We start from the raw sequence: 55,594 nt of genomic DNA on the forward strand, positions 1-55,594 counted from the left end.
CGGGCTATTAGCTTGGGAAGCTAATGTCCTACCACTGGACCAACGGCGCGCATACGGCTATTCCGTCCCGCTATACTTGAACGTAGCGTCTCGGAACCCACGAACGCTGAACCGAACGGTCGTCCAGAAACCATCGGATGACGGGAGGGTATTAATGCTGAGAGGCCCAACGGAGCGGTAATGACGAACACGGAGGCGTTACGGAACGAAACGGGTGTCGAGTTGCTGTTTTCGGAAACGGAGCTCGAGCGAAGACGCGAACACATCGTCGGGTTTATCGCCGATTTCGTCGACGACGCCGGTGCCGAAGGGGCTGTCATCGGGCTCTCGGGCGGGATCGATTCCACGGCGACGGCCTATCTGGCCGTCGAAGCACTCGGTGCCGACTCGGTCCACGGGCTGTTGATGCCGAGTTCGGCCAACCTCGATGCGGACGAAACGGATGCCGAACGGGTCGCCGAGGCGCTCGGGATCGAGTACGATACGATCGATATCAACCCGATCGTAGACGCGTTCGTGGACGCCGCACCCGACCACGCCGCGGGGGATCGAATGGCGCTCGGCAACGTTCGGGTCCGGACCCGAGCCGTATTGAATTACTTCCTCGCCAACGCCGAAAGCCGAGTCGTCCTCGGGACCGGCAACCGATCCGAGGCCGCGACGGGGTATTTCACGAAGTACGGCGACCAGGCGGTCGATTGTAACCCGATCGGGAACCTCTACAAGTGTCAGGTCCGCCAACTCGCACGCGACCTCGGCGTTCCCGAGGACCTCGTCACCCGGACGCCGACGGCGGCGATGTGGGAGGGCCAAACCGACGAGGAGGAGATGGGGCTGGGATACGACGACCTCGACGCGATCTTGGCGCTACACGTCCACGGCCCGCTCTCGAAACACGCGACGGTCGAGACGATCGACGTCCCTAGAGGAGCGGTCGATCGCGTCCTCGAACTCTACGAAACGAGCGCGCACAAACGGGCCATGCCGCCGGCCCCCGACCCGCTGTAGGACGCCGTTGGCGGGGCGAGCGAGGACGGGTCAAGACGAGTCGGCGAACTCCTTGAGCCGCTCGGCGTGTGTTTCGACGAGTGTCTCGAAGGCGGCCACCTCGATGTCTTCCCGTTGCTTTTCGTCCGTCCGACTTCTCAGACACGTCTTTATTTTTTCGAGAGCCGTCGGGTCGTTCTCTGCGACCTGTTCGACGACCGTACGAGGGTCCTCGACGACCCGGGAGACGAGTCCGATCCGGCGGGCGTTTCGGCTATCGATGACCCGACCAGACAGCGAAAAATCGAGCGCATCACCGAGGCCGACGGTCTCGGGCAGTCTGACCGTCCCCCCCCACGCGCCGAAGAGCCCGAACGTCACGCCCGGTTCCGCGAACGTCGCCTGCGGTGTCGCAATCCGCATATCACAGGCCAACGCAAGTTCGACGCCGCCGCCGCGGGCGGCCCCGTCGATCCCGGCGATCACGACCGAAGGACTGTTTTCGATCGCGTTCGCGGTCCGCTGGCCCCGCCTGACGAACGCCTCGACGTCACCGCCGTCGGCGACGCCCGCGACGGTTTCGAGATCCGCACCCGCACAAAAGGCGTCGCCCGCTCCACGCAGATATACCACGGATGCCGGCGGATCGCGGACCGCCGCTTCGAGTGCCTCGAGTCCGGCCGGCGTAATCGCGTTGCGTCTTCCGGGACGGTCGAACGTGACCACCCGCACCTCGTCCTGATCGTCGATATCGATCATTACTGGATGGCGGACGCTACGGGTCGTAAGTGCTGCGATCTCCCGGATCAGGGCCGTGGGAGTCGCGGTTCGGATAGCCGTCGACGACGACCGATCGATACGGGGGATACTGTCTTTCCAAACTGATTTGCCCCTCGCGTTCCTATGTGTCCGTAGATGGACGAAACCGCGCATGCTCGGGCCGCGTTCCGCGAAGGGATCGGCGATATCACCCCCGAAGCCCTTCGATCGCGCCTCGAGGGAGTGCTCGACTCGGCGTCGATGACCCCCGGTGCACTCACCGTATTGACGGCGACGGCGCTGGAGGAGTCGACCGACCTCGACACCGTCTCACGCCGCGGTGCCGGAGTCCAGATGAGCTACGAGGGACTCCGGCTGTCGCGTGAGCTCATCGATACCGACCCGTGGTCGAGCGGCGACCGGGAGAACGGCGATATGAACGCGATCGCCGCCGAGGTCCTCGTCGCCCGCGGATTCGAGTATCTCGCCCACACCGGTATCGCGATGGACGTCGTGGACGCGGTCCGACACTTCGGCCGCGACCAGACGCTCCGTGAAACCGCACGTAATCCGGCCGACCTCGATCGACGACTGGAAGCGGAGTTCGTCCGAATCGCGGTCAGAGCCGGAGCGGACGTCGTGCTGGGATCGGTTCCAGAACCGATCGACGCCCTCGCCGACGACCTCTCCGAGGAGCTAGGGACCGCTCCGCTTCCGGAGACTGATTCGGCCCTCGGCGGCGTCAGTGAACGGATCTCGAACGCGGTCGCGAGCCCCGATACGACTACGCCCGGGGAGTTCTCGCGGTCGTCCGGTACGTAGTGTGTCCCGTTGCCGGGAGCGAAACCGTATCACAGCGGCTGCGAATCGAAACGATTAATGCCTTGAAATTACGTTTAGACGAACTCGATGAGATTCTGCGCTGAATCGCTCTCACGAAAAGTTAAGGGGGGTAACGCGGGGAAGTCGTACTTAATGGAGACGACTCATCGCATCGTTACCGGAGACTCTCGCTCACTTTCGAAAATAGACGACGACTCCGTTGAACTGGTCGTTACTTCGCCCCCTTATCCAATGATTGAGATGTGGGACGAGCTATTCTCAGAACTCAATCCGGAGATAACAGCTTCTCTCGAAGCGGGCGAAGGGCAAGCCGCATTCTCTCAGATGCACGAGGAGCTTGAGAAGGTCTGGAAAGAGGTCAGTCGGGTGCTGGTCGATGGTGGCATCGCGTGTATCAACATCGGTGACGCCACACGGAAAGTGGACGGGAGTTTTCGCGTTTTCCAGAACCACTCCCGAATTATCAACGCTTTCGAAGACTTCGGCTTCGAGCCGCTACCTGAACTTCTGTGGCGCAAACCCGTCAATTCGGGAGCCAAGTTTATGGGTTCAGGTATGCTCCCGCCCAACGCCTACGTAACGCTGGAACACGAGTATATTCTCGTCTTCCGTAACGAGAAGGATAGTCGAACCTTCGAGCCGGGGTCGGAACGACGCTACAATTCGGCGTACTTTTGGGAAGAAAGGAACCAGTGGTTTTCCGACGTTTGGATGGAGATTAAAGGGGAGCTTCAAGCTCTTGAACAAAGCGAATTAAGGGAGCGTTCTGCGGCGTACCCATTTGAGATTCCATATCGACTCATCAATATGTATTCTGTCTATGGAGATACGGTGCTTGACCCGTTTTGGGGAACAGGCACGACATCGTTCGCCGCGATGGTCGCGGGGCGAAACTCCGTCGGATATGAGCTGGATGAGGAATTCGTGCAGTTGTTCAAGCAACGAGCCGAAGATATTCCGGGATACTCGCGTGAGGTCGTCAAACAACGGTTAGACGACCACAAACAGTTTGTTGAGGAGCGTCTGTCCGAGGGGAAGGACTTCAAATATCAAGCTGATAACTACGACTTCCCCGTCACGACGAAGCAGGAGAAACCGATTCAGTTCTACTCTGTCTCGGATGTTCGAGAAACCGAGGAGGGGTACGAGGTGTCACACAACCCCGTGGAGGATACGGATGTCCAGATTGAAGAAAACAAACAGGGTGGCGAAGTAGCTTCACTTTCGGATTTCTAACGGAGTTTCGTCGCTCTCAGAATTGCTTGACGGACGGCCAAATAGACGCTTTGATTGAGTGGTTCTCCTCATCGAGGGGGCGCGCTTCGGGAAGGTTCCAATTACGGCTTTGGCACGTCACGGTACGGCACGCCCGGTGGCTTTCATCACATTCATATACGGCTGTGTAGTAAAATCGAACGCGGAAGGCGGAAAATGGGTGTACGCACCTGCGTAGTGCCTGGGTAGCTTAGCGGTAAAGCGCGTCCTTGGTAAGGACGAGACCGCGGGTTCAAATCCCGCCTCAGGCTTCAGCACTCTTCCCTAAAGCCCAAAACGACATTCAGTCGTGGGTGGATCCATTCTCTCAGTCGTTGACGCGGATAGCCCAGTAGCTAATACCCACTGGTCCGTACGTTTCATACTGTCGGACGTAATTTCGTGAATACCTGAATCGTTTAGATAGACGAAACCGTACTGTAACACGACGCTCAGAGATTTTCGATTCAAGTAGTTACGTCCGACAGTATCAGTAGAGACAATGGACGTCGGACGGGACCAGATCCGAGACCGCTGCACGGCGGCAGTCTTCGAGCGGGGGCAAACCTATCGTGCCGAGGGGCGCATACAGCGACGGAACAGATTCGGAAGCCTCGTGACGGCGACTGTGCAGGGCTCACGACTATACGAGGTTGCCGTCGATCTCACCGAGGAGACCGTCAGTGCGACCTGCACGTGTCCGTACACCGGACCCGGGGACTGTAAGCACGTCGTGGGGGTACTGCTAGACGTCACCGAGAATCCGCCAGCGGACCAGAGCGAACGTATAGAAGGAGTGATCGACGACGTGTCGTCCGACGACCTTCGCTCGTTCGTCGTCGAGGAACTCGCCCGGAACCCCGAGCTGCGCGATCGGTTTCTCGCGCGGTTCGGCGACACGCTCGGAAAGTCGGTCGACGAGTACCGGACTGAGATCGAGCAACTGTTCGACGAACACGCGAGGGACGACGGGCTCGTCGTCGAGGCGACCGATTTCTCTCGGTTTCTGGATTCAGCCGGCCGATATCGGGAGCGCGGCCACCATCACGCGGCTGCGACGATCTATCGGGCACTCTTTGAGGGCATCGAGCGGAACATGGACCGCGTGGACGCCGCGTACGACCACTACACGGAGACGTTCCAGACCGCACTGGACCGCTACGTCGAGTGCATCCGGGCGGCTGATCTGAGCGACGACGAGTACCAGGCGCACGTCGACGTGATCTCGGAGCGAACCACCGAGGCAGTAGATTATCTGGCAGAGAGATACGCGGCCGCGCTCGAAACGTTGCGGACTGGATCCAACTGAACCGTCGCTATCCTTCGTCGCCGAGTAACTCGGCCACGCTTTCGACGGGCGCGTAGTACCCGCGCCGCTCCCGCCACGTATCGAGCCACTCGTCGGCGGTGTCACGGTCGAGATGCGCCGATTCGACACCGAGCACGAGCAGTCCGATCGGTCCCGTAACCGGGACCTCTCGCTGGCCGGCGACCTTTCGGGCAGCGAGGTCGTCGGTCGCAAGCGTTCCACGGTGTTCGATGGCACCGAGCAGTGATTCTGCTTCGCCGCGGTCCAGTCGGTCACGGATGTCCCGACCGCCGTCGTCGGCTGAGACGGGCCGAACTGGTAGTTCCCACCGAGCGCATCGACGGCGGTGTCGAGATACCCGTGGCCAGCGTCCAGACCACGCTCGAGTTCGTCACGAACAGCTGGAACGATGACTGGCGACTCCAGTACGGCAGCGAGGAACGAAACACTATCTGTACTGGCGAAGTTACTGACGACCGTAGTGTCGAGGATGACTGGCTGGGGGTACCCGCCGGTCATTCACTCGTCGAAGTTCCGTGCGACGTCGATTTCGTCTCGAAGATCGGCGTCCGTTCGTGGCCCGTAAAGCGCCGTAAATCCAGCCTCTTCGAGGACTTCCTCGAACTCCCAGCGAGACATTCCCGCTGATTCGGCAGCCTTCCCGAGCGAGATCTCGCCCAGAACGTACTGACCGACAGCGGTCGCTAGTTCGTCGTTCGCTTCGGGGCTGGTTGACGACGCCATCCTGTTCCAATATCGGGGCTGTGCGCGTAAGAATGTATCCCCCAAAGAGAGGTCACGTTCCAAATCCAGATCGTCCTTGCCGGGATTATAAATTGCCAGAGCTGGTGAGATCTGATACCCGTTAGAGGTGGAGATATCTGGGTGCCGCGTCGGGATCGACGTGCGGGCTCACGTCGAGAACGACCACGCCGTCGCCGGGATCGAAGTCGGTATCGTAGGTGAGCGGGGCCGGCGGGCCGTACGTGGGATATCCGAGCGTCGTGGGGAACATCGGGTGCTCGGCGCTGTCGTCGATCCAGGTGAGCGGTGTCCCGTCGGGGAGATCGGTCAGCGGGTCGGTTCGAGCGCCGGTCGCGGCGTCACATAGCGGCCACTCATCGGGCGACGTCAACTCGGCGTTGCGCCGGGGCGGCCAGGCGTCGAGACCGGGGACGCCCTCGGCTCCTGGTCGCGGTGTCGCCGTCGTCTGCAGTTGAACGAACGCCTCGCGATCGGCGCGTATCTCACGACGGCTACCGTCGTCCGGATCGACGACCGTCGCGGTCGGTGTCCGGACCCAACGGGCGACGAGGAGTTGCAGGTCGTCGACCCGGCGGGTGTATCGGTCGTGGACCCGGGCCGCGTCGAGGGCGAGATCGGTGGCTTCGAGCGCCGCCGGCTCGGGCTCCTCGTCCGGCGTCGCCGTGGCGTCGGGACGATCGGTCGTCTCTGGCGTGGCATCGGAACCGTCCGCCCCTCCACCGATACACCCGCCGATGCCGGCCGAAAGGACCGCCGAGAGCGCAACCAGTGTTCGCCGCCGGGATGTAGGCATTGTCGGAACTCCCTCCAGTGGGACGCGTTTGTCCCCCAGCATCAAAAAGCGGCACGTTTTCTCCTCTCGGACCCGGAACGTACTCGCGCTGGGACCCGCCACCCAGACCGCAGCCGGCACAGCCGTCGTCCGGGAGACGTTCGCCCGCTCCGGGCAGACGTCACCGCCCACGCGAGGCCGTCCGATAGCAGAAAATACGTCCGGTATATCGAGGGGCCGAACGGACGTGTCAGTGCCGAATATGTTCGTTATAAATAAATAAACTGCCGGGCTGTTTCTCCAGCCACGGCGTCGTAGATGGGGAGAACACTCTCCCACAGCCGAAGTTTGACACCGGTCGGCCACGTGCTTTCCCGTGCATGAGCGATGCCAGAGAACACGTCATCGAGACGTTCCAGGAGGAGCACCGTCAGACCAGAGACAAATGCCTCGAACTCTCGGACGCGATCGAGGCGGGCGACCTAGACCGCGCCGAGGAGCTGGTCCATGAAATCGATGTCGCGGCGGGGCCGCATTTCCAGTACGAGGAGGACGCGCTGTATCCGGCGTTAATCACGTTCTTCGGCGAGCAGAAAGTAAAGGAGCTGGTCGCCGAACACGACGAAGCGATCGAGGCCGCCGAGACGCTCGCCGACCTCACGAGTCAAGACGTCCTCTCCAAGGCCGAAACACAGGAGGCACTTCGGGCGCTGCCGAACATCATGGTCCACGTCAGCGACTGCGACGGGCTGACGGTCTACCTCGAAAAGGCCGACGACGAGGTTTTCGAAGACATCAAACGGAGCATGGAGGCGGCGAACGAACAGGGGCTGACGCTCACCGAGTACGACGAGACCGTCCGACCGAGTCCCGAGGAGATCGTCGCCTGATACCCGATCGACGACACACGCGATACCCGCGACCCAACATGGCAGACAAAACACGACGATGACAGAGAAATTCGTCCCACCGGAGCGCGTTGCTCGGGAGGCGGACACCGTGGTAGACGTCCGTCGTGAAGGGGAGTACGCGGACGGTCACGTTCCCGGTGCGGTCCACGTCCCGTTCGAGCAGTTTCGGGATCCGAGCGACAGGACGGAGGGAACGCTCCCGACGCCGGCGGCGTTCGCATCGCTTTTGAGTGGGGCCGGGATCGCCCCCGACGACCGAATCGTCGCCTACGACGGCGGCTGTGGCGTTTACGCGTCGCGGTTTCTGGTGACGGCGGAGGTATTGGGCCACGAAGCCGATCGACTCCGGCTCCTCGACGGCGACCTCGAAGCGTGGGCCCGGACACACGAGACGACGTCCGCTGTTCTCGAGACGCCGGAGACCAACTACGCGTGTCGACGGCTGGACGGCGGCCCCCTAATTAGCGCGGCCGAACTCGAAGACGCGCTCGATGGCGATGCTGTCGTCGTGGACACCCGCGATCCGATCGAATACGACACTGTCCACCTCCCGGGTGCGGTGAACGTCCAGTGGCGAGCCCTGGTCGATGGGGAGACACGGCGGCTCAAGCCACGAGAGGAGACGGCAGCGATCCTCGAAACCGACGGTCTCGTCCCCGGGAGACCGATCCGGCTCTACTGTAATACGGCTCGCCGGTTGAGCTTCGTCTATGCCGTGTTGTGTGAGCTCGGATACAACGACGTCGCATTCTACGAAGGCGGTATCGACGCGTGGGCGGCATACGGCGGGCCGGTCGAGACGACGGCCCCGGACGTCCCGTGAGGTGGGACGCGAATCGTGTGACACTGGTCTCGCCGGCAGTATCAAAAGTCCTCGACGTGCGGGCGGAGATCCAGTTCGAGCGTCCACGCACTGCGGTCCTGTTCGACGAGGTGCCAGTAGCTATCGGCGATCGCGTCGGGATCGAGAAACTCCGAGTCCTTTCGTCCGCCGGGGCCGTCCGGCGGGAGGATCTGTCCGTCGAGGACGACGTGGGCGACGTGAATGCCCTCGGGACCGAGCTCTCTGGCCATCGATTCGGCCATTCCGCGGCAGGCGAACTTCGCCGCCGAGAACCCGATCGCGTTCTCCCGTCCCCTGACGGACGTGGTCGCGCCCGTGAAGATGATCGTGCCGCCCCCGCCACTCGACCGCATGTCGTCGACGGCCGCCTGAGAGCAGTGCAGCGCCGCGCGCGGGCCGACGTCGAGTGCCCGCTGGAACTCCGGGCCGGAGACGTCCGTTAGCCCCTTCCAGGGGGCGGCGCTCGCGTGGTTGACGAGGACGTCGACGGGGCCGAGCGCGTCCCGAACCTCGCCGAACGCCCGATCGACGTCGGCCGGCTCGGCGAGGTCACAGCGAACGGCGACGGCCTCGCCCGCCGTCCCCCGGAGGTCGGCCGCCAGCGAATCGAGGTAGTCGTCGCTGCGCGCGAGTAGCCCGACCGCGAGTCCTTCGGACGCGAACCGTCGCGCGATCGATTCACCGAGTCCGGGGCCGACGCCGGCGAGGACAGCCGTACGGGTCATGCTGTCGAAGGCGAACGCGAGGCGTATATATTTCCCGGCGCTCGTCGGCGGTATCCGTCCGGCTACACGACGTTCGCGAGGGCCTGATCGAGATCGGCGATCAGATCGTCGACGTGTTCGACCCGAATCGATTCGGACGAACAGATTTTATATTGGCTGTTCATAGAGGGGCTGTGCAAACGCTGCCATCCGCAACAACGCATCTCGGGGTCGTGTTCGGTGTTCTCTGTGCTATTGGTGGGCTCGCGTTTCAGGGACCCGAGGGCGGCGTGTTCTGGTCCTTCGTGGGGTATTTCCTCGGGAAGTCGATACAGAGTACCGTCTGGGCGTTCGGCGGTGAGCATACGGCGTGACTCCAGTGTTTCGGCATCCATTACCGGTTCTCGAATACCTTCGCGACAAACGTTTCGCGGAGGGCGCATCACGGTACGGATGCAAATGGCTGAACAGCAACTCGATCTCCGGGAGATCCCGCCGCCACAACGGCACCCGAAGATCTTCGACGCGTTCGAGGAACTGAAAAGCGGTGAGGCTTTGACACTGGTCAACGATCACGAACCGACGCCGCTGTACCACCAGATGGCCGCCGAAATCGAGTCGTTCGACGCCGATGGCTACGCCGTCGATCGTGTCGGCCCGAACGAGTTCATCGCGACGCTTCCGAAAAAATAACGCCGGCACCCGTACGGCATTCGGCATCCTGTCTTCTACGACGGACCGCGGCCATCACCCGTCGCCGCGGTTCGATTCCCTAGGCAACACCTATGTCGGTCGGTCGGCAAGCCACGCTATGGGCGATCCAGCGTGTTACCGGGAGTACTGTCCGAAGTGTGACCTCCAGGTGACGATCACCGACGAGGAATGTCCGGAGTGTGGCGCGCACCTGCCGCAGGACAGCGACTGACGCCGTTCCCGCCGCGAACCGTCATCGCCGAGCCAGTTCCCGCCGCGAACCGTCATCGCCGAGCCAGTTCCCGCCGGCGACGGCCCCCCCCGTCCGAGCCCCGCCCCGGGTATGTCCGCAATACGCATCGACTCGGCATACACGGACGTACGCATTCACGCGCTTATCGGTATACATAGTACTCATCGTCGGCTTTCTGTTCACGATCGAGTCGACTCCCCGGTTTGTTTACGCGGGGGCGACCGGTTCGCACATCGCGGCGGAAGGTGATTCCGAGCGAGGAGAGGAACGCGTTCATCCCCTCCCGCATCGGCCGTGGCGAGTGGGCACGCCCACGTTCGCCCGAGGTTCCCTCGAACACGATCACTCGATCGGCAACCCGATCGATCACGAAGAGGTCGTGGTCGACGACGAGAACGGGGCAGTCCGTTCGGTCGCTGAAGCGCCGGAGCCGATCGGCGAGCGACACGCGACGCTCGACGTCCAAAAAGGCAGACGGTTCGTCGAGGAGATACGCGTCCGCGTCGCGGGCGAGACACAGCGCAACGCCGACACGCTGTAGTTCCCCGCCGGACAGCGAGTCGAGCGATCTGTCGTACAGCGCTTCGACGTCGAAGGGATCCCGGATCCTCGTCTTGAAGCGCTCCGAGTAGACGTCGGTGACGCTGGCAAATCGCTCTCGGACCGTTCCCCGACCGTCCGGCGTGATGTACTGTGGCTTGTACGAGACGGTCAGATCGTCGGGACCGTCGCCGTCGTCGGCCTCGATGCTCCCCGCGAGCATCTTCACAAACGTCGTCTTGCCGAGCGCGTTCTCCCCGACGATGCCGACGGACTCGCCGGCGGAGATCCCTCCCGGGTGGGCCGAAACCCCGAATCCGTCGAACTCCTTTTGAAGTGTCGGATATTCGAAAAGCGGGGGTCCGTCGGCGAACGCGCGGTCGGCCGCCGTGGCGAACTCGATCGAGTTGCGTCGGATCCGGACGTTGTCCCCTGTTAAATATCCGTCCAGAAACTGGTTGATGCCTTCGCGGGTCGATAGCTGCTGGGAGACGACGCCGAAGCTGCCGGGGTCGCCGTACAGGACGTGGACGTTGTCCGAAAGGAGGTCCAGCATCATCAGGTCGTGTTCGACGACCAGTGCCGACGCGTCGGCCTCCCTGATACGGTCGCGAATGATCCGCGCGACGGCGGTACGCTGTCCGACGTCGAGAAACGAGGAGGGCTCGTCGAACAGATAGAGGTCCGCATCGGCCATCAGCGCTGCCGCGATGGCGACGCGCTGTCGTTCCCCGCCCGAGAGGTCGTCCAACGAGCGGTCACGGACGGACCGCAACCCGAGTTCGTCGAGAAGCCCGGGGGCTTCCGGTCGGCCGGCCAGCAGCTGTCGTACCGTCTCGGCGTCGCCGTCCGGCATCGAGTCGACCCGCTGGTCTTTGTGAACGGTCGTGACGGTCCCGTCTCCGAGCCGCTCGAGGTGTGTCTGGATGGTCGTTCCACGGAATGACTCGATCGCCCGTCCCCAGCCGCCTTGGCCGTCGCTTCCGAAATTCGGGACCAGATCTCCCGCCAGAATCCGGAGTGCGGTGCTTTTGCCGATCCCGTTGCGGCCGAGCAACCCGACGACGGTACCGTCACTCGGCGCGGGGAGGTCGTACAGCCGGAACCCGTTCTCGCCGTACTGGTGGACGAGCTGGCCGGTCTCGGTGGGAAGCGGGACGATGCGGACCGCGTCGTTGGGGATCTTCTTTTCGACGAGTTTGTGCTCGCGCATCACCTTCGCGTCGTCGATGCGGAGTTCGCCGTCGTCAGTGACGTGGAATCCCTCGTGGCCGGACCGGTTCAGTGGGTCGTAGTTGACCGCGATATCACGCACCTCGTCCGTCACCGCCTCTTGATCGATGACCGCGATGTATTCTTGTTTCGTTGAGTCAGTTGGGGTGGACATGTGTTGTACTCCGTTCCGCATCGCGGACCGTGGGACGTCTTACGGGTGGATTTCGGTGTCCGGACGAATGAAGACTCCGGCGAAAGTATTCTCGATGAGAGACATCCGCGGGTCGTCTCCGGAGTCCATAGGATCGGCCTCGGCGGTCCGGCTACGATCGGCCTCGGCGTGTGGATGCCGCTTGCACGAGATTGGCGAGAACCAGCCCGGTCAAGACGAGCAAGACGAGCAGCTTCACCCCGATCAGCCGCCCGACTGCCGACCCGAGAAACGCGGCAAGCGATAGGTCGATGACACCCATCGTCTGATAGGTCCCCGTCACGAAGAACAGAAGGATGACGGCCGGGAGGTGTCTACGAAAGCGGTCTGCCTGCTGTTTCAGCGCGTCCGCGGCGACGGAGGATCGGAGCACCGGGATAATGAGGGAGTTGTGCCAGAGAGCACCCCCGATCCAGAGCGCGAACGAGCCGACGTGACCGAACCGAACCGCCCAGTCGACGATGCTGGTCCCCGTTTCCAGCCACGCGAACCCCCCGAGTGCCACCAGCGTCGAGGTGAGGAGGGCGGCCCGCACGTACGCCGTCCGCCGGGCCGAGCCGGCCCCGTCGACGCCGCCCCGACGGATCCCGACCCAGAGTACGGGGGAGACGACGGCTCCCGCGCCGAGCGCGGCCGTCCCGATCCCGGATGGGGCGAGGCTCAGGCCGGCTGCCGCACAGAGCGCGAACGACCAGACGGAGACGGTTTCGAGCCGCCGCCACCGATTCTGGACCCACCGGGCGGTGTTCGTGTCGTCGAAACGCGAGGCGTCGAAGAGCACCACTCGCCAGTAGAGCCCGCCGACGAGCGTCCCGTTGGCGATGACGACGGCCCACCAAAGCACCCGACTCAGCGGTGGGCTCCCCCAGTGGGCGAGCCAGACGCCGGCGAACGAACCGCCGAGCAACAGTCCCAGCACGATCCGCGATTGTATTCGGTCCAGGGAGAGCACGTCCCCGAGCGCAGCCGTCTCCCCGAGCTGGATCCCTCGATCGGCCATCGACGTTTTTAGGACGACCTAAAACAAAAGGGTGCGTGCAAATATATTCGGCACTCGGCCGACGTGGTACGGAACGGTCCCCCGTGAGTGGCGACGGGCCCACCGGCCGTCCTGTCCGGCGACGTGGCGTGTCGGTCATCTCTCGGCGGCCGGATATCGGATATCGGATGGACGGAGGACGAATCGCGTGACGGACGTATCACGGACGGACAGCGGCCCGAATCAATTCGGGATAGAACACATCCGTACCCCGGTGGTATCTCCCCAGAGATGACGCTCGAAATCGACCTTCGGAACTGTTCGGCTGACGAACGCCGTGAACGGCTCTTCGAGGCGTTGGAGGGAGCCGACGTCGGCGACGGCTTCGATATCGTCTCCGATCGGGACATCGACACGCACCTGCTTCGGTATCAGCTCCAACGTGGCCGTGCCCTGGAGTGGGAGTACGAACATCCCGACGCGGAACCGCGGGAACTTCGGGTAACCGCGGGGGACCCCCTCGACGACGGGGCACTCGGGACGATCGACGTCCGTGATCTGAAGCCGCAGCGGCGACACGAGGTACTCCTCGAGGCGTTCGACGATCTGGGGGCCGGCGAGGGGTTCGTGTTGGTGAACGACCACGATCCGAAGCCGCTGTATCACGAACTCCGGTCGATGCACGGCGACGTGATCGACTGGGAGTACGAGAACCGGGGGGCCGGCGAGTGCCGCGTCGAGATCGTCAAGACCGCCGACTCCGAGTTCGCCGCCGAGGACGTCGTCACCCGATACGACGTCCGCGAGATTCCGAAGCCGGAACGACATCCCACGATCCACCACCGCTACGGGATGATCCCGGAAGGCGAGACGATGGAGCTCATCGCTCCCCACGAGCCACGGCCGCTCCGTCGGGAGTTCCGCCAGCAGTACGGCGACTCGTTCACCTGGGACGTCGTCGAGTCGGAGCCGGGGCGCTGTCGTGTCCACGTCACGAAAGGCGACAGTACCGAGGACGACGCGATCGAGGTCACCGGCAAACTGGACGTCAGAGAGCTCCCGCCGGCCGAGCGTCACGAACGGATATTCGACGCCTACGACGGGCTGGACGTCGGCTCGGGATTCGTGTTGGTGAACGACCACGATCCGAAGCCGCTGTATCACCAGTTCGAGGCCGAAGCGGGACCGGAGTTCCGCTGGGAGTACCGCCAGCGCGACGCCGGCGAATTCAAGGTGTTGATCGGAAAGGCCGAGGCGGCCGTAGACGGTGCGGCCGGGGAGACGACGGAAGCCCCGTTTTGAGAACGGCAGTATCGAGCGCGCGCCGACAGCCGACGGGAAAACGGCCCCGATCGGGTATGAACACGCCTGCGAAAGCGGCTACTGTCGCCCCCTCGGGGGCGGGATGCTCGCCTATTTTTCGGTAAGCAGCCGCCTGAGCACGTAATGGAGGATCCCGCCGTGTTCGACGTAGGTAACGGCGGCCGGCGTACCGACCTGTGCCGTCACCGGGAACTCGACGGTCGAACCGTCCTCGCGTTCGGCGACGACGGTCAGTTCGTCCATCACGTCGAGGCCGTCGTCGAGCCCGCGAATCGCGAAGACCTCCGACCCATCCAGCCCGAGAGACTGCCACGAGTCGTCGTCGAACTGTAAGGGGAGTACACCCATGCCGACGAGGTTGTCGCGGTAGATGCGCTCGTAACTCTCGGCGATGGTTGCGCGGACACCCAGTAGATCCGTTCCCTTCGCCGCCCAGTCCCGGCTGGATCCGGTACCGAACTCCTCGCCGGACATCACGACGAGCGGTATCCCCTCCTCCCGATAACGGCGACTGGCCTCGAACACCGTGGTTTGTTCGTCGGTCGGATGGTGGACCGTGTAGCCGCCCTCGACGTCGTCGAGCATTTCGTTTTCGATGCGGACGTTGGCGAACGTCCCCCGCATCATCACTTCGTGGTTCCCCCGGCGTGCGCCGTAGGTGTTGAACTCGTACGGGTCGACGCCGTGATCGAGGAGCCACTGACCGGCGGGGAGGTCAGGTCCGAACGGTCCGGCGGGACTGATGTGGTCGGTGGTAACGGTATCGCCGAGCGTCAACAGACAACGCGCGCCCCCGATGTCGTCGACGCCGGGTTTCTCCAACGGGAAGTCCTGGAAGAACGGCGGTTCCCGGATGTACGTCGAGTCGTCGTCCCACTCGTAGACGTCACCGCTCGGCGCATCGAGAGCGGCCCATCGGTCGTCGCCCTCGTATACCGAGGCGTACTTCTCCTCGAACATCTCGGGGGAGACGTTCCCGTGAATGGCCGTCTGTACTTCCTCCGCATCGGGCCAGATGTCGGCCAGATAGACCGGGCTCCCCTCCGCATCGGTGCCCAGGGGCTCGTCTTCGAGGTCGATATCCATTCGTCCTGCGAGTCCGTACGCGACCGCGAGCGGTGGGCTCGCGAGGTAGTTCGCCCGGATCTTCGGATGAATGCGCGCCTCGAAGTTACGGTTCCCCGAGAGGACGCTCGTCGTCCAGAGGTCGTGGTCGTCGATCGCCTGCTCGATCGGGTCGGGAAGCGGTCCGGCGTTACCGATACAGGTGGTACAGCCGTAGCCGACGACGGCGTATCCGAGCTCTTCGAGATACGGGAGCAGCCCCGATTCCTCGAGATACTGCGTGACGACGCGGCTCCCCGGTGCGAGACTCGTCTTGACGTACGGCGGGACGTCCAGGCCCTTTTCGACGGCATTCCGGGCGAGCAGGCCAGCAGCGATCATCACCGAGGGGTTCGACGTGTTCGTACAGCTCGTGATGGCGCTCACGAGGACGTCACCGTGCCCGATCTCGACCGTCTCACCGTCGAGGTCGACCTCGACGCGTTTCGTCAGCGGTCCCAGTTCGGATTCGGTTCCGACCTGGACGCCGCCGTCGGAGCGGTGGTCCGATGCGATGTCGTTCGCTCCGCTCACGCGACCGCCATCGGTCTCCGCGCCGGCTGTGCCACCCTCGTCGAGCCACCGCTGCAGGGCGTCCTCGTCGACGTCGTCGAGGTCGTCCTCGAACTCGCCGTAGAGGAGCTTCCGGAAGCTCCCTTTTACGTCCCCCATCGGGATCCGGTCCTGTGGCCGCTTGTGACCGGCGAGGCTCGGCTCGACCGTTCCGAGATCGAACTCGACGACGTCCGTATACTCCGGCTCCTGTTCCCCGAACAGACCCTGTGCGTCGAGATACTCGCGGACGAGGTCGATGTGGTCGGGGTCGCGTCCCGTGAGCTCGAGATACTCGAGCGTTCGCTCGTCGGCCGGGAACATGCTGATCGTCGATCCCTGTTCGGGTGCCATGTTGGCGATCGTCGCCCGGTCGGGTACCGTGAGGTTCTCGACGCCGGGGCCGAAGAACTCGACGAACCGGTCGACGACGCCGACCTCACGGAGTCGCTCGGTGATGTGAAGCACGAGATCCGTGGCCGTCGCCCCCTCGGGCAACTCACCCTCGAGCCGAACGCCGACGACCTCCGGGAGTTTCATCGTGATCGGTTGGCCGAGCATCGCCGCCTCCGCTTCGATACCGCCGACACCCCAGCCGACGACGCCGATGCCGCCGATCATCGGCGTGTGGCTGTCCGTGCCGACGAGCGTGTCCGGGAGGAGCCAGTTCTCGCCGTCCCGTTCGCGGGCGTGGACGACGCGGCCGAGGTGTTCGAGGTTCACCTGGTGGACGATACCGGTCCCCGGCGGGACGACGTTGAAGTTCTCGAAGGCGTTTTGAGCCCACTTGATCGCCCGATACCGCTCGGTGTTCCGTTCGTATTCCAACTCGACGTTCTTTTCGTAGGCGTCCTCGGAGTCGAAGTAGTCGACTTGGACGCTGTGGTCGATCACGAGATCACAGGGAATCTCGGGTTCGACGAGCGTCGGATCCCGATTCTTCCGGTCGACCTCGGACCGAAGCGCGGCCAGATCGACGACCGCGGGAACGCCGGTGAGATCCTGTAGGACGACCCGTGACGGCGAAAACGGAACCTCAGCGTCCGGAACGTCCGGTTCCCAGGCGGCGGCGTTCTTGACGTCCGACTCGGTTATGCCCTCGCCGTCGGCGTTTCGGAGTACCGACTCCAGTAGGATCCGGATGCTCACCGGGAGCGTATCGAGGTCACAGAGCCCCTGTTCTTCGAGTACCCGAAGATCGGCCATCTTGTATGTCGTTCCGCCGACGTCGAGTTCGCGGACGGCGTCGAATGGCAACGTACCTGTCACAATACTCCACGCTTCGGCGAGTGCCATTATCAATCCCGTCCCGAACGTGATCGCACGAGACGGCCCGGACGCCACCACCGAACCAGCGGTGCTCCCGTCCCGCTCGTTCGTACTGATACTGCCGGACGTCCGTTCGTGAACGTCCGATTCGGTACATGTCCGAACCGCCGGTCGAACGTGGGTATCGAGTGGCCCGCGATTCACGTCGGTACGTCCGGCGGTATGAATCGACCCCACTGGATTCAAGTAGGCAAACGATGATAGTATATTCGAGAATGGCTGGTTCAGACGGGGCCGACACGCGTTCTAACCGCGGTAGCGAGTGGTACCGTCGGCTCGTCGAGCGGGCCAACACGATCACGACTGTCCTCGATCCCGACGGGTCAATCGTCTACGTAAGTCCCGCTATCGAGCGCGTGCTCGGACACGATCCCGCGGAGGTGGTCGGTGCGTTCGGCCACGAGTACGTCCATCCCGACGATCACGTGAACGTCGCCGAGGCCATCGAAGCCCTCCAGGCCGCGTCCGAGGACCCACAGACGGCCGAGTTCCGGCTCCGCCGGGCCGACGGCTCGTGGTGTTGGGTCGAAGCCACGATGTGGAACCAACTCGACGACGACGTGATCGACGGGATCTTACTCCACGGCCGGGAGGCCACCGAACGCAGGAAACGGGCGGCGGAACGCCACCGAACCAACGAGCGGCTGAAGATGGCGCTCGAGGGCGCGAACCTCGGCGTCTGGGATTGGGACATGCGAACCGACGAGGTCTCCCGTGACGAGCTGTTGACGAACATGCTCGGGTACAGCCGATCCGAAATGGGCGACCACCTTCGCGGCTGGGAGGACGTCGTCCATCCCGACGACAAGCGACGACACGACGAGGCGCTGTCCGAACACATCGAAGATCGGACCCCTTACTACGAGTGTGAGTACCGCCTGGAGACGATCTCGGGCGAGTGGAAGTGGGTCCGAACGATCGGAAAAGTCGTCGAACGGGACGAGGAGGGAACGCCAGTGCGGGCCACCGGGATACACCAGGACATCGACGACCGAAAGCGGGCCGAACTCGCGCTCGAAGCCCGCGAAGAGAAATACCGGAGCCTGTTCGAGGACATCCGTGACGCCCTCATGTTACTCGACCGCGACGGATTTTTGGACTGCAACGAGCGGACCCTCGGGCTGTTCGGCATCGACTCCGTCGACCGTTTCATCGAACACGCCCCCTGGGAACTCTCCCCGCCGAGACAGCCGGACGGAACCGACTCGAGGGAGGCGGCGATGGCACACATCGAGCGGGCCTTCGAGGAGGGCCAAGCGTTCTTCGAGTGGACACATCGGCGCGCCGACGGCACGACGTTCCCGGCTGAAGTCAAACTCAGCCGCTTCGAGGACGAGGACGGGCAGGCGTTACACGCGCTGGTTCGGGACATCACCGAACGCAAGGCACACCAGCGTCGGCTACAGGAACAGCGGGACAACCTCGAGGTACTCAATCAGGTGGTCCGCCACGATATCCGCAACGATATCCAGTTGATCAGCGGGCACGCGGGAATCGTCGAACAGGCGTGCGAAAAACCGGACGTACAGCACTCCATCGAGACGGTCTTGGATGCCGCCGCCCACGCCAACGAACTCACGACGTCGGCCCGGGAGATGGCGAACGTGATGCTCTCGGCGGAGGCCGAACTGAAGCCGGTCGGCCTCCGAGAGACGATCGAACGTCAGCTATCCGCGGTTCGGTCCACCTACTCCGACGCCCGCGTCGCGGCCGAGGGGACGATCCCCCCGGTCGACGTTCGAGCCCACGACATGCTCGATTCGGTCTTCCGGAACCTGCTGAAAAACGCCGTCCAGCACAACGACTCGGAGACGCCGGAGGTGACCGTTTCGGCGACGTGTCGCGACGACTCGGTCGTCGTCCGGGTCGCCGATAACGGACCCGGCATCCCGGACGCTCGGAAAACGGAGATCTTCGGTAAGGGCGAGGCGGGACTGGATAGCCACGGGACGGGGATCGGTCTGTATCTCGTCGAGACGCTCGTCGAGAGCTACAACGGTGCCGTCTGGATCGAGGACCGGACGGGAGAAAACCGTTCAAACGGTCGGCCGCGGGCCGACGATGCCGACCCAGGGGGTGCGGTGTTCGTGGTCGAACTGCCCCTCGCGGAGACCTAGCGAACGCGCTATTGGGACGTCATTCCTCGCGTTCGGATCCGGACGGGTCGAGAGCAGGGCTGTCGGGTGGGTCGGGAGTAGGGGTGTCGGACGGGTCGGGAGCAGGGGTGTCGGACGGGTCGGGAGCAGGGGTGTCGGACGGGTCGGGAGCAGGGGTGTCGGACGGGTCGGGAGTAGGGGTGTCGGATTCCGTCCGTGCGGAGCGCTCTACGGCCGCCCGGTACGCCGCCGAACGGTGGATGTCCGCCTCCCGGCGAAGCCCCACATAGAGCGTGTATACCATCACGAGAATGAGTACCGCAAACGGGAGCCCGGCCGTAACGACGGCCGTCCGGAGCGCGTCCAGTCCGTTCCCGAAAAGTAGGGCGACCGCCGTCGCTCCGATCAAAAGCGGCCAGATGGCCCGCTGACGGCGAGGGGTGTCCTGCCGACCGCCGGCGGTCAGATAGCTCGTCACGAGGGCCCCAGAGTCCGCCGACGTGACGACGAACGTCACCAGATTGGCCGTAGCGACCGTGCCCGTGAGTGCCGTGAACGGATAATGCGACAGCAGGGCGAACAACGCGACCTCCTGGCCCTGCGTCTGGAGGGGACCGGTGATGGTTCCCCCCGGCCCGTTCAGTTCGACGAATATCGCAGCCCCGTTGAACACCGCCATCCAGAGCACCGAGAACGCCACGGGCGCGAACAGGACGCCGGCGACGAACTCTCGGACCGTTCGGCCCTTCGAGATACGGGCGATGAACAGCCCGACGAACGGGGCCCACGAGACCCAAAAGCCCCAATAAAAGACCGTCCAGCCGTGTTGCCAGCCGGCACGGTCGCCGGCGAACGCCTCCGCGTAGAAGCTCAATTCGAGTATATTCCCGAGATACGCACCGAGACCGCTGTTGAACGCGTCGAGGAGAGGCACCGTCGGGCCGACGAAGAACACGAACCCGAGCAGCGTCAGCATCAACACGACGTTGACACCGGACAGACGCTTGATACCGGCTTCGAGGCCGGCGAGGACCGATACCGTGGTGATCCCGATCAGCGTCGCGATGACCAACGCGGTCGTACGGATCGTGGCCGGAAATCCGCCGCCGGCGTACTCCGTGGCCAAGAACCCGAGCCCGGCGGTGATCTGCAACGCGCCCAACCCGACCGCCGTCGCCAGTCCGAAGACGGTCACGATGACGGCGGAGAGGTCGACGACGTGGCCCGGCCAGGCGTGGATCCGGTCGCCGAGCAGCGGATACAGGACCGACCGAAACCCGAGCGGGAGCCCGCGGTTGTACGAAAAGAAGGCGAGTCCGAGGCCGACCACGCCGTAGATCGCCCACGGGTGGACCCCCCAGTGGAACATCGTAATGGCCGTTGCCGCACGGCCGGCGGCGGGCGATCTGGGCGCGGCATCGAAGAACGAACCGCCGCCGGAGAGGAAGTGATACATCGGCTCGGCCACGCCAAAAAACAGGAGACCGATCCCCATGCCCGCCGAAAACAGCATCGCCAGCCAGGCCCGCCGGGAGAACTCCGGCCGCGCGTCCGGGCCTCCGAGCCTGAGCGTGCCGTATCCGCTGGCCCCGAAGGCGACCAGCGCGACGAGAAAGACGTTCACGGACAGCACGTACAGCCAGCCGAACGAGCCGTTGACGTAGTCGAAGACCGCGGTATACGCCGTCGCTGCCTGGCCGCCCGATCCGATCGTGACCGCGAGGAACCCGAGGACGAGCGCGATCGAGAGCGGAAAGACGACGGGGTGTACGTCGAAGCCGAACCGCTGGACGTTGTCGTCCCACGGCTCTCGCTCCACCGCTGCGTGGAACAGGCGCTCCCGGGTCGTCGGCTCCCCTCCGTCCGACGTACGTTCGGTACGATCCGACACGACTGGACGTGCCCTCTCGTGTCGAACGCATAAAACCACGGGGACGCTCCCGTCGAAAACGGCGGGCCAGGTCGGGAGCCCCGCCCCGCTTCGGGGGCACTACGTCGTAATCCGTTCGGGATATCCGCCTCCACGGCGGGGCTCGACCGGCCCTACCGGGCCGCAAGAACGGCCCGTCAGCGCCGGCTACGTTCGGGACGGGACGACCCCTCGCCCGTCGGAGTCGAGGAGGTCCCACTCGTCGGGGACGAGACGGCCTCGCCGTCGAGCCGTCCGACGAGCGAGCCGATGTAGCCGAAGACGTTACGGTACCCGTACGCGGACAGCAGTATCGGGTAAAACGGCTCCTCGGCGAGTAGGGGGTCGCCGTCGGCGGCGGCGAACGCCTCGCCCTCGGCGACCCGTTCGAAGTTCTCGACGAAGACGTCGTACGTGTCCGCGTCCTGTTTCGGGATCTGCTTGTCGAGCCGAAACACCGGCAGTGGGTGGTGTCTGGGGGAGTCGACCTCCCCGGAGAGAGCGCCGACGGCGACGAGAAACTCCCGTGAGAGCCGCTCTGCGTTCCCGGCGGCGGCGGCCGAGCGCTGGAGGCCACACTCGAGTTCCACCACGTTCGGGTACGAGATCAGTCGCCCCGTGCTGTACCCCGCCGTCTCGACGAGCGCCTCGACGGAGAGGTACGGACAGATCGATCGCGCGTAGCCGTCGAGTTCGTCGACGAGCGCGAAGGGTGCGGCGTACGACTGCGTCGAGTGCAACGAGAGGATCTCACAGCCGCGGATCTCGTTGAGCAACTCGTGGGCGAGTCGCCCTTCGTGGGTATCGGCGTCGGGACCGCCCGGGAACGCACGGTTGAGGTCCTCATCGACGTATCTGACGCCGCGGGAGAGCGCCCGTTCGTTCGCGACGATGAGTTTCACCGGCCGCCCTACGTCGGGGTCGTCGCTCACGATCGCCTCGACGGCTGACGGGCCACAGGGCTCGTCGCCGTGGATACCGCCGACGATGGCGACCTCCGGCTCACCGTCGCCCAGCGTCTCGACGCGCATCTGTCCGGCCCTAACGTTCCGCGTAGTATGAACCCCGCGCTTTCGGCGGCGGAACATATCGATCGAAAGCGAGCCGCGCGCCGTCTACAGTTTGCCGGCCTTCTGCAGCTTCATCAGGTCCTCGGTATCGAGGGTTTCGCCTTCCTTGAACTTCTGGTAGATCTCCTCGGCTTCCTCCTTTGCGGCCTCGCGTTTCTCCGAGCGGGCGTCCTCGCGTTCGGCCTCCTCTTCTTTGTCGAGTTCGCGGAGCCGTTTTTGGACGCGGACGAAGTCCTCGTGGTGGCGGTCGGCGGCCTCTTGGGCCTCGACGAACTTGTCGTGCCACTCGTCGGCCTCGTCACGGATGTCGTCGGCCTCCCGATAGGCCTCGATCATCTTGTTGTGGTGCTCTTGGGCCTTGTCGGCCAGTTCGGTCACCTCTTGGTGGTGTTTCGAGGCCTCCGCGCGGACCTCCTGGGCCTCGGATTTGATCTCCTCGAGGTCGCCGCCCTGATCGAGTTTCTCCTCGCGGTCGGAGAGCTTCTCGCGTTTCTCCTCGATCTTCTCGATCAGTTCGCGCTCGTCCTCGCTGGAGAGCACCTCGGTCTGCTGTTTGAACTCGAGGTCCTCGATCTCCTCTTTGAGCTCGTCGACGTTCTTGCCCTCGTTCAGCTCGAGATCGTCCTTGAGTTCGTCGACCTCGTCGAACAGTTCGTTGGCCTTCGCGTTGAGCTCGTTTCGGCTCTCTTTGTGCTCTTGGACCTGCTCGTTGAGTTCGTCGCGCTTCTCGCGGTGCTCTTGCGCCTCGTCGACTTTCTCACGCGTCTTGGCGTTGAATTCGTCGCGTTTGGAAGCCCGCTCGGAGGCCATCTGGTTCAGCTCATTTCGCCGGTCCCGGAGTTGCCCGGCGAGCTTGATGAGCTGGCCTTTGGATTTGTTTTCGAGGTCGTCGTCTGTCAGTTCTACGTTGTCGGATTCGTCGATTGACTCTGCCATGGTTGATCACGTTACTCCATTACCGCTCCGGCCGCGGACAGCAACCGCTGCTGAAAGATCGGTCGCCGTATGAGGAAGGTTCCCTGTCATTCTGGTCGGCTGACGATGCTGTCGAACGCCGGATGCGTTCTGGTAGGTGTACATATAGTATATCTCTATTTAACTTTTGTGGAGGGTATATCCCATGGAAACTGCTACCACGGCCCGATAGCAGCGGGGAAACGCGCTCGCGTAGCGTTTGGACGGGTATATAAAGCGTCGGGCGATACCGCGGACATGAACCAGCGCGTTCGGGCGGTCGGACACGAACACGTCACCGCCGAGCACACGAGTACCCTCGAGTTGACGAGCGACGACTGGCTGACGCCCGCGGGCGACTGTATCCTCGGTGTCGAGGCGACCACGACCCCGGCGGAGTTCGGGGCGGCGTTCGTCGACGCCTGCCGGTCACGCGAGGCGACGATCACCGCCACGCTGCGGGTCGATGGCCACGAGCAGACGATCGAGGGGTCTGGCCACCCCAAGCTGTGCTTCGAGGACGACCGGAGCATGGTCGTCCGAACCAGCGACTACGTCGACGACCGGACGGTGATGATCGAGGCCGACACCGCCGCCGTCGACGTCGACCGGGGGATCGTCGCGGCCCTCGCCGCCGGTTCCGACATCGAGTGCGTCTTCGAGGTCGAAAAGTAACGGACCTTCGGCCGACGCGGGGATCGGTGGCGTGAGGACCGACCGGCCGACGGGGGTGAACCCGGACGTTCGCGCCCGACGAAACGGTCCAAACGACTGGTGGGGGCTGTTGGAGTCACCCTGAAATTCCGGGATCGCACGGTGGCTGATAGATATAGCGTATACCTCCGTGTTGGACGACGTATCTGTTCTCGTTCGGTTCCTCGATAACGGCTGTGTCGTTATCAATGGCGAGTTGAGCGAGTTCAGCGAGCGTCGGAACGCGGGCGGCAGGGCGGTATCTCTTCGGCGGAAGGGCTGCCCTGACGATGATGCTTTCGAACTCCTTGCGATCGCTCCGGTACTCGAGCCAGGCTCGCTCTGCCGGTGTCGGGGAGCCGATCAGGCGGACAATAAAAAAGAGCCCAGTTCCGAAGACGCCTGCCAGAGCCGACAGCGGCCCTCCAACCGTCCACAGTGGGCCGTACGAGCGAGTGACGACCGACGTCTCGGTACCGGTGAGAGAAGCCTCGATAGGCTCGCTACTATCGATACGATAGATGGCTTCCTCCCTGACGAGATCGATCCGAAACGTCCGTGTCAACGAGACCGACTCGCCCTCGGCGACACCCTCGATAGCGACATCGACGCTGATGTAGGTCTCGGTATCGCCCGGGGTCGCTCCGAGGCTGTCTTCTATCTCACCGATCCGGTTCCCGATCGCGGATACATTTAGTTCGAACGGGGCGACGACGGCTTCACCAGGAGTGACATCGGCTCGGTCGACGCGAGCGAGCTGTTCGGATTCTTCCCAGTAGACGACACCGTCCTCGACCGCTCGGGAGACCCGCTCGAGTTCGACGGTGATCGCCATTCCGTCGCTCGCGGGTGTGTCGTATCTGACGGCAACGTCGCCGTGGGCTTCCGGTGCGATAGCGGTGTAGTACAGCGGCTTGTCTGTGACTGTCGTGATCTCACTGCCGGTAGCAGAGACATCACCGTTCGTATCGGTGACTTCACCGGTTGTGTTTGTCGCCGTTTCGTTCGATACGGCCTCCGTTTCATACCGAGAATCACCGCCGTTGTCTGGTCCATAGATGGGATTCGGCTCGACGATAGTCGCGCCGTGTGATACGTCCCCAGTCACTGTCAGCAGGTCGTATTCACGTTGTTCGGTACGCTCACCGGGCTCGACGTAGGCGGTATAGGACATCCAACCGCCGGTACACAGCAGACAGGCGATCACCACCGTGGCGAGTAGCTGTCGATCCAGAATCCGTCTCCGAACCCCCTGGAACGTTTCATTCATCGATATCAGTACCTACTGTCGTTCGACGAGTGACGGCATTCGGTCGGTTTCATTTCTGTTTTCGTATTCGATCGAACAGTCCCGGCCGCGACCGGCGGCGTCGCTCCCGATCCCGCGTTTCTCTCACGGATTCCGATCCGACGAGTATCCGCCCAAGGACGTGGGCGCTGATGCCGATTGGGACGACGATCGCTCCGAACGGTATCCGGGGATGAATCTCGTAGAGTGCCTCGAGCAGGGATCGGGGAAGCAAATACAGATACCGGTACTCGACCACCGAGCGCTCGTAATGGCCGGTCTCATCGGGCGCAGCGAGCGTAACCGGGACGGCCACACGCTCCCGGCCCGAGACGGCGACCTCATTTCGCTCGAGAGTGATATCATCACCCGTTTCCAGACGGGAAACGACCGGGATAACGCCGTCGTTTTCGATGTAGTACGTCGTCTCGACTGTCCCCCCCGGTTCAGTGACTCGCTCGGCGTCAGGTGCTGGATCCGAACTGATGACCGTGAGCGATGCCGTCCCCGCGGGGACGAGCATTGCCGCCGCCGCGAGAGCGACAACGAAGAGCGTGAACGCAACCGTCAGAAAACGGGGGCTGACGCCGATGTCGTCCCCGTCGTCGGGTCCCGGCCTCCGGCTGTCGCGTACGGTTTCGACCGCGTAGCCGACGAGCGAAAGCACTAACAGCAGGTAGGCGAGTCCGGAGGACTCGCTCGAATCACCCCCGAGTTCGCTCGTGATCAGCAACTGTACGGTATTGACCGATCCCCCGATGGCTGCGGCCGCAGTGCCGAGTCCCGGTACCGTGACGACAGTATCCCCGACCTGAAGCGCTTTCGCTACGATGTCCTCCTCGGTGACGTGCGGATCGCCACCGTCTTGATCGGTCACTGGATTCGCATCCCCGCGTGTGACGTAGCCCGCCGGCGTCTCGTCGACAACCCGGTGAGTCACTAGCCCCTCGCCCGTAGACTGATATATCACGATGTCACCCGGTGTCGTTTCGCCAGTTATTGCGGTTGGGACGGCGACGAACCCGTCGCCCGGTTCTATCGTCGGCTCCATACTGTCGCTCGTGACGTAACTCAAAAGCACCGGCTGTCCGAGAGCATGACCGACAGACAGCGCAATAACGCTTACAATGAGAACGGCCTGAAACAGATGCGAGAGATTCTGGAAATTCACGTATTATCTACTCGCCCGGATTATTCAAACGTCCAGCAGGCTGCCCGTGAGCCGTCCGCCGGGCCGACGGCTATCGTTGCCTGTTTCATTCTTGTGGGCGTCTCTTACACCTCATTGGAAGTTGGGCCGGTATTCACTGGCGATCTGGCCATCGAACTCGTCCATAGTGACAATATCGGCTTCGCCGAGACCATCATGTGAACCCACGTAATCCTCGGCAGCACTGGCGCTGGCAAACGCTCGTGGGTTCGCCCCCATCGTACCGTATCCGCTGCTGTAATCGAGCACGAAACTCGCTTCACGTGCATCGATGAGGTCGGTCCCATCGCCGCTACGACTTCCGTTCTCGACGTCAACGTTCGTGTAGTCGACGACCCAGGCGCCCTCGATAGATGCATCCGGAACAGCGACATTATCCCCGTCGTACTTCCCCGGATCGACCACGTATGTGACCAGACAGCCACTGGAGCAAAACTCCATTCTGTCGCCGTTCGTGTGTGTGGCCTGTGCGTGAGCACTCTCAAAGCCTTTCGTCCCCATGCCACACACTGCACAACTCGTGTCGCTGTCCGGGTCGTAGAACTCGATCGGGCCATCTTCGACATCGAGCGTCCCGTTGACAATACTTGACTCGTCGCCGTAGTCGACCGTCACTGTCCACTCGGTTCCGTCGAACCGGAAGTCCCCGTGTCGCCCGGCCTCTGTGTTGTCCGGGGCAAGGTCGTTGTATACTGTCGGAACTTCGAATGTAGCCTCCACGTCGCCGCCTTCCGGGACAGTGACCGTCTTTTCGTTTTTGCTCAGTTGGTCCCCATCGATATCGAGCGCTGCTGTCGCCTCTCCACCGCCGACGCCACCGTCGGAGACCGTCGCGGTAACCGCAAAGTCGTTGTCCGAACCGACCGTAACAGCGTCCGTTGCACCGACATCGAGGAGGTCATCTCCGCTGCCCCCGCCCTCGATGACCTCGACGGTTCCTTCCGCATCACCGTACTCGTCGTCGGTCGAGACCGACCAGGGGACGGAACTCTCAGCGCTGGTATCGATCTCCCACGAGTCTGTCCACGTCCCTCCGGCGTCGACGGAGACTTGAGCGTTGTACATCTCGGTGCCACCGACGACGACGGTAAGGTTCGTCGCGTGTGGCTCCTCACCCATGTTTTCAAGCGTTACATCGAGGGCGGCATCCCCATCGACATCGATCGACGACGGGACAGTAGTATCGAGTGACAACCCACCGGTAGCGCCATCGATCCCGTCCTCGGCGACGAACATCACGCTCGGGTCTTCCTCCGGCAACTCGTCGTCGTAGTCGGTCATGTCGGCCTTTACCGTCACCGTTAGGCTGTTGTTGGAGTCATCCGTACCGACCCCCTCGAGTACGACGTCTGTGTCTTCGGTGCTCGCTCCGACGATCGATTTTCCATCAACCAGATAATCGAGAACACCACCCTCACCGAGGAGTTCGCTGTCTTCAACGTAGAGGCCGAGATTCTGTGTTCCGGTGTTCGTCACCCGAAGCAGGTCATCGAATCTGACCCAACCATGTTCGTTGATATCGTGGATCGTAAGCTCCAGCGGATCGCCATCGTTGCTGTTATCGTTGACGTACTCACTTGCTGTGCCACTATACTCGTCGTTCGGTTCGACGTGTAGATAGCCGTCGCCGGTTTCGATCGAAACGGCGTGTTCGCTACCAGCCGCGCTAAACGCGCTCGTGCCGAACAACAGTCCCGTCCCGGCTGCCGTAGAACCCAGCAGGAACTTACGGCGATCCATCTCAGAGCCCCCCGTCTGTTTGGGAACGATCCCGGGTCAGCCGTGTGCGCTCCAACTGCGTTTGGACTTGTAACACCATAGTCAATTTGAGACGAGAATGCCGCTTGAGTAAGCATTTGTGGTGTATTCATAAAATGCTCTAGTACAGATCTATAAAACCAATAGTAACGTATATTTTTTGACTGTTTATAATAAACAGGGCGGTATAATTAAAATATTCGATGGCCGTACCAGAACACGGATCCCCCTGCCGGACATAACTGGATCCGATGAGCCGAGCGTTCAACGGTCGTGCCGTTCTCAAGTGTCGCTGTCGACGGCGTCAACCGGGATCGAGAAACGGTCGACCGCGATGAAACTGACACGCCGTCGTCTGTGTGCGACTCTCGCCGGCAGTTCCTCGCTGGCTCTCGTTTCGAGGACGGACAGCTTCTCGGCGGCCGGAACTGGCCATACTGCCGAAATCGAAACGGCGAGAAGTAGAGCATATCTTTCCTTTGAGGGGGCTGCGCTGATCGAACCGGTACCTGAAGCGGAAGCGACCCTGACCCTCGATTCATCGCTCGGGGCCGCCGAACTAGTCCGCCTTGCTGCCTCCGCGTTCGTATTTGACGCCACACCACCGCTAGAGTTACCGGCAACCGTCGATGTTCGTCTCAAAGACGACCGCCATGGCCGCGTCACCGACACCGTGACAGCCACCGTCAAGAGTCCGAACGTTCGCGCCGCCGCCGAACGAGAGCTCCACGTCGACGGAACTGAGACGGCCGAGGAAACGCCGTCGATGCGGACGGGCTACGAGTGACACGCGGGGCGCTTACGCGTTCGGGACACGGACACCACGGCCCCGGGACCCCTTTCGATGCGACCCTGCCGGCGAACGTAGCGTTTTCACGCCCTCGTCCGTAGACCCGTACATGGAAGACGAACCGGCCGAGAACATCTCAGGGGGCGATGCGGGGGGCGGTTCGCCCGCCTCGTTCGATTCCGCGGGGTCGAGAACGCGGGCCGAGAGCGTCGTCGACCGCCTCGGCGAGCAGTACTGGCAGAAACGCTACGGCGGACGCGACGGGTTCGAGTGTCTCGTTCGGACGATTCTCAGCCAGAACACCTCCGACGTGGCCAGCCAGCCGGCACACGACGCGTTGATGGACCGCTACGGCGGCGATCTCGCCGCGAACCTGGCCGACGCCGACCGATCCGAACTGGCCGAGACGATCTCCTCGGCGGGACTGTACAACCAAAAATCCGAGCGGATCGTCGCCATCGCCGAACGGATCCTCGAAGCGTACGACGACACGGCGGGCTTCGATCGGTTCGTCCGCGAGGCAGCGCCGTCCGACGTCAGAGAGACGCTGCTCGGGATGAACGGCGTCGGGCCGAAAACCGCCGACTGCGTCCTGTTGTTCGCCGGCGGTCGCGGCGGCGTCTTCCCCGTCGACACACACGTCTACCGCATCGCCCGCCGGATGGGGATCGCGCCCGCCGATGCCGACCACGAGGCGGTTCGGGAGGCCCTGGAGGCCGCCGTCCCCGAAGCGAAGTGCGGCTTCGGTCACACCGCAATGATCCAGTTCGGCCGCGAGTACTGCACGGCCCGAAAGCCGGCGTGTCTCGACGACCCCGACGCCTGCCCGATGGCCGACGTCTGCGAACAGGTGGGCGTCTACCCCGAGACGGGCGAGATCGTCGACCCCGCTGACGCACCCGAGGCCGCGAACGTGGACTGATACTGTCGGATATACCTATTTCAGGCTATTCGCGCGACGGTGACGCGATAGCTTCACGAAATTATAGCCGACAGTATGATACCGCCGGCAGTGTGTCACGGGGCAGTATCTCGAGGGACCGACGCGTGTCGACGTCGGCCGGGCGCTCGCCGGGAGACGGCGACAGCGCCCCCGACGAGCACGTACATATCGACCGCTCCGTCGCTCTCCCGCGACGTTTTTGTTCGGGGGCCCCCGAGCGTAGGTATGCTCACGAAGGACCTGCTCCGCGTCTCGCGGGCCGGCGGCGGCTACCAGCCTCGCTTTAGCGGCCCCGCGGATGACGCCCTCGCCGCCCGGGTCCTCGGTATCTATCAGGGCCACGTCGGCGAGCGACGCCGCGACCTCGACGCCGCGCTCACCGACGTCGAACGCGAGGTCGACGACTTCAAACTCGTCCGCGGGTTCGCGAAACTGCTCGACCGCGAGGCGGCCTTCGAGGTCCGGTCGCCGATCGATCCATGCCGGGCCCGGACGGCCGCCTTCGAGGCCGCCGAGTCCGTCGGTGTCGTGACCGAGGCCGAACGGGCCGAGGCGCTCGATGCGGCGGGCGATCGACTGGACGCGAGCGCCGAGGCGGTCGAGGCGTCGCTGTTCGCCGACCGCGACGTCGAGGCGGTGCTGGCGGCCGTCGAGACCGACTACGATCCCCCGTCGCTGTGCCGACAGTACGACCTCTCGCTCGCACAGACGGCGCTTTTCGACGCCACCTCGGTCCGGATCCGAACGTCGGATCCGAAGGCGCTCGTTTCGGCGATAAAACGGCTCCGGCTGATGTACGAGATCAGACGGACCGACGACGGCCGGGTCGTGATCGCTACCGGACCGGACGCCCTGTTCAGCCGTTCGCGACGCTACGGGACGCGGTTCGCCCGACTGCTGCGGACGGTGACGAAGGCCGCGGAGTGGGACCTCGAGGCGACGGTCGACGACCGCGGGACAGAACGTACGCTGCGTCTGGATTCGGGAACCCTCGAACACCCCGAGACCGAACCCGTCGCCGAGCCGACCTTCGACAGCGGCGTCGAGTCGGACTTTTACGCCCGTTTCGACGCGCTGGATCTCGACTGGCGGCTCCTTCGCGAACCGGAGCCGCTCGAATCGGGCGAACACGTCGTCATCCCGGACTTCGCCTTCGAGTGGCGCTACGGCGGCTTTCGCGTCTTCTTCGAGATCATGGGCTTTTGGACGCCGGAGTACGTCGAAAAGAAGCTCTCGCGGTTCGCGGACCTCGGGGACGTCGCCTTCGTCGTCGCCTACGACGAGTCACTCGGCGTCGGCGAGGCGATCGAGGCGACGGGCCACCGCGCGATCCCCTACTCCGGAACCGTCCGGCTGGCCGGCGTCCGGGACGCACTCCGCCCCTACGAGTCCGAACTCCGGGCCGAAAGCGCCGCCTCGCTGCCCGACTCGCTCGTCCCCGACGACGGCGTGACGACGATCGAGACACTCGCCGATGCCTACGACGTCCCCGAACGCGCGATCGAGTCCGTCGAGTTTCCCGACCACGAACGCGTTGGCCGGACGATGTTGCGACCCGCACTCGCCGAGCCGTTGGCGGGAGCGATCGAGGCCGGAATGGATCTCGGTGACGCCGAGGACGCGCTGGCCGAGCACGGGATCGACGAGACGAGCGCCGTGCTCTCGTGGCTCGGCTACCGCGTCGAGTGGGACGGACTCCGTGGCGGGACCATCCGTCGGAAGACCTGACGGGGAGCCGCCGGGCGAAATCGGCAGTCGGCCCGAATCGTGTATGGACGCGCTTCGGCCGGGAGGTCAAAGCTCCCGCTGTCGCCCCTTCGGCATCTGCGATCGGAGCTCGCCGTACAGATACAGGCCGACACCGATCGGTTCGACCGAACCGGCGATCTCGTGGGCCGCGATGAGATATCCCCAGTCGCCGTCCCAGTCGGGGTCGGTGTCCTCGCCGCGGAGGAACGCCCGCGCGTCCCCGCGATCGAGGACGACGACGTTCCGTACCGCGCCGCGACCGAACCGCTGGACGGCGTCGGTCGTCGGCTTCCAGTGTTCCTGTCGGGTCCGGAGGAACGTCATCCCCAGCCCTTCGACCTCGGCGGGCGAGTCGACGTCGCCGGCAAAGGCCCAGATCTTTCCCGAGCCCTTCTCCCAGAAAGTGTGCCCCTCGAAGCATTCGGGGTCGAGCCCGAAGCGTTCGACCCACCAGCCGACGGCCTCCTCGCGGGTCGCCCGCCCCTCGACCGTCCGGTCGTCGGCCGTTGGGGGCAGGCGGTCGAACCGACTGCCGTCGTTCATCCGCACACCTCCAGTTTCGCACAGAAGAACCCGCCGGTATCGTTGTGGTGGGGGTAGATCCGTTTGGCCTTTCGCATCGAGTCGTCGAACGTCTCGCCGTCCCACTCGGTGAGGCCGGGGGCGTGATCGAGCGGTAACTCGTAGTCGAGAAGCCGGCAGCCGCCGTTCTCCAGGGCGTACTGGAGGACCGCCTCGTTCTCCTCGGGGGCGAACGTACACGTCGAGTAGACGAGCGTCCCGCCAGGACGGGTGACCCCGAGGGAGCGTTCGAGAATACCCTTCTGTACCCCCGCGATCCCCTCGACGTGGTCCATCGACCAGTTGTCGACGGCATCGGGGTTCTTTCTGATCGTCCCTTCACACGAGCAGGGGACGTCGACGAGCGTCCGGTCGAACGGCTCCCCGTCGAACGGCTTCAACGAAAAGTTCCGCGCGTCGGCTCTGGTGACGACGAGGTTCGTCACGCCGCAGCGCTCCGCGTTCGACCGAAGCGCCGACAGCCGGCCGAGGTTGTTGTCGTTGCCGACGACGGTCCCGCGGTCGGCCATCCGCGCGGCGAGTTGGGTCGTCTTGCTCCCCGGCGCGGCACAGCAGTCCAACACGCGCTCGCCCGGTTCGGGGTCGAGCACGAGCGCGGGCACAGCCGACACCTCCTCTTGGCCGTACACCCAGCCGTGGACGAACGGCCAGGAGTTCCCCGGCGATTCCCCCTCGTCGAGTTCGAAGAGCCCCTCGTGCCACCCGACGGGCTCGAACCCGACGTCCGCCGCCTCGAACGCCCGGCGGACCCGGTCGGGAGTCGTTTTGATATCGTTGACCCGGACGACCGACGGCAAGGGCCGATCGCAGGCGGCGTGAAAGGCCGCCGGATCGCCGACGATCGGGTCGTATCTCGAAAGCGGATCCATACACGCAATCGGCCCCGCGGTGGTTTGTCGGTGTCGGCTCGGTCGTCGGGAAACAACGGTCCGCACGTTGACGCACACTTAAGGGATTGCGATACGTGTGGGCCGGTATGTCACGCATCCGAACCATCAGAGACGACGTCGAACTCGACTCGCCGACGCTCGTCGAGGGGTTGCCGGGCGCCGGCCTCGTCGGAAAGATCGCCGCCGATCACCTCGTCGAGGAGTTCGATATGGAGTGTTACGGGACGATATACTGTGAGGGGATCCCTCGGGTCGCTGTGTACCGGAACGACTCCTCGGCGCTCCGCCCGCCGGTTCGGCTCTACGCCAAGGAGACGAAGGACCTCCTCGTCCTCCAGAGCGACGTGCCGGTGTCGCCGAAGCAGGCGACCGAATTCACGAGCTGTGTCACCGCCTGGATCGATTCCAACGACGCGCTCCCGTTGTATCTTAGCGGGCTAGCCGAAGAAAAGGACGGCGCCCCGGAGCTGTACGGCGTCGCGAGCGGCGAGGCCGAGTCAGCGCTCGATGCGGCCGGGATCGTTCCCCCGCGGGAGGGCGGGCTGGTTTCGGGTCCGACCGGCGCACTGTTACACCGTGCTATCGAGACGGGGCTCGACGCGGTCGGACTCATCGCCCAGACCGATCCGCGGTTCCCGGATCCCGAGGCGGCACGGGCCGTCCTCGAACACGGGGTCGGGCCGATCACCGGGATCGATATAAACACGGACCAGTTGGTCGAGAAGGCCGACGAGATCCAAGAGGCTCGGGAGCATCTCGCCAAACGCCTCCAGGAGATGGATAGCGAGGAGAGCACCCAAGCACAGCCGATCCGCGGCTTCCAGTGAGACCCACCGGCTCCGACGGCAGACGCCAAGACATATACCCAAAGACGGACGAAATTCAGTATGCGACCGATCCATTCGGCCCAACGCGTCGCGGTTCTCGCTGACTCCCAGAACCTCTATCACGCGGCTCACAGCCTCTATTCCCGGAACGTCGATTACACTGAACTACTCGATACCGCGGTCGACGACCGCGAACTCGTCCGTGCGATCGCGTACGTGATCCGGGCGGACTCGCCCTCCGAGGAGGACTTCTTCGATGCGCTCCGCGATATCGGCTTCGAGACGAAGATCAAGGACATCAAAACGTTCGCCGACGGGTCACAGAAGGCCAACTGGGATCTCGGGATGTGCCTCGACGCCGTCACGCTTGCCGGGAAGATCGATACGTTCGTCCTCTGTAGCGGCGATGGCGACTTCGCCCGACTGTGTACACACCTGCGACACGAAGGTGTCCGGACGGAGGTGTTCGGGTTCGGTCCCTCGATGGCGGACGAACTGGTCGAGGCCGCCGACTCGGTCATCGATATGAGCGTCGACGAGGAGCGATATCTCCTTTGAGCTCCGCCCCACGCCGAACGGTCGTCGACCGGCCCGATCGATCCGACGTCCGTCCGGGCCCCTAACCGCCGACCCCGGCCGGATACCGGCACACGGTGACGTCGATCCGTGTGCGTCGGATCACGGCTCCGTCTCCGAGACGGCGACGATCGAGTCGGTCAGCACGTCGACACCCGGTTTGAGCGAGTCCTCGTCGACGTCGAACGTCGCGGTGTGGTGGCCGCCGGGGTGGTCCGTCCCGATGCAGGCGTACGTCGCCAGCCCGCCGTTCTGTTGGACGCGACGCATGAGGAAGGTCGCGTCCTCGCTACCGCCGATCGACCCTCGCCCGGTCGCACGCTCGACGTCGGGATTCGACTCGGCCGCCCGCTGGACGATGTCGACCAACTCGGCGTCGCTTTCGGCGGAGGGCGCTTCGCCCTCGATTGTCACGTCGGCGCTGCAGTCGTGGGAGGTCGCGGCACCCTCGAAGACCTGTTCGGCCCGCCGAAAGGTGTAATCGCGGATCTCCGTCGTCTCGCCGCGGACCTCGCCGTGAATGAACGCCTCCTCCGGGATGATGTTCGTCGCGGTCCCGCCGCCGACGCGGCCGGCGTTGACCCTCGATTCGCCGTCGCTGTGGCGTTCGATCCCGTAGAGGTTCGAGACCGCCGTTGCCATCGCCTGGACGGCGTTTCGTCCCTCATCCGGGCGTGCTCCCGCATGCCCCGGATACCCCTCGAAACTGGTATAAAACTGCGTGACTGCGAGGAAGTCGTCGATCCCGGCGACGATCTCGCCGGTCGGATATCCGAGGCCGACGTGGAGCGCAAAGAGGTACCCGACGTCGTCGAGATGCATCGACTCGGACATCGGCTTGCCGCCGCCGATGACCTCCTCGGCGGGCTGGAAAAACACTTTGAACGTACCCGAAAAGTCGCTGTCTCTGACCGATTCGAGGACGCCGAGGCCGATCGTCGCGTGGGCGTCGTGGCCGCAAGCGTGCATCGCGCCCGTCTCCGAGCGAAACCCCTCGCGTACGGGGTCGTGATCCTTGTCTGTCGACTCCGCACGCGGGAGACCGTCGATATCCACCCGGAGACCGACCGTCGGACCCTCCCCCCGGTTCAACACCGCGACCGCACCGGTCCATCCGCCGGACAGCGAGTCCAGGACGTCGGGGTCGCCACCGGCCTCGCGGGCGCGATCCATCCACGACTCGAGTTCCTCGGCGTCGGGGACCGCGAGTCGGTCGTCCGCCAGCGCATCGGGACCGACGTACAGTTCGTCGACACCGATCCGCCGGATCTCGGAGACGATGCGCGCGGTGGTCCAAAACTCCCGCCAGGCGGGTTCGGGATGGCGGTGGAACTCCCTGCGGAGTTCGACCAGCCGGTCTCGTTCGACGCTCATACCGGACGGTGGCTCCGAGGAGACATAAGCCCACGCGGTTCGGCGGACGGTCGCCGAACGGCCGTGATCATACTGTCGGCTGTCATACTGACGGACAAAAGAATGTACACACGACGCACGAGGATCACGCCGCTCGACGGAGCGAACGGCGGATCACTCGTGAGTCGGTTTCATTTGATTTCGTCCACCAGTATCAGTCGCGACCGCCTGTCGCACTCAGGGATCACGAATCCCGTGCGATGGGGACAGCCAGCGGTATCAGCTTCCGGGCGCGGAAACGCGCTCGACGTCGACGTCGAGTCGGATCCCCTCGGGGAACGACCGGCCAGCGACGTCGCGGGCGAAGTCGTCGTGGCCGATGATTTCCATCCGTCGCTCGTAGACCGTGTACGTCCAGTATCTAAAGGAGCGGTCGGTCGAATCGAGGCGCTTTGACTGTGGGACCGAGACGTCGACAGGTGATTCGGCGTGGGGCCCCCGCAACTCGACTCCCTTGCGCTCGGCGCGGCGTTTGATGTCCCCGACGACGCGTTCGAGGACGTCCCGATCCCCGCTTTGAATCGTCAAGGTGGTGACGAACGGCATATACCCCAGTGGACGCTCGACTGGGAAAAACGCATCCATCGTGCCCGGTGCCCGCGGGGGTCAGAGCCCGCCGAAGGGGAATCGATCCTCCGACATGCCTTTATCACATGACCGTTTACGGTGGGATAATGATAGAGGCCACGAGCGCGGGAGCCATCCTCTTTCGCGATACGCGTGGCCGGCGCGAGTACTTGTTGCTCAAATCCCGGCCCGGTGATTGGGAGTTCCCCAAAGGCGGCGTCGAGGGCGACGAGGAACTACAGCAGACCGCCATCCGCGAAGTGAAAGAGGAGGCCGGAATCGAGGACTTCCGGCTGTTAGACGGCTTCCGTGACGACTACGATTACGTGTTCGAGGCGAACGGCAACACCATCCACAAGACTGTCCACCTGTTCATCGCGCGGTCCCACGAGGCGTCCGCGGAGCTCTCCTCGGAGCACCGCGACCTCCAGTGGCGTGACTACGAGCAGGCGATCAATACGATCACGCAGGACGGCCCGCGGGAGATCCTAGAGGAGGCACACGAGTTCATCGACGAAAAGCTCGAAGAGTAGCGGCTCCCGGCGGTCGCGGCGTGTCTCCCGCCCCCGCCCCCGTGCGGACCCCGATCGCTCCCGAGCGGCGGCTACGTCCCAGGGTGGCTTTTATGTTCGGAAGGATTCCCCGCAACCGCACTCGCTTTCGACGTTGGGGTTCTCGACGTCGAAGCCCTTCCCCTGGAGCCCCCCCTCGAAGTCGAGGACGGAGCCGTGGATGTACTTTTGACTCGCGGGATCGACGAAGATCCGAAGGCCGTGGTGTTCGGTTATCGCGTCGTCCTCCTCCGGCTCGACGTCGAAGCGCATCCCGTAGGAAAGCCCCGCACAACCGCCCTGCTGGACGAACAGCCGGAGCCCAGCCTCGTCGGTGTCGTATCCCTGCTCTTCGATGAGTGACAACGCTTGGTCGGCGGCCGTCTCGGTCACTTCGACCGGCTCCCCCGAGGGACTGACGCTCTGGCTCATACACCACTATACCGTGGCCACCTCAATAACCCTGACGCCCGCATCGGGGACGGAACGCGGTCGAACGGGTGTCGTCCGCGAGGGGAGCGGTCCGACAGTAGCGCCACAACGGTTTTATTCGCTCTCGACGTAGTTCTGTGTGTATTATGAACAAACACTTCGAGGACGCGAAATACTACCTGAAACGAGCCGGGGAGACCGCCAAGGCCGGCGTTTCCGAGGAGCTGGAGCCGATCCGCGAGCGGGTCAACGACCTCATCGACCGTGAGGAAGCCGAACCCGAACCGGGCCGGTTCGAGGAGGTCCGGACGGAACTCGCGGAGCTCCAAGAGAAAGCCGAGGGCGACACCCGAGAGGCGATCGCCGACGCCCGCGAGCGGATCGAGACCTATCGGAACGAACGAAACGAGGCCTGATAGTGATTCCTGCGTGTTCGTCCCGCTCCGCCGGCGTATATCGGTGACGGGAGCCGCCGCGCCCCCGTCGATGCAACGGTCGCAGGAATCACTATGACCGACGCCGGCCGGGCTTGAAAAGGGTTAAGTCCGGGGCGACGGTGGGTCCAAGCGACGGGTCGGTGGTCTAGGCCGGTTATGACACCGCCTTCACACGGCGGAAGTCGGCGGTTCAAATCCGCCCCGACCCATTTTGTCGCGAACCATCCGTGAGCGACAAACGGTGTCCGGCGGTTTGAGCCCAGAGAACGAGCGAAGCGAGTTCTCGCGGTTCCAAATCCGCCCCGACCCATTCGCGCACTTCGTTCGCGTGACCCCACAGACGGCGTAGCGGCGTATATCGAACTGCCGGCAACGCCCGGCCGCCGACGGGGTGTGGATTTTCGGTGCCACCCCGGTCCGGGCGTGGCCGCCACGGATCGTGACCTGTATTACCCCGGGTCGTGATGCCCCCAGTATGAGTGAGGCTATCGACGACGACCTGTACCAGCGGACGAAGGCGCTCTTAGAACCCGGCGAGATACGGCTCAACGGCATCATCGTCGACACCGACCTGACCAGCGACGAGGAGCCGACGCTGCATCAGGCGACTCTCGATATCGGCCATCTCATCGCCGAGGCCGCCGGCGTCGAGCCGACGGACACGTACGTCTACTCCGGGAACGACGACGACGATTTCGGCATCAACCAACACCAGGGGCTCACGCTCGATGGCGAGGAGTTCGTCTGGGAGTGCCAACAGTTGATGCGTGAACGGACCTACGACGTGGTGTTCTACTACGAGGCCGACGCGGATCAGGAGGCGATCGTCGAGGGCGTCGAGGAACTCGGCTTCGACGTGATGGGCGTCCGCGGCGAGTAGCCGGAGGCCGCCCCCGCCCGATTATCGCTCCCGGTCGACGACGAAATCCGCGAACGCCGTCAGCTTCGCCTCCGGCCCAGGTTCGAGCCCGAGCCCGTCGAGCCGAGATTTCGAGGACTCGGCCAACTCGACCGCGACATCGCGGGCGTACTCGACGCTGCCGGCCGCCTCGAGGATCCCGATCGCCTCGACGACCTCCTCGTCGGTGTTTTTGTCGGCCCACAGGATCTCCTCGAGGCGGGCGATAGCCTCCGGGTCGGCGTGTTCGGCGGCGTGGATCACCATCAGCGTCTTTTTGCCCTCGCGGACGTCGTTGCCGACCCCCTTCCCGAAGTCACCACCCTCCTGGAGGGCGTGTTCGACGTCGAGGACGTCGTCGGCGATCTGGAAGGCGATCGACATCTCCTCGGCGTACTCCGCGACAGCCCGATCGGCGTCGCGGTTGTCGGTGACGATCGCCGCCAACCGCGCTACGATCCGGCCGAGACACCCCGTCTTGCAGGCACACATCTCGAGATACTCCGCTTCGGTGATCGAGATCTCCGCTTCGTTGTGCCAGTGGATATCCATCCCCTGGCCGAGATGCGTCCGGTTGAGTTCGTACATCAGCATCTCGTAGGCGTCGAGTCGGACGTCGGCCGGCAGCTCACCGGGGTTTCTCGTGACGATCTTCAGCGGGAGAAAGTACATCGCGTTGCCGGCGTTGAGCGCGACGTCCGTCCCGAACGCGTGATGTAGTGCCGGGTCGCCGCGGCGATGTGTCGCGCCGTCCTCGACGTCATCGACGATGATCGTTCCGTTGTGGAGTATCTCCGGAATGGCGGCGTATTCGAGGTAGGAGTCGGGATCGTCGCCGAACGCCTCGACGAACAACAAAAACAACACTGCCCGCCACCGTTTCCCCCCGCGGTCGAGAAGGTCCCAGATGGGATCCGACAGCGCACGCTGGAGCGCCGCCGGATCGTAGGCGTAGGTCGCCTCGCCGAAGAACTCCGTGAGATAGGCGTCGTCGATCGCCCGGGGGAACAGCGACTCGATCGTCTCGTCGACCACCGGCCGCCACTCCGACAGTACGCCGTGCATGTCACGACGCTCGTGGTGGCGGAACAAAAACTCTCCCGTGTCGCCGACGGCGGGACTTTTCAACCCCCAGTCCGTTGTCCCGCTCAATGAGCGGACAGCGCGTCGGTGTCGTCGGTAACGAAGGGCTGGCCTCGGCCGTCGAAGCCGCCGGCGGAGCCCCGGTCGGGGACGTCGAGGCGTTCGATTCGGTTCGGTTCGTCGTCGCGGCCGGGGACTCCGTCGTGACGGATCTCGCCCGCAGGTCGGTGACCGTTCCGGTCTTGGCGGTCGCGGCCGAGGCCGGGCTCGGAGCGGTACCGTTCGATCGACTCGGGACGGCCATCCGGAGGGTTCTCGACGGGGATCCACCGACGCGACGACACCCGATCGTCGAGGCGACCGGCGCCTTCGACCCCGTTCGATCGATATTCGACGTCACGCTCGTGGCGGCCGAACCGGCCCGGATCTCCGAGTTCGCCGTCCGAAGCGGCGACGGGACGGTCTCGACGTTTCGGGCCGATGGCGTCGCCGTCTCGACCCCGGCCGGGAGCGGCGGCTACAACCGAAGTGCCGGCGGCCCCGTCGTCGCCCCCGAAACGGGGGTCGCAAGCGTCGTTCCGATCGCCCCGTTCGCGACGGCCGCAGACCACTGGATCGTACCGATCGACTCGGTCCGACTCTCCGTCGAGCGCGATGAAACGCCCGTCGAGTTGCTCGCCGATGGCCGTCGGGAACTGACCGTCGAAGCCAGCGGAGCGGTGACCCTCTCACGAGCCGGCTCGCTCGAGACGTACGTCCTCCCGGAATCCCCGGACCCGTTTTGAGTTCGGGCCGTCCCGACAGCGGGGCGGTCCGTCCGCCGACCGCGACGGTTTATCACCCATCGCGCCCCACCACCGTGTATGTCCGCAGACGCCGATTTCGAGTACGAACTGCTCGCCGATCTCGTCGAGACGCCCGGCGTACCGGGCTATGAGGACCGGATTCGCAAACGGGTCCGGACGGAACTACAAGAACACGTCGACCGCCTCCGATCGGATGCCATGGGAAACCTCGTCGGCACGATCGAGGGGGCGAACCCGGAGTACGAGGTAGTCGTTGCGGCCCACGTCGACGAGATCGGCTTCATGGTCAGACACGTCGACGACGACGGGTTTCTGGAACTCGATGCGCTCGGGGGGTGGGACCCGCGGATCCTCCGCGCACAGCGGGTCACAGTCCACACCGAGGACGGGGACCTACCGGGGGTGATCGGGGCAGTGCCGCCACACACGCTGACGGACGAACGGGCGGAGGCCGACGCCGAAATCGAGGACGTACGCGTCGACCTCGGTCTCGATGCCGATGCCGTCGACGGCCGCGTTTCGGTCGGCGACCTGGTCACGATGGACGGCCGGACCGAACGCGTCGGCGAGTTCGTCACCGGAAAGTCACTCGACAACCGGGTGTCGGTACTCGCGGTCATCGAGGCGGCCCGCCGGATCGACGACCCGGACGTGACGATCCACCTCGCCGCGACGACACAGGAGGAGGTCGGCCTCCGGGGTGCCTCGGCGCTCGGCGTCGATTTGGATCCGGATCTCGTGCTCGCGATGGATACGACGGTCGCGAACGACGTTCCCGGGTTCGAGGCCGGCGAGCAGGTGACTCGGCTCGGCGAGGGGGCGGCGATCAAACTGAAGGATTCGAGCGCGATCACGAACCACAAACTCCACCGGCGGATCCGCGAGGTGGCCGAAACGCACGGGATCGGATACCAACTCGAGGTGCTTCCGGCCGGCGGGACGGATACGGGCGGTCTCCAGCGGGCCGGCGGTGCACGCCCGGCGGGTGCGATCTCGATTCCGACACGGTATCTGCACACGCCGACGGAAAGCGTCCACAGCGGCGACCTGTCGGCGGCGATCGAGTTGCTCGTCGCGACGCTGGAGACCGAGGACGGCACCTACGACTACCGGCTGTGAATGCCTCCGTCCCGCTGTCATCGAGTCCCGGCGGGCGTTAGACTGGATCGATGGCCGGGACACGACGACGTCCTCCGCGCCGTGAACGACGGTCGAGGCGAGCGCCAGGCGGCGCTCGAACGGTGGGATGCGCGTCAGCCCCCGTCGGACGAGCGCGGTCGGATCAGATCCGCGAGCGTGACCACACAGCCGAGCAACCATCCGAGCGGGGTCGCGATCGCGATCCACATCAGGACGACGCCGATCCCTTCGAGGCTAAACGTCGCGCGGAGATACCCGTTGAGGTCGTAGACGAACAGTACGTTGTTGAGGAGGAATATCGCGAGCGCTTCGCTTCGCTCGAGGACGCCGCTCAGCGAGGGGTCGTACAGCGCCGCGACGACGGGCGGGAGAAAGACGGCGTTCATCGCGAACGGATAGCCGAAGGCGACGGTCGTCCAGCGGCCGCCCGCCCGGGTAAATACCGCCGCCAACCCGGCCGAGAGGACGGCGACCACACTCGCCGCGCCGACGGCGAGGACGCCATCGAACCCGAGGCGGAGTCGGACGAGCGCGGTCAGTCCGCCCCACAGGAGCGCCGTGATGAGAACGGCACCGACGACACCGAGACGAGCCGTCGCGTCGTCGAAGCGGCGGGCGTTGAACCTGACGGCGAATCCGACGAGCAACAGCGGATAGAGGAGCGCGACGATCGGGGCACCCAGCGCGCCCCAGACCCGGTATGCGACCCGATCGGTTCGGGTTCGGGGCTTCCACTTCCCGAGGACCCGGTGGACGGCGGTCCGCTGTCGGGGAAAGAGGAGCTCCATCCACGTCTCGTGAAGCCGTACGACGTCGACTTTCATCCCCTCGACGAGGCCGCCTTCCGTCATACTACACCCGTTCCTTCGGGCACAAAAATAGGTTCCGGCCCGGAGCGACGCCGTCAGCCGACGCCTACCACGAACGCGGGCCGAAGTCGGGGTCGACAAACCGGCGCTCGGTGTCGATGCCGTCGATACGTTCGATCTCGTCGTCGCTCAATTCGAGTTCCAGTGACGTCCAGTTGTCGCGGATGTGGTCCGCGCCGGTCGCTTTCGGGATCGGAGTGACCCCCTTGGCTCTGAGCCACGCGAGGCTCACCTGCGCTTCGCTGACGCCGCGGTCGTCGGCGATCGCGGAGAGCACATCGACGTCGAAGACGTTACCACGGGCCAGCGGCGAGTACGCGACGACCTCGATCCCGGCGTCGGCACAGAACTCGCGGAGTTCGCGCTGTTGGAGCAGCGGATGGATCTCGATCTGATTCGCGAAGACCGGCGTATCGAGGACCGACTGTGCGGTCTCGATGTGGGTCGGCTCGAAGTTCGACACACCGATACGCTCGGTTTTGCCCGCGTCGCATAGCTCCTCGAAGGCCGACAGCGTCTCCTCGGGATCGTAGGTACGGGCCGGCCAGTGGACGTACAACAGGTCGACGTACTCCGTACCGAGCTTTTCGAGGCTCTCTTCGGTCGATTCGAGTACGTCTTCGTGGGCGAGTTCGTCGATCCAGACTTTGGTCGCCAAAAAGACGTCCTCACGATCGACGTCGGCGGCAGCGATCCCGCGGCCGACCGCCGCCTCGTTGCCGTATATCTGGGCCGTATCGACGTGTCTGTATCCGGTCTCGAGCGCGGTCCGGACGGACTCGGCACAGGCCTCCGGATCCTCGTTTTGCCAGGTACCGAGGCCGAATCCCGGCATGCCGTTTCGGTCGGGGACGGGCGTTCGTTGCGTCATCACCCCAGGATAGTGGCCTCGGCGGAAAAACGGTTCGGGATGTCCGACCGTCGCCCGGGGACTGTCCTCGGGAGCGAACGGCGTGCGCCCTCGCGGTATTAAAAGGATCGTAACTGATGGGTTATTTATGCCGCAACGCATAATCCCGAGCATATGCCCCCCGAATCGTACGACATCGTCGTCGTGGGCGGCGGAACGTCCGGGTGTTTCGCCGCGGCGACGGCAGCCCGAGAGGGCCTCGAGGTCGCCCTCCTCGAGCGGAAGAGCAAAGCGGACGGCGGCCGGATCGCCTGCGGTGACGCCATCAAGGGAACGAGCACGTTCCCCGACGTCATCGATCTCGAATATCTCCGCGAGGAATCGTTCACCAACGAGGGAATCACGCTCGCTCGCTTCGAGAACCCCAAAACCGACCAGGACCTCGACATCGGCTTTCGAGGCGGCAAGGGCGCGATCGTCGATCGCAAGCGCTACGGCGAGGTCCTCCTGGAAGAAGCCGATCGCGCCGGCGCGGAAATCCACTACGAGACGGTCGTCCAGGACGTCGTCCAAAACGGCGCGGTGACGGGCGTTACCGCGACGAAACGCGGCTCTGTCACCGAGTACGAGGCCGACGTGGTCCTCGACGCCGCCGGGTCGCTGTCGTTGCTCCAGGACAAAGCCGACTTCGAGGGGACGACGTTCGATACGAACGTCAACTACCAGCAGTTCTGCTCGGCCTACCGGGAGGTCATCGAACTCGACGAACCCGTCGAGTGGCACAACGCTATCGTGTTCAAACCGACCGCCGAACTCGGCTACCTGTGGTATTTCCCGCGGACACCGACGGAGATCAATGTCGGCCTGGGCTTTCAGATGAACAAAGAGCCGATGGAACTGGTCGAACACCTCAAACGCGACGTTCGAAACCGCGAGGAGTTCAAGGGCGCGACCGTAAAAAACAAACTCGGCGCGGCGTTGCCCACGCGGCGGCCCTACGACTCGGCGGTCGCGCCCGGCTACATGGCGGTCGGGGACGCCGCTGCTCACGTCAATCCCTGTACCGGCGGCGGGATACCGGGCGCGGCGAAGGCCGGCACGTGGGCCGCCGAGGCCGCGATGGACGCCATCGCCGACGGCCGAGCCGACGACGAGGACGCGCTATGGGAGTACAACCGCCGCGTCCAGACGGATTTCGGCAAGCGCTTCGCCGCCATGGATCTCTACAACATCTGGGGCGGCACCTACGACGTCGACGAACTCGTCGATGTCGTGAGCGCGATGCCCGGCCAACAGCTCGCCGACGCGCTCGCCCTGGAGGGGACCGCCTCGATGGGGTGGCCGCTGAAGATCAAGACCGCGATCAAGACGTTCGGCCACTGGTCGACGCTGTTCGAATTGAAGAAACTCAACGGGCTCGCGACCGAACTGAAGTCGGTCTACGACGACTACCCGACGACCAGCGGCGGCTTCGATTCGTGGCGCTCGCGCCGGGACAGCGTCATGGACGACGTCTACGAGGTCTCGGGCGCGGAGCCGAAATACTGATACGCCACGCCGGCGCGACCCCCGCCCGAAGTCGACCGCTACGAACCGTCAGATGCCGACGCGGCGGCGTTCGCTTCGACCCACTCGGCGAGGTCGTCACCACCAACAAATCCCTCCGCGCGCCGTGAGACCGGCTCGCCGCCGACGAAACAGACGAAAAGCGGGACGCTCCGGACGTCGAAGCGTTCGACGAGCGGCGGGTCGTCGCGTGGATTTATACGCCCGACACGGACGTCGAGTTCGCGGGCGAGGTTTCCGAGTACCGGCCCCATGCTCCGACAGATCCCACAGCCGTCGGTGTAGAACTCGACCAACGCGACGTCGGCCGCCGATACGAACGCCTCGAGTGCCCGCTCGTCGTCGAGTTCGACGGGACGGTCGTGTCCGGTCAACGTGTTCGGATCGCTATTGCTCACAACGCACACTATTACGGGCCAGAGGTATATAAACGCTCCTCGCGGCCACGCGCTCACTCGAGGGACGCCGCCCAGGCGGCCGGCAGCCGGGTGAAGACCTCGGCGTTCCGCGAGAGCGCTTCGACGGTGACGTACTCGTCGGCCGCGTGGACGGTGTCGGTCCCGACGGCGAATTCGACGGTCGAAATCCCCGCGTTGCGGAACTTCTTGGCGTCGCCGCCGCCGGTCGCGCTTCGGCGGTGAACGGGGGCGTCGACGACCTCGTGTGCAGTCGCCGTGACGGCCTCGACGATCGGGCAGTCGATCGGCTCGTAGGTGCCGACGGACCAACTCGCGTCAGCGATCGAGACGGCGGGGTAGTCGGCCAGACACGCGCGGATGTCGGAGAGGATCTCGCTCGTCTCGACGCCCGCCGTCAGGCGGACGTCCAGGCGTGCGCCCGCGGTACTCGGGACCGTGTTGACGCTGTCGCCACCCTCGATCGTCCCGAGGTTGACCGTCGGTCGCTCGAAGAGCTCGCGGGCGGCGGTCCCGCCCATCGACGGCTCGTAGTACGCACGCGACTCCTCGAGTATCGGCCCGAAATCGGCCGGTATCGGGAGTTCGCGGGCGGGAAGCCGGGTTCTGATGGCCTCGATGGCCGCCCAGAGCCGATCGATCGCGTTCTCGCCGAGCATCGGACGTGAACCGTGGGCGGCCCGCCCCTCGGCTTCGAGCGTCAGCCAGATACTCCCCCGGTCGGCGACGGTGACGGAGTAGCGGCCCTCCGAACACGTCGTCTCGCCGATAACGCAGGCGTCCGCGTCGACGGCTCCCGAACCGAGTACCGTCTCGACGCCCGCTTTTCCGCCGGTCTCCTCGTCGCTGACGACCGCGAAGGCGAGATCGACCGGCGGATCCACCCCGCTCTCGACGAACGCCTCCGCGGCGTGTAGCATCGCCGCCAGCGGACCCTTCATGTCGGTCGCGCCGCGTCCGTAGAGCCTGTCGCCGTCGCGTTCGCCGAGGGGATCGAAGCGCCACTCGTCGGCGTCGAACGGCACCGTATCGAGGTGGCCGTTGTACAGAAGTGTCCGATCGCCCGTACCCGGAATCGTCGCGAGGACGTTCGGCTTCGCCGGGTCGGTCGCGACGACGTCGGTCCGGAGGCCGAGGTCGCGAAAGAACGTCTCGATCCGTTCGGCAAGCGCTTGGGTCTCGCCCGGCGGGTTCCGCGTGTCGGCCGCGAGCAGGTCGGTCGCGAGTTCGACGGTTCGCTCGGTCGATGGGGTCGGAATCTGTGGGTCCTGGGACATGTGTCGTTGTCGGTCGGGTTTCGGTCGTTGTCGGTCGAGTTTCGGTCAGCCGTCGCTCGCGACGCCCGCTCCGGCATCCGAACGCCGGCTTCGCCAGACGCCCTGTGCGTAGGCACCCAGAAACATTCCGGCGATCGCATAGAGGATCGGCCAGTTGCCGATGCCGAGGCTGGCGTAGCCTGCGCCGGGGCAGATCCCCGAGAGCCCCCAGCCGATGCCGAAGATCGCCCCACCGACCAGGACGTTACGGTCGAACGACTTCAGCCGGCGTCCGTAGGGTCTGTCGGTCAACGGCGCGGCCGTCCCGCGGGATGAGAGCGTCACGATGACGAGGCCGGCGACGATCGAACCGCCGAACATCACGAAGAGGAGCCCGAGATCCTCGAACGTGAGAAAGTCGATGACGACCTCCGGTCGGGCCATGTGGCTGAACGCGAGTCCGAACCCGAAGATCAGTCCGCAGAGGAGGATCAACGGCATGAAAAGCGGGTGGCGGTTCGCGCTCACGGCGTCACCCCCATGGCCGCGACGAGGTTCGCGGTGACTATCGCGACGGTGAGGAAGGTGGCGACGCCGACGATCGAGGTCCGCGAAACGGAGCCGACACCGCAGATCCCGTGTCCGGACGTACAGCCCTTCCCGATCCGCGTGCCGACGCCGACGAGCGTGCCGCCGACGAACAGCCGCCATGGGGCGACGTCAGTGGCCCAGGCGCTGTCCGCGAGCGACCACGGTTCGCCCTGGTAGACGACGGCGTAGACGGCCGCCCCGGCGACGATGCCGACGGTGAACACGACTCGCCAGTCCCGGGAGGGGCGATACCGCTGGAAGCGCTCCTGGGCCGAAACGTACGACAGCGTCGACTCGAGGAACGTGCTCGCGCCGGCGGTGATCCCGGTGCCGGCGTAGATCAGTGCGGTCGCAGCCCCGACGAGGATCCCGCCGACGGCGTACCGGTAGATCCCGTTCGGGAACAGCGCCTCGAGCGCGCCGGTACCGAGTAGTTCGGTTATCATAGGTGTCCTCCGGGACCGGCCTCGTACGGACTGTTGTCGTCGGTTACCGGCGAGCACCGGGGCGGAGCGGCGCTCGTCGGGAACGTGTGACGACGATCCCCGTCAGTCTCTCGTGAGTGCATTCTGGCTCGCAGCGCAGTTGTTCGGACCCAGTTCGAGCGTGAAGGCCTTCTCGTCGTCGACGGACGTTTCGCCGAGGTTCGTGGCGATGATCTCCTCGTAGTTGGCCGGGTGGGGCGAAATATCGGCGAGAACGACGTCGACGAACTCGGATCTCTCCATCGAGAGGACGTCCATCCGCGCTTTCAGCTCCCCGAGGGGGAGAGTATAGCTGCCGTCCTCGGCGGCGTCGGCCGAGTCGCTGACGTGTGCGCCGCCGATCAGCGTGTCGTCGTCGAGGGGGAGGACGCGCTCTTGGAGAGAGTCGTACAGCTGGCGGGCGGCCGCCGGTGTGCCCTCCTCGCCCGCTTCGAGGTCGGGACGGGCGACGCTCTCGATGAGGAGGCCGTCACCGGTCGCGAGAAACGAGTCGTCGACGAGGTAGGACGTCATCCCGGAGGTGTGGCCGGGGGTAAAGACCGCCTCGATCGTCGCCCCGCCGACGGCGAACGTATCGCCATCTTCGGCCAGCGTCACATCGTCGGTGTAAGTGACACCGCGGTCGGCCGCGGCCGCGGGCAGGACCGCCTCGGCGCCCTCGTCGGCGAGATCACGGAGGCCGGAGACGTGGTCGGCATGGATGTGCGTATCGAAGGCGTACGTCAACTCGGCGTCCAACTCGGCGACGTCGGCGAGATAGCGGTCGGTGAACGTCCGAAGTGGGTCGATCACCGCGGCTTCGGAGCCATCAACGACGAGATACCCGAGACAGCCGCTGGAGGGCCGGTGGTACTGTCGGAGCGTTCCCACGCCGTTGTAGCCCGTGACGTCGTGGGATTCGTAGATCGACGCCCAGCCGTTCATCCCGTCCTCGAGGTGATCGACGTCGTAGCCCCGACCGGCGAGCGTGCCCGCGACGTACTCGCTCACGCCGCCTTTGACACACAGTACGGTGACGTGCTCGTCGTCGGGGATCCGCTCGTGAATCTCCCCGTCGATCTCCTCGTCGAGGAATCGAAAATACGGGACGTTGATGCTCTCGACGTGTTCCCCGTCGATCCGCCACTCCTCGTAGTCGCTCGCCGTGCGAGTATCGAGGAGGACGACGCGCTCGCCGCGGTCGATTCGCCGCTTGAGAGCCTCCGGGCTGACCGACTCGACGGGCACGTCGGGCGCCGGAACGTCGATCGCTTCTGGATCCATCTATGTCCCCTGCATTCGTCATGCCGACGTAAAAGTCTGTGCAGTTTTGCGATTATTTCACAATATAATTGGTGAACACCCGTTCGGATGCTCGTGAACGATACCGCCGTCCGGCGAATCGGTGCGCGACGGTTCGCCGAGCGGGCCGATCGAGCAGCCGCATCGGGGTCTCACAGCCCGATATCGAGCGGGTCTTCGATCTCGCCCATCACCGCTTCGAGCGCGTCCGTTGCCGTAATCAAACCGACGACGGTCCCGTCGTCTGTCTCACACACGAGCGCGAGCTCTTGGTGTTGTTCTTGAAACGTATCGACAGCCTCACTGATCGGGGTCTCCGCTCGAAGGGTCATCGGTGACGTCGCGATCTCCTCGAACGTGACGCCACCGCGTCGAAGCTCGTCGATCCGATCGACGACCGTCGGTACATATACGATGCCTCGAAAGTCGGCCGGAGTGTCGCCGATCAACGGAAACCGCGTATGTGGGCTTTTTCCGATCCGACCGAGGTTGTCCTCGACCGTGGCGGTCGTCGAGAGGAACACGACGTCCTCACGATCGGTCATGACCTCGCTTACGGGGCGATCACCGACGGTGAAGGCGTTGAGTATCTCCTCTTTTCGTTCGGCGGTAAGATCACCTCGATCGAGTAACGATCCGAGCCGATGCCGAAGCTCCGCCCGCGACTCGACGCGGTCGGCTTCGGTGTCGAGCCATGCCCCGGTCATTTCGATACCGAAGAGTCGGAGCGTCCATTTCGCGACACTGTCGCCGATCACGATGACGGGATAGAGCAGTTTGGCGAACCAATACAGCGGTGTGGCACCGTATCGGGCGACGAGTTTCGTCCGTTCGACCCCGAGATAGGTGGGTGTCTGTTCGCCATGCGTCAGATGAAGGAGATTGATGATGAGAAAGGCGACGATTCCGCCGGCACCGATCGAGACGAACACCGTGTTCTCAAACATCGGATCGAGCAGGGAGGCCAACGCGGGTTCGGCGACGATGCCGACGGCGATACTCGTCGCGGAGATACCGACCTGACAGCTCGTGAGATAGATCTCGAGGTCCTGTGTCATCTCCCATGCCCGTCGAAGTCCGGGGGTGTCGAACTCGGACTCCGGGTACTGGCGAACGCGCGTCAGCGCAAATTCGATAGCGACAAAAAATCCGTTCGTCAGGATGAGCACTCCCCCGGCAGCCAGACGAAGGCTCACCTCGAGGCCGTCCATATGTCGACGTTTCTCGCGTAGGTGTCAAGCCTTTGGATTGGGTCGTTCGACGGGATCGAGGCTATAAGAGCGTTTTCCCGTCGTAGTCAGCGCAGCCCTCTCCATGTGATATCGTGGACGTCGAAACGACGTAGGCCTACACCCACGTGCTCGCCCGTTTCCGGCGTGGACGCTCGCGCATGCATCACCCCCTCCGAGTCAAGTGATCGCATACGGCTCGTTGATACTCCCTGCAGGCCGAATCGAGCTGTGCGGCCGCCGCCAACACCGGATGGTCGACCGGGAGTGCGTTATACAGATACGGCACGAGCCGCCGGTGGCGGATCCCGGCTTCGATACCGTTGTTCGTCGTCCGTTCGAAAAACGCCTGTCGGCGTCGGGCGAGCGCCTCACAACGGGCTCGATGGTCCTCGAGCGTCTCGTAGCGGAGCCTGAGTGCGTTGAATCCGATAGCGGACAACGGCGGCTCGTCGGATCTGACGATCCAGCCGGTGATCTCGTCCACGACGTCACCCGCGGCGTGTATCTGTTTTGTCTCCCGGTCGAGCGCCCGGTCGAGCGCCGCGGCTTCGGCTCGGCGGGCTTTCGTCTCGGTGACGATGGCCCGTTTGAGTTCGGGCGTGAACGATGCCTCTGTCGTCGGCGCGAGCGCCACCGCGATCGTCTCCGTGAACTCCTCTCGGATTGTCGTTAGCAGGGATCCGCCGTCGTCCGGATCGTCGACGCTGTGCGGACAGATCGTCTCCGCGAAGGCCGTCCGAACCTGCCGGCAGCGACTATCGGCCGCGGCGGTCACACACGGCTGCATTCCGGCGGCGGTAGTCACGCCGGTCGACGTGGTCGGGGTCGGGGCCGTCGAGACGTCCTCGATCCGACCGGCGAACGCGTCGAACGCGTCGATCTTGGCATCGACGGCCGCCTGTTCGTCCCGGACGCGCGTTCGAGCACGGTCGATGTGGGTATCGATGTTCATCTCATGTCTCCGGGTCGATGGGGGCGCTCACGGGTCCGTCCCGGCCGATAGCGTCGGCCGTCCGGGGTGTCAACCGCCAGTTCCCGCCGACGGCGGTGACCTCGACCGACTGCGGGAGCCGATTCGGCTGACGTCGTGACAGTCCTACAGTGAGCGGGAGTACGGGGAGGCGACCCCGGCGCTGCGAGTGCGTGTACCCGTCGATCCGGATCGCGACGGACCGGGGGCTGTCGTCGGGGGCGGCCGCACCGCGGGGACGCGTCGGATCCCTCGAAACGCGGCGATCCCGCCCACGCGTCTCGGTTCCGAAGCCGTATCGCGTACGTGCTTTGTGCGTTCATCAGCTCTCTTCGACGATCACCGTCCCGACCATCCCGGCGGCCTCGTGTGGCACACAGAGGTACTCGTGTGTCCCGGGGGTCTCGAAGGTGTGGACGTACGACTGTCCCGACTGGACGGCCCCCTCGCCGTTCTCCCAGCCGGTTCTGGCCGCCTCCTCGGATTCGAAGCCGCCGGAAGCCCAGTATGTCGCGTCCTCGGGGATCCCGTCCTCGTACGCGACCACGTCGTGCGGTTCGCCCGCGGCCCACCGCCAGGCGACCGTCTCGCCCACCGAGACGGTCAGCTCCGCCGGGTCGAACGCCACGGCCTGCATCTCGACGACGTGATCGGCGTCCTCAGGGACGCCGTCGACGACGTCTGGCCCGCCTTCGAGACCGTCGCTCGCGTCGTCGTGTTCGCCCTCCCGATCCGCTTCGACCGGTGCTTCGCCGGGAGCCCCCGCGACCGCGAACTGCGCCTGCAGGGACGCGTCGGCGAACCGTCCGGCCGCGGTCTGTGCGTCGCCTCCGGATTCGAGCGTATCGACGTAGCGTTCGAGCGCGTCCTCGAAGGACTCGTATGCCCCGCTGTCGGCCTCCTCGAGCGTATCGTGGACGGCAGCGTTCTCGAAGTGTGCAAAGACCTCGCTGACGACGGATTTCGCGCCCGATCCGCCGCCTCCCGCTGTCACGACCGTATACGTCGCGTCGGTCGCACGGTCCGTGGCCGTTCGCATCGCTTCGGTTGCTCCGTCGCTTCCGAGGCTGTCCCGTAGCGTCGTCATGGACTCCTCGAACGATTCGTAGGTCCCGTGGTCGGCTTCCTCGATCGCCTCGTGGAACCCACCCGCACCGGTCTCGAAGTGTTGGAACGCCTCCGTCGTGACCGTCCGCCCGCGCTCTGTCGACCCCAACCGATCGAGCACGACGGCGTCCCGAAGGCGTGCGGTGAGGTAGCCCGCCTCGACGCCGCCGACGACCGCCCGCGGGCCGACGGCCGTCTCGAAGGACAAAAGCGTCTCGCGGATGCCCTCGACATGGGCCGTCGCCGCCTCGTCGTCCCCGTTCTGGAACGCCTCGATGAGCGCTTCGAGATGCTCGTGTTCGAACACCTCATAGAGCTCCTCGTCGGTCTCCTCCAGCGCCTCGTGGAAGCCGCCGGCATCGGCTTCGAAGTCCGCAAACACGTCCCGCGCGATTCCGGCCGCCCGCTGGCCGTGGCCCAGCCGGTACCGTTCGTAGGCGTCCTCGATGCGTGCTTTGGTGTAGCCCGCTTCGAGGACCGCCGGACCGTCGCCGGTGGCCAGCGCCGCGATACCGTCTCTGACACCCCCTTCGACGGCTTCCGCGGCTTCGCTCACCCCGTCGTCGTCACCGCTTTCGATCGCCTCCCCCAGCGCCTCCAGTCCGTCCTCGAACGCCTCGTAGGTGTCGTGCTCCGCCTCTTCGAGCGCATCGTGGGCACGAGCCGTCTCGAACCGTTCGAGCGCACGCTGGACGAACGCGGCGGCCTCCTCGCTCCCGTTCTCGTACAGCCACTCCGCGTCTCGCGCGTGCGCTCTGTAATCGTTCAGCGCCGCCGCGTGGGCATAGGACTCCGAGGGACCGCCGAGGCGGCCGAGTACCGTCCCGTCCCAGCCACGGGCCTGGAGGGCGGCCATGTGGCCGGCACCCGCGACCGGGTCGCCCGCCAGCGCGTATATTCCCCGTGTCGCCGCGTCAAACGCCTCGTGTGCCGCCCGTGTCGCCTCCGTTGGTGCCGACACCGCGGTCTCCGCAGCACGGTCGAGTGCGTCGACGAACCGGTCCGCCGCCCCCGTATCCACCCCGGCGAGCACCTCGTAGTGTCCGTCCGCCTCGAACTCGGTGCCGATGTCGGAAAATTCGTCCTCAGCGCCGTCGTAATCTTCGAGTTCGAGGAGCACTGCGGCGTCTTCGACGCGTGCCCCCACTACGAGCACTGACAGCCGCTCGGCGACCGATTCGCTCGTCAGCGCGGCCTGTGCTTCACGGAGACGTTCGTCTGCTGTCCGCATCGCGTCGTGGGCACCCTCGAGGTCCTCCGCGTCGAGTCGCTCCCGGAGGTCACCGAGTGCGTCCTCGAAGCCCTCGTAGCTCTCCTCGCTCGTCTCCTCGAGCGTCTCGTGGGCGTTGTGATCGCCCGACGCGGTCTCGAACCGCCGGAAGATATCGCCGACGACACTCGCCCCCGCGGCGTACGCCTCCGCGCGGCCGAGAACGACCGGGTCCCGGAGTCGGGTCCGGATCGCGTTCCACTCCGAAACGACGGCGATATCGGCCGCGTCCGCCTCGGATTCCCGTTCCGTCTCCGAGTCGTCCGACGCCGAATCACGCTCCGCGCCGGAGGTCGTCCCTTCGTCTCCGTCGTTATCCCGTGTTTCACAACCGGCGACCGCGACGCTCGCAACGGCGGTCAGGCCCGCTCGAATCCAGGTTCGTCTCGTCTGTTGCATGTTTTTAGGCTAACCTAAAATATACAAAAGCGTTCCGGTTTTTAGGCCAACCTAAAAATCCGGCACGCGGTCCACATGTCGACCCCTGGAGTCGGCTTCTTTCACCCCAATGGTCGGATATTCTCACGTCGGTATAGTTCTCTCACGTCGGCACGGCGTTCTTACGTCGGCACGGCGTTCTCACGTCGGTATAGCCGTCAGCCGTCCCGCCTACGATTGGTCCTCCGACCGTGATGCCAAAACGATCACTGCTGTCGTCTCCTCGACGGCCCGGGGAGCGATCTCTTGGTCGCCATCAAAGTGGGCGATATCGCCCGCGATCAGTTCGTGTGTCCGGTCTCCGAGCTGTAGCTCGACCGTTCCCTCGACGAGGTAGAAGACGATCTCGCGGTCGGGATGTGCGTGGGGTGCGATTTCTCCACCCTCCTCGAGTGTGAGTCTGATCGTCTTCGGTTCCGTATCGGGGAACACGTTCGCGTGGGGCTGTCCGTCTAGTTCGTCGAGCGTTTGTATCGTGGTCATGGGTTTCGTGGATCGGTAGGCGGCGCGGTGGCGGGAGGCGCTTCCCGCCGTACCTCGGCATCGGTTTCACTATCGTGGTCGGTACCCGCGTCGGGGACACTCACGTCCGGACCGGCGTCGCGTTCGTCGAGACCGTCGCTGACGGCTTCGGCCCCGGAGCGGCGATGGATCGTGGCGTCACAGGGTGGGGTGTGGCCCGGCGTCGACGCCCCCGGCCCGGGGGAGCCGCGGCCGACCGCCATCCGGTCGCTACGGGACGCTTCGGCCGTCGGGGACCGCCCGTCGCCGTATGTCCCCTCCGTATCCGAACCGGTCGCCGTCACGCCGACCCCTCCGTCCGACAGATATCACAGCCGATGGACCAGACCGCGATGAGCGCGATCACGGCCGGTACGTGCGCGAGTATCAACAGCGGAAACACGAGCCGACCGAGCCCGACCGCGCTCCCGAGGGTGCGGACCCCGGTCCCGAAGACGGGAAGCGAAAGCACCGCTGTAAGCGTTATGGCTCCCCGAATAGAGAGGGGCTGGGCGTCGATCCTGCGATGGATGTGTTGGATGTGTTTACGTATCATGGCTCGTACACGTCTCCGAACGTGGGCGGCTGCGGTCTCGTGTCGATCCGTCCGTCGCTCCGTTTTTAGGCTGACCTAAAATCATACATCGAGGACTGAGGCGAGGCGTTTGAAAAAGGTTGCGTCGAATATATTTGTCGCGTCCGGATGGCGGCCCGAGCGCCGTCCCCGATAAGAACAACACTCCGCCGTCCCCG

At 64.5% G+C, this 55,594-nt stretch carries 54 protein-coding genes and 2 tRNA genes; 24 read left to right on the plus strand and 32 right to left on the minus strand.

Going from position 1 to position 55,594, the window contains the following annotated elements; all coding sequences use genetic code 11:
• Positions 1-180 precede the first annotated feature (180 nt).
• Positions 181-1,008 (plus strand): NAD+ synthase, encoded by an 828-nt coding sequence (locus HZR14_RS02230; protein WP_181691239.1) that lies wholly within the window; start codon positions 181-183, stop codon positions 1,006-1,008.
• 30 nt (positions 1,009-1,038) lie between these two features.
• Here the strand turns inward: HZR14_RS02230 and HZR14_RS02235 are convergent, their stop codons facing one another.
• Positions 1,039-1,746: an enoyl-CoA hydratase/isomerase family protein gene (locus HZR14_RS02235; protein ID WP_181691240.1), complete on the minus strand. Its 708-nt coding sequence runs from the start codon at positions 1,744-1,746 to the stop codon at positions 1,039-1,041.
• Positions 1,747-1,902: 156 nt separating this feature from the next.
• Here HZR14_RS02235 and HZR14_RS02240 point away from each other — a divergent pair, with 156 nt between their 5' ends.
• The 4 genes from HZR14_RS02240 (at position 1,903) to HZR14_RS02255 (ending at position 5,152) form a co-directional block, all read left to right on the plus strand.
• Positions 1,903-2,568 carry a DUF7114 family protein gene (locus HZR14_RS02240; protein ID WP_181691241.1) on the plus strand — a complete coding sequence of 222 codons (666 nt, stop codon included), beginning with the start codon at positions 1,903-1,905 and terminating at the stop codon, positions 2,566-2,568.
• A 153-nt stretch (positions 2,569-2,721) separates the two neighbouring features.
• Positions 2,722-3,825, plus strand: coding sequence for a DNA-methyltransferase (locus HZR14_RS02245; RefSeq protein ID WP_181691242.1), 1,104 nt, complete (start codon positions 2,722-2,724; stop codon positions 3,823-3,825).
• A 218-nt stretch (positions 3,826-4,043) separates the two neighbouring features.
• Positions 4,044-4,115 (plus strand) — tRNA-Thr (locus HZR14_RS02250).
• Positions 4,116-4,471: 356 nt separating this feature from the next.
• Positions 4,472-5,152, plus strand: coding sequence for an SWIM zinc finger family protein (locus HZR14_RS02255; RefSeq protein WP_220132409.1), 681 nt, complete (start codon positions 4,472-4,474; stop codon positions 5,150-5,152).
• A 7-nt stretch (positions 5,153-5,159) separates the two neighbouring features.
• Here HZR14_RS02255 and HZR14_RS14710 read toward each other — a convergent pair whose 3' ends face one another.
• From HZR14_RS14710 to HZR14_RS02265, 3 genes are all read right to left on the minus strand, one after another.
• The gene (locus HZR14_RS14710; RefSeq protein ID WP_489675059.1) at positions 5,160-5,432 is read right to left on the minus strand and encodes a PIN domain-containing protein; all 273 of its coding nucleotides are present in this window, start codon (positions 5,430-5,432) and stop codon (positions 5,160-5,162) included.
• A 239-nt stretch (positions 5,433-5,671) separates the two neighbouring features.
• Entirely contained in the window at positions 5,672-5,896 is a 225-nt protein-coding gene (locus HZR14_RS02260) for a UPF0175 family protein (RefSeq protein ID WP_181691244.1), read from the minus strand.
• Positions 5,897-6,017: 121 nt separating this feature from the next.
• A complete protein-coding gene (locus HZR14_RS02265; protein WP_181691245.1) occupies positions 6,018-6,710 on the minus strand; it encodes a hypothetical protein in 693 nt (230 codons plus the stop codon).
• A 359-nt stretch (positions 6,711-7,069) separates the two neighbouring features.
• Here HZR14_RS02265 and HZR14_RS02270 point away from each other — a divergent pair, with 359 nt between their 5' ends.
• Together HZR14_RS02270 and HZR14_RS02275 are read left to right on the plus strand one after the other, a co-directional pair.
• Positions 7,070-7,579: a hemerythrin domain-containing protein gene (locus HZR14_RS02270; RefSeq protein WP_181691246.1), complete on the plus strand. Its 510-nt coding sequence runs from the start codon at positions 7,070-7,072 to the stop codon at positions 7,577-7,579.
• Between the two features lie 58 nt (positions 7,580-7,637).
• Positions 7,638-8,423: a sulfurtransferase gene (locus HZR14_RS02275; protein WP_181691247.1), complete on the plus strand. Its 786-nt coding sequence runs from the start codon at positions 7,638-7,640 to the stop codon at positions 8,421-8,423.
• A gap of 41 nt (positions 8,424-8,464) precedes the next feature.
• On the opposite strand, the gene HZR14_RS02280 is transcribed toward HZR14_RS02275, so the two are convergent.
• Positions 8,465-9,169, minus strand: coding sequence for an SDR family NAD(P)-dependent oxidoreductase (locus tag HZR14_RS02280; RefSeq protein ID WP_181691248.1), 705 nt, complete (start codon positions 9,167-9,169; stop codon positions 8,465-8,467).
• A gap of 173 nt (positions 9,170-9,342) precedes the next feature.
• Between HZR14_RS02280 and HZR14_RS02285 the strand changes: the two genes are divergently transcribed.
• Both HZR14_RS02285 and HZR14_RS02290 read left to right on the plus strand, forming a co-directional pair.
• Positions 9,343-9,522, plus strand: a complete 180-nt coding sequence (locus HZR14_RS02285; RefSeq protein ID WP_181691249.1) for a hypothetical protein — start codon at positions 9,343-9,345, stop codon at positions 9,520-9,522.
• An 85-nt stretch (positions 9,523-9,607) separates the two neighbouring features.
• The gene (locus HZR14_RS02290; protein ID WP_181691250.1) at positions 9,608-9,841 is read left to right on the plus strand and encodes a DUF2249 domain-containing protein; all 234 of its coding nucleotides are present in this window, start codon (positions 9,608-9,610) and stop codon (positions 9,839-9,841) included.
• A 395-nt stretch (positions 9,842-10,236) separates the two neighbouring features.
• On the opposite strand, the gene HZR14_RS02295 is transcribed toward HZR14_RS02290, so the two are convergent.
• Positions 10,237-12,021 (minus strand): ribosome biogenesis/translation initiation ATPase RLI, encoded by a 1,785-nt coding sequence (locus HZR14_RS02295; RefSeq protein ID WP_181691251.1) that lies wholly within the window; start codon positions 12,019-12,021, stop codon positions 10,237-10,239.
• A 151-nt stretch (positions 12,022-12,172) separates the two neighbouring features.
• The gene (locus HZR14_RS02300) at positions 12,173-13,060 is read right to left on the minus strand and encodes a hypothetical protein (protein ID WP_181691252.1); all 888 of its coding nucleotides are present in this window, start codon (positions 13,058-13,060) and stop codon (positions 12,173-12,175) included.
• A gap of 270 nt (positions 13,061-13,330) precedes the next feature.
• Here HZR14_RS02300 and HZR14_RS02305 point away from each other — a divergent pair, with 270 nt between their 5' ends.
• Positions 13,331-14,341, plus strand: a complete 1,011-nt coding sequence (locus tag HZR14_RS02305; protein WP_181691253.1) for a DUF2249 domain-containing protein — start codon at positions 13,331-13,333, stop codon at positions 14,339-14,341.
• A gap of 111 nt (positions 14,342-14,452) precedes the next feature.
• Here HZR14_RS02305 and HZR14_RS02310 read toward each other — a convergent pair whose 3' ends face one another.
• Complete coding sequence (locus HZR14_RS02310; RefSeq protein ID WP_181691254.1) at positions 14,453-17,314, minus strand: aconitate hydratase; 2,862 nt, start codon at positions 17,312-17,314, stop codon at positions 14,453-14,455.
• Between the two features lie 248 nt (positions 17,315-17,562).
• Here HZR14_RS02310 and HZR14_RS02315 point away from each other — a divergent pair, with 248 nt between their 5' ends.
• The gene (locus tag HZR14_RS02315; RefSeq protein ID WP_181691255.1) at positions 17,563-19,464 is read left to right on the plus strand and encodes a PAS domain-containing protein; all 1,902 of its coding nucleotides are present in this window, start codon (positions 17,563-17,565) and stop codon (positions 19,462-19,464) included.
• A 19-nt stretch (positions 19,465-19,483) separates the two neighbouring features.
• On the opposite strand, the gene HZR14_RS02320 is transcribed toward HZR14_RS02315, so the two are convergent.
• From HZR14_RS02320 to HZR14_RS02330, 3 genes are all read right to left on the minus strand, one after another.
• The gene (locus HZR14_RS02320) at positions 19,484-21,334 is read right to left on the minus strand and encodes a BCCT family transporter (RefSeq protein WP_370464940.1); all 1,851 of its coding nucleotides are present in this window, start codon (positions 21,332-21,334) and stop codon (positions 19,484-19,486) included.
• A gap of 176 nt (positions 21,335-21,510) precedes the next feature.
• Positions 21,511-22,383 carry a M14 family metallopeptidase gene (locus HZR14_RS02325; RefSeq protein WP_181691256.1) on the minus strand — a complete coding sequence of 291 codons (873 nt, stop codon included), beginning with the start codon at positions 22,381-22,383 and terminating at the stop codon, positions 21,511-21,513.
• Positions 22,384-22,467: 84 nt separating this feature from the next.
• Entirely contained in the window at positions 22,468-23,358 is an 891-nt protein-coding gene (locus HZR14_RS02330; RefSeq protein WP_181691257.1) for a coiled-coil protein, read from the minus strand.
• 276 nt (positions 23,359-23,634) lie between these two features.
• Between HZR14_RS02330 and HZR14_RS02335 the strand changes: the two genes are divergently transcribed.
• Entirely contained in the window at positions 23,635-24,051 is a 417-nt protein-coding gene (locus HZR14_RS02335) for a DUF371 domain-containing protein (protein WP_181691258.1), read from the plus strand.
• A gap of 115 nt (positions 24,052-24,166) precedes the next feature.
• Here HZR14_RS02335 and HZR14_RS02340 read toward each other — a convergent pair whose 3' ends face one another.
• The 3 genes from HZR14_RS02340 to HZR14_RS02350 all read right to left on the minus strand — a co-directional run bounded on the left by HZR14_RS02340 (position 24,167) and on the right by HZR14_RS02350 (position 28,307).
• Positions 24,167-25,339 carry a DUF5305 domain-containing protein gene (locus HZR14_RS02340; RefSeq protein WP_181691259.1) on the minus strand — a complete coding sequence of 391 codons (1,173 nt, stop codon included), beginning with the start codon at positions 25,337-25,339 and terminating at the stop codon, positions 24,167-24,169.
• 49 nt (positions 25,340-25,388) lie between these two features.
• On the minus strand, positions 25,389-26,528 hold the full coding sequence (locus tag HZR14_RS02345) for a signal peptidase I (RefSeq protein WP_181691260.1): 1,140 nt from the start codon (positions 26,526-26,528) through the stop codon (positions 25,389-25,391).
• A 111-nt stretch (positions 26,529-26,639) separates the two neighbouring features.
• On the minus strand, positions 26,640-28,307 hold the full coding sequence (locus tag HZR14_RS02350; RefSeq protein ID WP_181691261.1) for a nitrous oxide reductase accessory protein NosL: 1,668 nt from the start codon (positions 28,305-28,307) through the stop codon (positions 26,640-26,642).
• Positions 28,308-28,659: 352 nt separating this feature from the next.
• On the opposite strand from HZR14_RS02350, the gene HZR14_RS02355 reads away from it, so the two are divergent.
• From HZR14_RS02355 to HZR14_RS02365, 3 genes are all read left to right on the plus strand, one after another.
• Positions 28,660-29,112, plus strand: a complete 453-nt coding sequence (locus tag HZR14_RS02355) for a hypothetical protein (protein ID WP_181691262.1) — start codon at positions 28,660-28,662, stop codon at positions 29,110-29,112.
• 112 nt (positions 29,113-29,224) lie between these two features.
• Positions 29,225-30,037, plus strand: a complete 813-nt coding sequence (locus HZR14_RS02360; protein WP_181691263.1) for an endonuclease III domain-containing protein — start codon at positions 29,225-29,227, stop codon at positions 30,035-30,037.
• 246 nt (positions 30,038-30,283) lie between these two features.
• Complete coding sequence (locus HZR14_RS02365; protein WP_181691264.1) at positions 30,284-31,786, plus strand: DUF790 family protein; 1,503 nt, start codon at positions 30,284-30,286, stop codon at positions 31,784-31,786.
• 66 nt (positions 31,787-31,852) lie between these two features.
• On the opposite strand, the gene HZR14_RS02370 is transcribed toward HZR14_RS02365, so the two are convergent.
• Both HZR14_RS02370 and HZR14_RS02375 read right to left on the minus strand, forming a co-directional pair.
• Positions 31,853-32,350 (minus strand): DUF7122 family protein, encoded by a 498-nt coding sequence (locus HZR14_RS02370; protein WP_181691265.1) that lies wholly within the window; start codon positions 32,348-32,350, stop codon positions 31,853-31,855.
• Complete coding sequence (locus HZR14_RS02375) at positions 32,347-33,258, minus strand: RsmB/NOP family class I SAM-dependent RNA methyltransferase (protein ID WP_181691266.1); 912 nt, start codon at positions 33,256-33,258, stop codon at positions 32,347-32,349. Before HZR14_RS02375 ends, HZR14_RS02370 begins: the two co-directional genes overlap by 4 nt.
• Before the next feature lie 107 nt (positions 33,259-33,365).
• On the opposite strand from HZR14_RS02375, the gene HZR14_RS02380 reads away from it, so the two are divergent.
• Complete coding sequence (locus HZR14_RS02380; protein WP_181691267.1) at positions 33,366-34,106, plus strand: proteasome assembly chaperone family protein; 741 nt, start codon at positions 33,366-33,368, stop codon at positions 34,104-34,106.
• A 60-nt stretch (positions 34,107-34,166) separates the two neighbouring features.
• Positions 34,167-34,664 (plus strand): LabA-like NYN domain-containing protein, encoded by a 498-nt coding sequence (locus HZR14_RS02385; protein WP_181691268.1) that lies wholly within the window; start codon positions 34,167-34,169, stop codon positions 34,662-34,664.
• 120 nt (positions 34,665-34,784) lie between these two features.
• Here the strand turns inward: HZR14_RS02385 and HZR14_RS02390 are convergent, their stop codons facing one another.
• Positions 34,785-36,056, minus strand: a complete 1,272-nt coding sequence (locus tag HZR14_RS02390; protein ID WP_181691269.1) for an amidohydrolase — start codon at positions 36,054-36,056, stop codon at positions 34,785-34,787.
• A gap of 258 nt (positions 36,057-36,314) precedes the next feature.
• The gene (locus HZR14_RS02395; RefSeq protein WP_181691270.1) at positions 36,315-36,641 is read right to left on the minus strand and encodes an uS10/mL48 family ribosomal protein; all 327 of its coding nucleotides are present in this window, start codon (positions 36,639-36,641) and stop codon (positions 36,315-36,317) included.
• 128 nt (positions 36,642-36,769) lie between these two features.
• Between HZR14_RS02395 and HZR14_RS02400 the strand changes: the two genes are divergently transcribed.
• Positions 36,770-37,195 carry a bis(5'-nucleosyl)-tetraphosphatase gene (locus tag HZR14_RS02400; RefSeq protein ID WP_181691271.1) on the plus strand — a complete coding sequence of 142 codons (426 nt, stop codon included), beginning with the start codon at positions 36,770-36,772 and terminating at the stop codon, positions 37,193-37,195.
• A gap of 90 nt (positions 37,196-37,285) precedes the next feature.
• Here the strand turns inward: HZR14_RS02400 and HZR14_RS02405 are convergent, their stop codons facing one another.
• Positions 37,286-37,645, minus strand: coding sequence for a HesB/IscA family protein (locus HZR14_RS02405; protein WP_181691272.1), 360 nt, complete (start codon positions 37,643-37,645; stop codon positions 37,286-37,288).
• A gap of 146 nt (positions 37,646-37,791) precedes the next feature.
• On the opposite strand from HZR14_RS02405, the gene HZR14_RS02410 reads away from it, so the two are divergent.
• From HZR14_RS02410 to HZR14_RS02420, 3 genes are all read left to right on the plus strand, one after another.
• Positions 37,792-38,061: a DUF7553 family protein gene (locus HZR14_RS02410; RefSeq protein WP_181691273.1), complete on the plus strand. Its 270-nt coding sequence runs from the start codon at positions 37,792-37,794 to the stop codon at positions 38,059-38,061.
• 155 nt (positions 38,062-38,216) lie between these two features.
• Positions 38,217-38,291, plus strand: a tRNA-Val gene (locus HZR14_RS02415).
• Between the two features lie 266 nt (positions 38,292-38,557).
• Positions 38,558-38,962, plus strand: a complete 405-nt coding sequence (locus HZR14_RS02420; RefSeq protein ID WP_181691274.1) for a DUF5778 family protein — start codon at positions 38,558-38,560, stop codon at positions 38,960-38,962.
• A gap of 21 nt (positions 38,963-38,983) precedes the next feature.
• Here the strand turns inward: HZR14_RS02420 and HZR14_RS02425 are convergent, their stop codons facing one another.
• Positions 38,984-40,045 carry a polyprenyl synthetase family protein gene (locus HZR14_RS02425; RefSeq protein WP_181691275.1) on the minus strand — a complete coding sequence of 354 codons (1,062 nt, stop codon included), beginning with the start codon at positions 40,043-40,045 and terminating at the stop codon, positions 38,984-38,986.
• Between the two features lie 86 nt (positions 40,046-40,131).
• Here HZR14_RS02425 and HZR14_RS02430 point away from each other — a divergent pair, with 86 nt between their 5' ends.
• Both HZR14_RS02430 and HZR14_RS02435 read left to right on the plus strand, forming a co-directional pair.
• Positions 40,132-40,848: an NAD(+)/NADH kinase gene (locus HZR14_RS02430; RefSeq protein ID WP_181691276.1), complete on the plus strand. Its 717-nt coding sequence runs from the start codon at positions 40,132-40,134 to the stop codon at positions 40,846-40,848.
• A 78-nt stretch (positions 40,849-40,926) separates the two neighbouring features.
• Positions 40,927-41,988 carry a M42 family metallopeptidase gene (locus HZR14_RS02435; RefSeq protein WP_181691277.1) on the plus strand — a complete coding sequence of 354 codons (1,062 nt, stop codon included), beginning with the start codon at positions 40,927-40,929 and terminating at the stop codon, positions 41,986-41,988.
• A gap of 134 nt (positions 41,989-42,122) precedes the next feature.
• On the opposite strand, the gene HZR14_RS02440 is transcribed toward HZR14_RS02435, so the two are convergent.
• Both HZR14_RS02440 and HZR14_RS02445 read right to left on the minus strand, forming a co-directional pair.
• The gene (locus HZR14_RS02440; RefSeq protein WP_181691278.1) at positions 42,123-42,860 is read right to left on the minus strand and encodes a hypothetical protein; all 738 of its coding nucleotides are present in this window, start codon (positions 42,858-42,860) and stop codon (positions 42,123-42,125) included.
• Between the two features lie 64 nt (positions 42,861-42,924).
• Positions 42,925-43,713 carry an aldo/keto reductase gene (locus tag HZR14_RS02445; protein WP_181691296.1) on the minus strand — a complete coding sequence of 263 codons (789 nt, stop codon included), beginning with the start codon at positions 43,711-43,713 and terminating at the stop codon, positions 42,925-42,927.
• 189 nt (positions 43,714-43,902) lie between these two features.
• Between HZR14_RS02445 and HZR14_RS02450 the strand changes: the two genes are divergently transcribed.
• The gene (locus tag HZR14_RS02450; RefSeq protein ID WP_181691279.1) at positions 43,903-45,276 is read left to right on the plus strand and encodes a geranylgeranyl reductase family protein; all 1,374 of its coding nucleotides are present in this window, start codon (positions 43,903-43,905) and stop codon (positions 45,274-45,276) included.
• Between the two features lie 38 nt (positions 45,277-45,314).
• On the opposite strand, the gene HZR14_RS02455 is transcribed toward HZR14_RS02450, so the two are convergent.
• The 10 genes from HZR14_RS02455 to HZR14_RS02500 all read right to left on the minus strand — a co-directional run bounded on the left by HZR14_RS02455 (position 45,315) and on the right by HZR14_RS02500 (position 55,397).
• Positions 45,315-45,692: a thioredoxin family protein gene (locus tag HZR14_RS02455; RefSeq protein ID WP_370464941.1), complete on the minus strand. Its 378-nt coding sequence runs from the start codon at positions 45,690-45,692 to the stop codon at positions 45,315-45,317.
• A gap of 53 nt (positions 45,693-45,745) precedes the next feature.
• On the minus strand, positions 45,746-46,987 hold the full coding sequence (locus HZR14_RS02460; RefSeq protein ID WP_181691280.1) for a M20 family metallopeptidase: 1,242 nt from the start codon (positions 46,985-46,987) through the stop codon (positions 45,746-45,748).
• A gap of 45 nt (positions 46,988-47,032) precedes the next feature.
• A complete protein-coding gene (locus HZR14_RS02465) occupies positions 47,033-47,467 on the minus strand; it encodes a YeeE/YedE family protein (protein WP_181691298.1) in 435 nt (144 codons plus the stop codon).
• A gap of 23 nt (positions 47,468-47,490) precedes the next feature.
• The gene (locus HZR14_RS02470) at positions 47,491-48,003 is read right to left on the minus strand and encodes a YeeE/YedE family protein (RefSeq protein ID WP_181691281.1); all 513 of its coding nucleotides are present in this window, start codon (positions 48,001-48,003) and stop codon (positions 47,491-47,493) included.
• 102 nt (positions 48,004-48,105) lie between these two features.
• Positions 48,106-49,305, minus strand: a complete 1,200-nt coding sequence (locus tag HZR14_RS02475; RefSeq protein WP_181691282.1) for an MBL fold metallo-hydrolase — start codon at positions 49,303-49,305, stop codon at positions 48,106-48,108.
• 170 nt (positions 49,306-49,475) lie between these two features.
• A complete protein-coding gene (locus tag HZR14_RS02480; RefSeq protein WP_181691283.1) occupies positions 49,476-50,534 on the minus strand; it encodes a CNNM domain-containing protein in 1,059 nt (352 codons plus the stop codon).
• Between the two features lie 184 nt (positions 50,535-50,718).
• Complete coding sequence (locus tag HZR14_RS02485) at positions 50,719-51,507, minus strand: DUF7260 family protein (RefSeq protein WP_181691284.1); 789 nt, start codon at positions 51,505-51,507, stop codon at positions 50,719-50,721.
• A gap of 340 nt (positions 51,508-51,847) precedes the next feature.
• Positions 51,848-54,301 carry a DUF5059 domain-containing protein gene (locus tag HZR14_RS02490; protein ID WP_181691285.1) on the minus strand — a complete coding sequence of 818 codons (2,454 nt, stop codon included), beginning with the start codon at positions 54,299-54,301 and terminating at the stop codon, positions 51,848-51,850.
• Positions 54,302-54,511: 210 nt separating this feature from the next.
• The gene (locus HZR14_RS02495; RefSeq protein ID WP_181691286.1) at positions 54,512-54,823 is read right to left on the minus strand and encodes a cupin domain-containing protein; all 312 of its coding nucleotides are present in this window, start codon (positions 54,821-54,823) and stop codon (positions 54,512-54,514) included.
• Between the two features lie 319 nt (positions 54,824-55,142).
• Positions 55,143-55,397 (minus strand): hypothetical protein, encoded by a 255-nt coding sequence (locus HZR14_RS02500; protein ID WP_181691287.1) that lies wholly within the window; start codon positions 55,395-55,397, stop codon positions 55,143-55,145.
• Positions 55,398-55,594: the final 197 nt, after the last annotated feature.

It is taken from the genome of Natronomonas salinimetallica (assembly GCF_013839515.1).
Taxonomy (GTDB): Archaea; Halobacteriota; Halobacteria; order Halobacteriales; family Haloarculaceae; genus Natronomonas.

Excerpts from the sequence above, each read along its gene's own strand:
- HZR14_RS02230 (WP_181691239.1), top strand. The coding sequence starts at position 181 with ATGACGAACACGGAGGCGTTACGGAACGAAACGGGTGTCGAGTTGCTG.
- HZR14_RS02235 (WP_181691240.1), bottom strand. The coding sequence starts at position 1,746 with ATGATCGATATCGACGATCAGGACGAGGTGCGGGTGGTCACGTTCGAC.
- HZR14_RS02240 (WP_181691241.1), top strand. The coding sequence starts at position 1,903 with ATGGACGAAACCGCGCATGCTCGGGCCGCGTTCCGCGAAGGGATCGGC.
- HZR14_RS02245 (WP_181691242.1), top strand. The coding sequence starts at position 2,722 with ATGGAGACGACTCATCGCATCGTTACCGGAGACTCTCGCTCACTTTCG.
- HZR14_RS02260 (WP_181691244.1), bottom strand. The coding sequence starts at position 5,896 with ATGGCGTCGTCAACCAGCCCCGAAGCGAACGACGAACTAGCGACCGCT.
- HZR14_RS02265 (WP_181691245.1), bottom strand. The coding sequence starts at position 6,710 with ATGCCTACATCCCGGCGGCGAACACTGGTTGCGCTCTCGGCGGTCCTT.
- HZR14_RS02270 (WP_181691246.1), top strand. The coding sequence starts at position 7,070 with ATGAGCGATGCCAGAGAACACGTCATCGAGACGTTCCAGGAGGAGCAC.
- HZR14_RS02275 (WP_181691247.1), top strand. The coding sequence starts at position 7,638 with ATGACAGAGAAATTCGTCCCACCGGAGCGCGTTGCTCGGGAGGCGGAC.
- HZR14_RS02280 (WP_181691248.1), bottom strand. The coding sequence starts at position 9,169 with ATGACCCGTACGGCTGTCCTCGCCGGCGTCGGCCCCGGACTCGGTGAA.
- HZR14_RS02290 (WP_181691250.1), top strand. The coding sequence starts at position 9,608 with ATGGCTGAACAGCAACTCGATCTCCGGGAGATCCCGCCGCCACAACGG.
- HZR14_RS02295 (WP_181691251.1), bottom strand. The coding sequence starts at position 12,021 with ATGTCCACCCCAACTGACTCAACGAAACAAGAATACATCGCGGTCATC.
- HZR14_RS02300 (WP_181691252.1), bottom strand. The coding sequence starts at position 13,060 with ATGGCCGATCGAGGGATCCAGCTCGGGGAGACGGCTGCGCTCGGGGAC.
- HZR14_RS02305 (WP_181691253.1), top strand. The coding sequence starts at position 13,331 with ATGACGCTCGAAATCGACCTTCGGAACTGTTCGGCTGACGAACGCCGT.
- HZR14_RS02310 (WP_181691254.1), bottom strand. The coding sequence starts at position 17,314 with ATGGCACTCGCCGAAGCGTGGAGTATTGTGACAGGTACGTTGCCATTC.
- HZR14_RS02315 (WP_181691255.1), top strand. The coding sequence starts at position 17,563 with ATGGCTGGTTCAGACGGGGCCGACACGCGTTCTAACCGCGGTAGCGAG.
- HZR14_RS02325 (WP_181691256.1), bottom strand. The coding sequence starts at position 22,383 with ATGCGCGTCGAGACGCTGGGCGACGGTGAGCCGGAGGTCGCCATCGTC.
- HZR14_RS02330 (WP_181691257.1), bottom strand. The coding sequence starts at position 23,358 with ATGGCAGAGTCAATCGACGAATCCGACAACGTAGAACTGACAGACGAC.
- HZR14_RS02335 (WP_181691258.1), top strand. The coding sequence starts at position 23,635 with ATGAACCAGCGCGTTCGGGCGGTCGGACACGAACACGTCACCGCCGAG.
- HZR14_RS02340 (WP_181691259.1), bottom strand. The coding sequence starts at position 25,339 with ATGAATGAAACGTTCCAGGGGGTTCGGAGACGGATTCTGGATCGACAG.
- HZR14_RS02350 (WP_181691261.1), bottom strand. The coding sequence starts at position 28,307 with ATGGATCGCCGTAAGTTCCTGCTGGGTTCTACGGCAGCCGGGACGGGA.
- HZR14_RS02355 (WP_181691262.1), top strand. The coding sequence starts at position 28,660 with ATGAAACTGACACGCCGTCGTCTGTGTGCGACTCTCGCCGGCAGTTCC.
- HZR14_RS02360 (WP_181691263.1), top strand. The coding sequence starts at position 29,225 with ATGGAAGACGAACCGGCCGAGAACATCTCAGGGGGCGATGCGGGGGGC.
- HZR14_RS02365 (WP_181691264.1), top strand. The coding sequence starts at position 30,284 with ATGCTCACGAAGGACCTGCTCCGCGTCTCGCGGGCCGGCGGCGGCTAC.
- HZR14_RS02370 (WP_181691265.1), bottom strand. The coding sequence starts at position 32,350 with ATGAACGACGGCAGTCGGTTCGACCGCCTGCCCCCAACGGCCGACGAC.
- HZR14_RS02375 (WP_181691266.1), bottom strand. The coding sequence starts at position 33,258 with ATGGATCCGCTTTCGAGATACGACCCGATCGTCGGCGATCCGGCGGCC.
- HZR14_RS02380 (WP_181691267.1), top strand. The coding sequence starts at position 33,366 with ATGTCACGCATCCGAACCATCAGAGACGACGTCGAACTCGACTCGCCG.
- HZR14_RS02385 (WP_181691268.1), top strand. The coding sequence starts at position 34,167 with ATGCGACCGATCCATTCGGCCCAACGCGTCGCGGTTCTCGCTGACTCC.
- HZR14_RS02390 (WP_181691269.1), bottom strand. The coding sequence starts at position 36,056 with ATGAGCGTCGAACGAGACCGGCTGGTCGAACTCCGCAGGGAGTTCCAC.
- HZR14_RS02395 (WP_181691270.1), bottom strand. The coding sequence starts at position 36,641 with ATGCCGTTCGTCACCACCTTGACGATTCAAAGCGGGGATCGGGACGTC.
- HZR14_RS02400 (WP_181691271.1), top strand. The coding sequence starts at position 36,770 with ATGATAGAGGCCACGAGCGCGGGAGCCATCCTCTTTCGCGATACGCGT.
- HZR14_RS02405 (WP_181691272.1), bottom strand. The coding sequence starts at position 37,645 with ATGAGCCAGAGCGTCAGTCCCTCGGGGGAGCCGGTCGAAGTGACCGAG.
- HZR14_RS02410 (WP_181691273.1), top strand. The coding sequence starts at position 37,792 with ATGAACAAACACTTCGAGGACGCGAAATACTACCTGAAACGAGCCGGG.
- HZR14_RS02420 (WP_181691274.1), top strand. The coding sequence starts at position 38,558 with ATGAGTGAGGCTATCGACGACGACCTGTACCAGCGGACGAAGGCGCTC.
- HZR14_RS02425 (WP_181691275.1), bottom strand. The coding sequence starts at position 40,045 with ATGCACGGCGTACTGTCGGAGTGGCGGCCGGTGGTCGACGAGACGATC.
- HZR14_RS02430 (WP_181691276.1), top strand. The coding sequence starts at position 40,132 with ATGAGCGGACAGCGCGTCGGTGTCGTCGGTAACGAAGGGCTGGCCTCG.
- HZR14_RS02435 (WP_181691277.1), top strand. The coding sequence starts at position 40,927 with ATGTCCGCAGACGCCGATTTCGAGTACGAACTGCTCGCCGATCTCGTC.
- HZR14_RS02440 (WP_181691278.1), bottom strand. The coding sequence starts at position 42,860 with ATGACGGAAGGCGGCCTCGTCGAGGGGATGAAAGTCGACGTCGTACGG.
- HZR14_RS02445 (WP_181691296.1), bottom strand. The coding sequence starts at position 43,713 with ATGCCGGGATTCGGCCTCGGTACCTGGCAAAACGAGGATCCGGAGGCC.
- HZR14_RS02450 (WP_181691279.1), top strand. The coding sequence starts at position 43,903 with ATGCCCCCCGAATCGTACGACATCGTCGTCGTGGGCGGCGGAACGTCC.
- HZR14_RS02460 (WP_181691280.1), bottom strand. The coding sequence starts at position 46,987 with ATGTCCCAGGACCCACAGATTCCGACCCCATCGACCGAGCGAACCGTC.
- HZR14_RS02465 (WP_181691298.1), bottom strand. The coding sequence starts at position 47,467 with ATGCCGTTGATCCTCCTCTGCGGACTGATCTTCGGGTTCGGACTCGCG.
- HZR14_RS02470 (WP_181691281.1), bottom strand. The coding sequence starts at position 48,003 with ATGATAACCGAACTACTCGGTACCGGCGCGCTCGAGGCGCTGTTCCCG.
- HZR14_RS02475 (WP_181691282.1), bottom strand. The coding sequence starts at position 49,305 with ATGGATCCAGAAGCGATCGACGTTCCGGCGCCCGACGTGCCCGTCGAG.
- HZR14_RS02480 (WP_181691283.1), bottom strand. The coding sequence starts at position 50,534 with ATGGACGGCCTCGAGGTGAGCCTTCGTCTGGCTGCCGGGGGAGTGCTC.
- HZR14_RS02485 (WP_181691284.1), bottom strand. The coding sequence starts at position 51,507 with ATGAACATCGATACCCACATCGACCGTGCTCGAACGCGCGTCCGGGAC.
- HZR14_RS02490 (WP_181691285.1), bottom strand. The coding sequence starts at position 54,301 with ATGCAACAGACGAGACGAACCTGGATTCGAGCGGGCCTGACCGCCGTT.
- HZR14_RS02495 (WP_181691286.1), bottom strand. The coding sequence starts at position 54,823 with ATGACCACGATACAAACGCTCGACGAACTAGACGGACAGCCCCACGCG.
- HZR14_RS02500 (WP_181691287.1), bottom strand. The coding sequence starts at position 55,397 with ATGATACGTAAACACATCCAACACATCCATCGCAGGATCGACGCCCAG.